Origin of the sequence: Pediococcus sp. EKM201D (genome assembly GCF_011800215.1) — a bacterium.
In the GTDB taxonomy this organism is placed as follows: domain Bacteria; phylum Bacillota; class Bacilli; order Lactobacillales; family Lactobacillaceae; genus Pediococcus; species Pediococcus pentosaceus.
In genome coordinates this window covers 173,015-230,685 of record NZ_JAALFK010000002.1, presented here as the reverse complement: position 1 = coordinate 230,685, position 57,671 = coordinate 173,015, and the positions used below count along the sequence as shown (strand labels likewise).

At 37.4% G+C, this 57,671-nt stretch carries 61 protein-coding genes (2 of these 61 running past the window's edge); 47 read left to right on the top strand and 14 right to left on the bottom strand.

The features are described 5' to 3' along the window. From HFC68_RS03985 to nagA, 10 genes are all read left to right on the top strand, one after another. Window positions 1-153 carry the final stretch of an aldose 1-epimerase family protein gene (locus HFC68_RS03985; protein ID WP_011673861.1) on the top strand. The gene continues 726 nt to the left of window position 1, outside the view, so only the last 153 of its 879 coding nucleotides appear in the window; its start codon lies beyond the left edge, outside the window; it ends in the stop codon at window positions 151-153. A gap of 83 nt (window positions 154-236) precedes the next feature. Continuing rightward, window positions 237-1,745, top strand: a complete 1,509-nt coding sequence (locus HFC68_RS03980; RefSeq protein WP_011673860.1) for a sialate O-acetylesterase — start codon at window positions 237-239, stop codon at window positions 1,743-1,745. 330 nt (window positions 1,746-2,075) lie between these two features. After that, a complete protein-coding gene (locus tag HFC68_RS03975) occupies window positions 2,076-2,471 on the top strand; it encodes a PTS sugar transporter subunit IIA (RefSeq protein WP_011673859.1) in 396 nt (131 codons plus the stop codon). 5 nt (window positions 2,472-2,476) lie between these two features. Continuing rightward, entirely contained in the window at window positions 2,477-4,501 is a 2,025-nt protein-coding gene (locus tag HFC68_RS03970) for a hypothetical protein (protein WP_011673858.1), read from the top strand. 27 nt (window positions 4,502-4,528) lie between these two features. Further along, on the top strand, window positions 4,529-5,023 hold the full coding sequence (locus HFC68_RS03965) for a PTS sugar transporter subunit IIB (RefSeq protein WP_002834170.1): 495 nt from the start codon (window positions 4,529-4,531) through the stop codon (window positions 5,021-5,023). 15 nt (window positions 5,024-5,038) lie between these two features. Beyond that, window positions 5,039-5,956 (top strand): PTS sugar transporter subunit IIC, encoded by a 918-nt coding sequence (locus HFC68_RS03960; protein ID WP_002834169.1) that lies wholly within the window; start codon window positions 5,039-5,041, stop codon window positions 5,954-5,956. After that, window positions 5,940-6,764 (top strand): PTS system mannose/fructose/sorbose family transporter subunit IID, encoded by an 825-nt coding sequence (locus HFC68_RS03955; protein WP_167399691.1) that lies wholly within the window; start codon window positions 5,940-5,942, stop codon window positions 6,762-6,764. Before HFC68_RS03960 ends, HFC68_RS03955 begins: the two co-directional genes overlap by 17 nt. 79 nt (window positions 6,765-6,843) lie before the next feature. Continuing rightward, window positions 6,844-7,578 carry a GntR family transcriptional regulator gene (locus HFC68_RS03950; RefSeq protein ID WP_011673856.1) on the top strand — a complete coding sequence of 245 codons (735 nt, stop codon included), beginning with the start codon at window positions 6,844-6,846 and terminating at the stop codon, window positions 7,576-7,578. Between the two features lie 23 nt (window positions 7,579-7,601). Continuing rightward, window positions 7,602-8,777: an SIS domain-containing protein gene (locus HFC68_RS03945; RefSeq protein WP_011673855.1), complete on the top strand. Its 1,176-nt coding sequence runs from the start codon at window positions 7,602-7,604 to the stop codon at window positions 8,775-8,777. Window positions 8,778-8,788: 11 nt separating this feature from the next. Next, on the top strand, window positions 8,789-9,934 hold the full coding sequence (gene nagA / locus HFC68_RS03940) for an N-acetylglucosamine-6-phosphate deacetylase (protein ID WP_011673854.1): 1,146 nt from the start codon (window positions 8,789-8,791) through the stop codon (window positions 9,932-9,934). Window positions 9,935-10,685: 751 nt separating this feature from the next. Here the strand turns inward: nagA and HFC68_RS03935 are convergent. Together HFC68_RS03935 and HFC68_RS03930 are read right to left on the bottom strand one after the other, a co-directional pair. Further along, window positions 10,686-11,138 (bottom strand): MarR family winged helix-turn-helix transcriptional regulator, encoded by a 453-nt coding sequence (locus HFC68_RS03935; RefSeq protein ID WP_002834159.1) that lies wholly within the window; start codon window positions 11,136-11,138, stop codon window positions 10,686-10,688. Between the two features lie 224 nt (window positions 11,139-11,362). Next, entirely contained in the window at window positions 11,363-11,632 is a 270-nt protein-coding gene (locus HFC68_RS03930; RefSeq protein ID WP_011673853.1) for a hypothetical protein, read from the bottom strand. A 248-nt stretch (window positions 11,633-11,880) separates the two neighbouring features. Here HFC68_RS03930 and HFC68_RS03925 point away from each other — a divergent pair, with 248 nt between their 5' ends. The 4 genes from HFC68_RS03925 (at window position 11,881) to HFC68_RS03910 (ending at window position 13,881) form a co-directional block, all read left to right on the top strand. Further along, window positions 11,881-12,090, top strand: coding sequence for a hypothetical protein (locus tag HFC68_RS03925; protein WP_002834156.1), 210 nt, complete (start codon window positions 11,881-11,883; stop codon window positions 12,088-12,090). Window positions 12,091-12,152: 62 nt separating this feature from the next. Next, window positions 12,153-12,377: a DUF2922 domain-containing protein gene (locus HFC68_RS03920; protein WP_002834155.1), complete on the top strand. Its 225-nt coding sequence runs from the start codon at window positions 12,153-12,155 to the stop codon at window positions 12,375-12,377. Window positions 12,378-12,567: 190 nt separating this feature from the next. Continuing rightward, window positions 12,568-12,780 (top strand): hypothetical protein, encoded by a 213-nt coding sequence (locus HFC68_RS03915; protein ID WP_002834154.1) that lies wholly within the window; start codon window positions 12,568-12,570, stop codon window positions 12,778-12,780. A 210-nt stretch (window positions 12,781-12,990) separates the two neighbouring features. Then, on the top strand, window positions 12,991-13,881 hold the full coding sequence (locus HFC68_RS03910) for a serine hydrolase (protein ID WP_160211261.1): 891 nt from the start codon (window positions 12,991-12,993) through the stop codon (window positions 13,879-13,881). 54 nt (window positions 13,882-13,935) lie between these two features. Here the strand turns inward: HFC68_RS03910 and HFC68_RS03905 are convergent, their stop codons facing one another. After that, window positions 13,936-15,354 carry a C69 family dipeptidase gene (locus HFC68_RS03905; protein WP_011673851.1) on the bottom strand — a complete coding sequence of 473 codons (1,419 nt, stop codon included), beginning with the start codon at window positions 15,352-15,354 and terminating at the stop codon, window positions 13,936-13,938. Window positions 15,355-15,470: 116 nt separating this feature from the next. On the opposite strand from HFC68_RS03905, the gene HFC68_RS03900 reads away from it, so the two are divergent. Beyond that, window positions 15,471-16,094, top strand: coding sequence for an endonuclease III domain-containing protein (locus HFC68_RS03900; RefSeq protein ID WP_002834150.1), 624 nt, complete (start codon window positions 15,471-15,473; stop codon window positions 16,092-16,094). A 71-nt stretch (window positions 16,095-16,165) separates the two neighbouring features. Next, window positions 16,166-17,464 (top strand): D-serine ammonia-lyase, encoded by a 1,299-nt coding sequence (locus HFC68_RS03895; RefSeq protein WP_011673850.1) that lies wholly within the window; start codon window positions 16,166-16,168, stop codon window positions 17,462-17,464. 52 nt (window positions 17,465-17,516) lie between these two features. Here HFC68_RS03895 and HFC68_RS03890 read toward each other — a convergent pair whose 3' ends face one another. Both HFC68_RS03890 and HFC68_RS03885 read right to left on the bottom strand, forming a co-directional pair. Continuing rightward, entirely contained in the window at window positions 17,517-19,328 is a 1,812-nt protein-coding gene (locus HFC68_RS03890) for an FtsX-like permease family protein (RefSeq protein ID WP_069825528.1), read from the bottom strand. Window positions 19,329-19,339: 11 nt separating this feature from the next. Next, complete coding sequence (locus tag HFC68_RS03885) at window positions 19,340-20,098, bottom strand: ABC transporter ATP-binding protein (RefSeq protein WP_002834147.1); 759 nt, start codon at window positions 20,096-20,098, stop codon at window positions 19,340-19,342. Between the two features lie 159 nt (window positions 20,099-20,257). Here HFC68_RS03885 and HFC68_RS03880 point away from each other — a divergent pair, with 159 nt between their 5' ends. Next, the gene (locus HFC68_RS03880; RefSeq protein ID WP_011673848.1) at window positions 20,258-20,548 is read left to right on the top strand and encodes a hypothetical protein; all 291 of its coding nucleotides are present in this window, start codon (window positions 20,258-20,260) and stop codon (window positions 20,546-20,548) included. Between the two features lie 41 nt (window positions 20,549-20,589). On the opposite strand, the gene HFC68_RS03875 is transcribed toward HFC68_RS03880, so the two are convergent. Next, window positions 20,590-21,153: a TIGR00730 family Rossman fold protein gene (locus tag HFC68_RS03875; RefSeq protein ID WP_011673847.1), complete on the bottom strand. Its 564-nt coding sequence runs from the start codon at window positions 21,151-21,153 to the stop codon at window positions 20,590-20,592. Between the two features lie 318 nt (window positions 21,154-21,471). Here HFC68_RS03875 and HFC68_RS03870 point away from each other — a divergent pair, with 318 nt between their 5' ends. Beyond that, entirely contained in the window at window positions 21,472-23,406 is a 1,935-nt protein-coding gene (locus tag HFC68_RS03870; protein WP_011673846.1) for an acyltransferase family protein, read from the top strand. 51 nt (window positions 23,407-23,457) lie between these two features. On the opposite strand, the gene HFC68_RS03865 is transcribed toward HFC68_RS03870, so the two are convergent. From HFC68_RS03865 to HFC68_RS03855, 3 genes are read right to left on the bottom strand one after another with little or no spacing between them, the layout of a single operon-like run. Further along, complete coding sequence (locus HFC68_RS03865; protein ID WP_011673845.1) at window positions 23,458-24,186, bottom strand: hypothetical protein; 729 nt, start codon at window positions 24,184-24,186, stop codon at window positions 23,458-23,460. A 27-nt stretch (window positions 24,187-24,213) separates the two neighbouring features. Further along, on the bottom strand, window positions 24,214-24,423 hold the full coding sequence (locus HFC68_RS03860; RefSeq protein WP_002834141.1) for a hypothetical protein: 210 nt from the start codon (window positions 24,421-24,423) through the stop codon (window positions 24,214-24,216). A 58-nt stretch (window positions 24,424-24,481) separates the two neighbouring features. Then, window positions 24,482-25,099, bottom strand: a complete 618-nt coding sequence (locus HFC68_RS03855; RefSeq protein ID WP_011673844.1) for a DedA family protein — start codon at window positions 25,097-25,099, stop codon at window positions 24,482-24,484. Between the two features lie 200 nt (window positions 25,100-25,299). Here HFC68_RS03855 and HFC68_RS03850 point away from each other — a divergent pair, with 200 nt between their 5' ends. From HFC68_RS03850 to HFC68_RS03835, 4 genes are read left to right on the top strand one after another with little or no spacing between them, the layout of a single operon-like run. Further along, window positions 25,300-26,190 (top strand): ABC transporter ATP-binding protein, encoded by an 891-nt coding sequence (locus tag HFC68_RS03850; RefSeq protein ID WP_011673843.1) that lies wholly within the window; start codon window positions 25,300-25,302, stop codon window positions 26,188-26,190. Further along, window positions 26,174-26,923, top strand: a complete 750-nt coding sequence (locus HFC68_RS03845) for an ABC transporter permease (protein ID WP_011673842.1) — start codon at window positions 26,174-26,176, stop codon at window positions 26,921-26,923. Before HFC68_RS03850 ends, HFC68_RS03845 begins: the two co-directional genes overlap by 17 nt. A gap of 55 nt (window positions 26,924-26,978) precedes the next feature. Further along, on the top strand, window positions 26,979-28,031 hold the full coding sequence (locus tag HFC68_RS03840; RefSeq protein ID WP_148194168.1) for a sensor histidine kinase: 1,053 nt from the start codon (window positions 26,979-26,981) through the stop codon (window positions 28,029-28,031). Window positions 28,032-28,033: 2 nt separating this feature from the next. After that, window positions 28,034-28,642: a DNA-binding response regulator gene (locus tag HFC68_RS03835; RefSeq protein WP_041526976.1), complete on the top strand. Its 609-nt coding sequence runs from the start codon at window positions 28,034-28,036 to the stop codon at window positions 28,640-28,642. Window positions 28,643-28,713: 71 nt separating this feature from the next. Here HFC68_RS03835 and rlmD read toward each other — a convergent pair whose 3' ends face one another. After that, on the bottom strand, window positions 28,714-30,189 hold the full coding sequence (gene rlmD / locus HFC68_RS03830; protein ID WP_011673839.1) for a 23S rRNA (uracil(1939)-C(5))-methyltransferase RlmD: 1,476 nt from the start codon (window positions 30,187-30,189) through the stop codon (window positions 28,714-28,716). Window positions 30,190-30,316: 127 nt separating this feature from the next. Here rlmD and HFC68_RS03825 point away from each other — a divergent pair, with 127 nt between their 5' ends. Together HFC68_RS03825 and HFC68_RS03820 are read left to right on the top strand one after the other, a co-directional pair. Continuing rightward, on the top strand, window positions 30,317-31,534 hold the full coding sequence (locus HFC68_RS03825; protein WP_011673838.1) for a multidrug effflux MFS transporter: 1,218 nt from the start codon (window positions 30,317-30,319) through the stop codon (window positions 31,532-31,534). A gap of 75 nt (window positions 31,535-31,609) precedes the next feature. Next, window positions 31,610-32,137 carry a MerR family transcriptional regulator gene (locus tag HFC68_RS03820; protein ID WP_002834130.1) on the top strand — a complete coding sequence of 176 codons (528 nt, stop codon included), beginning with the start codon at window positions 31,610-31,612 and terminating at the stop codon, window positions 32,135-32,137. 43 nt (window positions 32,138-32,180) lie between these two features. On the opposite strand, the gene HFC68_RS03815 is transcribed toward HFC68_RS03820, so the two are convergent. Beyond that, window positions 32,181-32,690: a C40 family peptidase gene (locus HFC68_RS03815; RefSeq protein ID WP_011673837.1), complete on the bottom strand. Its 510-nt coding sequence runs from the start codon at window positions 32,688-32,690 to the stop codon at window positions 32,181-32,183. Between the two features lie 109 nt (window positions 32,691-32,799). Between HFC68_RS03815 and HFC68_RS03810 the strand changes: the two genes are divergently transcribed. From HFC68_RS03810 to rihC, 3 genes are all read left to right on the top strand, one after another. Further along, a complete protein-coding gene (locus tag HFC68_RS03810) occupies window positions 32,800-35,151 on the top strand; it encodes an ATP-dependent DNA helicase (RefSeq protein ID WP_011673836.1) in 2,352 nt (783 codons plus the stop codon). 163 nt (window positions 35,152-35,314) lie between these two features. Further along, window positions 35,315-36,583 (top strand): NupC/NupG family nucleoside CNT transporter, encoded by a 1,269-nt coding sequence (locus HFC68_RS03805; RefSeq protein WP_167399690.1) that lies wholly within the window; start codon window positions 35,315-35,317, stop codon window positions 36,581-36,583. Between the two features lie 118 nt (window positions 36,584-36,701). Beyond that, a complete protein-coding gene (gene rihC / locus HFC68_RS03800) occupies window positions 36,702-37,616 on the top strand; it encodes a ribonucleoside hydrolase RihC (protein WP_002834126.1) in 915 nt (304 codons plus the stop codon). Window positions 37,617-37,685: 69 nt separating this feature from the next. On the opposite strand, the gene HFC68_RS03795 is transcribed toward rihC, so the two are convergent. Beyond that, window positions 37,686-38,159 carry an N-acetyltransferase gene (locus HFC68_RS03795; protein ID WP_011673835.1) on the bottom strand — a complete coding sequence of 158 codons (474 nt, stop codon included), beginning with the start codon at window positions 38,157-38,159 and terminating at the stop codon, window positions 37,686-37,688. Window positions 38,160-38,292: 133 nt separating this feature from the next. Here HFC68_RS03795 and rsmG point away from each other — a divergent pair, with 133 nt between their 5' ends. From rsmG to HFC68_RS03735, 12 genes are all read left to right on the top strand, one after another. Continuing rightward, window positions 38,293-39,024 carry a 16S rRNA (guanine(527)-N(7))-methyltransferase RsmG gene (rsmG, locus tag HFC68_RS03790; protein ID WP_011673834.1) on the top strand — a complete coding sequence of 244 codons (732 nt, stop codon included), beginning with the start codon at window positions 38,293-38,295 and terminating at the stop codon, window positions 39,022-39,024. Window positions 39,025-39,036: 12 nt separating this feature from the next. Then, on the top strand, window positions 39,037-39,888 hold the full coding sequence (locus tag HFC68_RS03785) for a ParB/RepB/Spo0J family partition protein (RefSeq protein WP_011673833.1): 852 nt from the start codon (window positions 39,037-39,039) through the stop codon (window positions 39,886-39,888). A 13-nt stretch (window positions 39,889-39,901) separates the two neighbouring features. Beyond that, window positions 39,902-40,087: a DUF951 domain-containing protein gene (locus HFC68_RS03780; RefSeq protein ID WP_002834122.1), complete on the top strand. Its 186-nt coding sequence runs from the start codon at window positions 39,902-39,904 to the stop codon at window positions 40,085-40,087. 216 nt (window positions 40,088-40,303) lie between these two features. Further along, window positions 40,304-41,410, top strand: coding sequence for a redox-regulated ATPase YchF (gene ychF / locus HFC68_RS03775; RefSeq protein ID WP_002834120.1), 1,107 nt, complete (start codon window positions 40,304-40,306; stop codon window positions 41,408-41,410). A gap of 28 nt (window positions 41,411-41,438) precedes the next feature. Further along, entirely contained in the window at window positions 41,439-42,143 is a 705-nt protein-coding gene (locus HFC68_RS03770; protein WP_011673832.1) for a DUF1129 domain-containing protein, read from the top strand. A 21-nt stretch (window positions 42,144-42,164) separates the two neighbouring features. Then, entirely contained in the window at window positions 42,165-43,307 is a 1,143-nt protein-coding gene (locus tag HFC68_RS03765) for an IMP dehydrogenase (protein ID WP_011673831.1), read from the top strand. A 130-nt stretch (window positions 43,308-43,437) separates the two neighbouring features. Beyond that, window positions 43,438-43,935, top strand: a complete 498-nt coding sequence (locus tag HFC68_RS03760; RefSeq protein ID WP_160211262.1) for a methylated-DNA--[protein]-cysteine S-methyltransferase — start codon at window positions 43,438-43,440, stop codon at window positions 43,933-43,935. A gap of 82 nt (window positions 43,936-44,017) precedes the next feature. Next, on the top strand, window positions 44,018-44,707 hold the full coding sequence (locus HFC68_RS03755; RefSeq protein WP_002834114.1) for a response regulator transcription factor: 690 nt from the start codon (window positions 44,018-44,020) through the stop codon (window positions 44,705-44,707). Between the two features lie 11 nt (window positions 44,708-44,718). Continuing rightward, on the top strand, window positions 44,719-45,855 hold the full coding sequence (locus HFC68_RS03750) for a cell wall metabolism sensor histidine kinase WalK (protein WP_011673829.1): 1,137 nt from the start codon (window positions 44,719-44,721) through the stop codon (window positions 45,853-45,855). Between the two features lie 180 nt (window positions 45,856-46,035). Further along, a complete protein-coding gene (locus HFC68_RS03745) occupies window positions 46,036-47,292 on the top strand; it encodes a serine hydrolase (RefSeq protein WP_011673828.1) in 1,257 nt (418 codons plus the stop codon). Window positions 47,293-47,423: 131 nt separating this feature from the next. Next, window positions 47,424-48,212: an AzlC family ABC transporter permease gene (locus HFC68_RS03740; RefSeq protein WP_002834111.1), complete on the top strand. Its 789-nt coding sequence runs from the start codon at window positions 47,424-47,426 to the stop codon at window positions 48,210-48,212. A 20-nt stretch (window positions 48,213-48,232) separates the two neighbouring features. After that, window positions 48,233-48,565 carry an AzlD domain-containing protein gene (locus HFC68_RS03735; protein ID WP_002834110.1) on the top strand — a complete coding sequence of 111 codons (333 nt, stop codon included), beginning with the start codon at window positions 48,233-48,235 and terminating at the stop codon, window positions 48,563-48,565. A 141-nt stretch (window positions 48,566-48,706) separates the two neighbouring features. Here the strand turns inward: HFC68_RS03735 and HFC68_RS03730 are convergent, their stop codons facing one another. After that, on the bottom strand, window positions 48,707-49,882 hold the full coding sequence (locus HFC68_RS03730; protein ID WP_011673827.1) for a cyclopropane-fatty-acyl-phospholipid synthase family protein: 1,176 nt from the start codon (window positions 49,880-49,882) through the stop codon (window positions 48,707-48,709). A gap of 155 nt (window positions 49,883-50,037) precedes the next feature. Between HFC68_RS03730 and HFC68_RS03725 the strand changes: the two genes are divergently transcribed. From HFC68_RS03725 to HFC68_RS03700, 6 genes are all read left to right on the top strand, one after another. Then, window positions 50,038-50,943, top strand: coding sequence for a hypothetical protein (locus tag HFC68_RS03725; RefSeq protein ID WP_011673826.1), 906 nt, complete (start codon window positions 50,038-50,040; stop codon window positions 50,941-50,943). Window positions 50,944-51,064: 121 nt separating this feature from the next. Then, complete coding sequence (locus tag HFC68_RS03720) at window positions 51,065-51,754, top strand: 2,3-diphosphoglycerate-dependent phosphoglycerate mutase (protein ID WP_002834107.1); 690 nt, start codon at window positions 51,065-51,067, stop codon at window positions 51,752-51,754. 129 nt (window positions 51,755-51,883) lie between these two features. Then, window positions 51,884-52,570, top strand: a complete 687-nt coding sequence (locus HFC68_RS03715; RefSeq protein ID WP_011673825.1) for a B3/4 domain-containing protein — start codon at window positions 51,884-51,886, stop codon at window positions 52,568-52,570. A 127-nt stretch (window positions 52,571-52,697) separates the two neighbouring features. Next, window positions 52,698-53,330 carry an SDR family oxidoreductase gene (locus HFC68_RS03710; protein WP_011673824.1) on the top strand — a complete coding sequence of 211 codons (633 nt, stop codon included), beginning with the start codon at window positions 52,698-52,700 and terminating at the stop codon, window positions 53,328-53,330. A gap of 271 nt (window positions 53,331-53,601) precedes the next feature. Then, window positions 53,602-54,162, top strand: coding sequence for a recombinase family protein (locus HFC68_RS03705; protein ID WP_011673823.1), 561 nt, complete (start codon window positions 53,602-53,604; stop codon window positions 54,160-54,162). Window positions 54,163-54,297: 135 nt separating this feature from the next. After that, window positions 54,298-54,951, top strand: a complete 654-nt coding sequence (locus tag HFC68_RS03700; protein WP_002832862.1) for an AP2 domain-containing protein — start codon at window positions 54,298-54,300, stop codon at window positions 54,949-54,951. A gap of 50 nt (window positions 54,952-55,001) precedes the next feature. Here HFC68_RS03700 and HFC68_RS03695 read toward each other — a convergent pair whose 3' ends face one another. Continuing rightward, on the bottom strand, window positions 55,002-55,610 hold the full coding sequence (locus HFC68_RS03695; protein ID WP_002832863.1) for a histidine phosphatase family protein: 609 nt from the start codon (window positions 55,608-55,610) through the stop codon (window positions 55,002-55,004). A 377-nt stretch (window positions 55,611-55,987) separates the two neighbouring features. On the opposite strand from HFC68_RS03695, the gene HFC68_RS03690 reads away from it, so the two are divergent. Continuing rightward, a complete protein-coding gene (locus tag HFC68_RS03690) occupies window positions 55,988-56,974 on the top strand; it encodes a bifunctional glycosyltransferase family 2/GtrA family protein (protein ID WP_167399689.1) in 987 nt (328 codons plus the stop codon). A 3-nt stretch (window positions 56,975-56,977) separates the two neighbouring features. Continuing rightward, window positions 56,978-57,671: the 5' portion of a glycosyltransferase family 2 protein gene (locus HFC68_RS03685; RefSeq protein ID WP_160211263.1), read on the top strand. It continues 1,268 nt past the right edge of the window; 694 of the gene's 1,962 nt are visible here — the first part of the coding sequence; its start codon is at window positions 56,978-56,980; its stop codon lies off the right edge, out of view.

Below are 57,671 nucleotides of genomic sequence, written 5' to 3'. Positions count from 1 at the left end.
CATGAAACTCAACCGTTCATTTGCATTGAACCATTTGCAGGGCTTCCAGATCAAGCTAGCGACCAGCCAACGGACTGGAATAATAAGAAAGGCAATAACCTTCTTGAGGCTGGTGAAAGTCATACGTTTGAATACGGGATTGAATTTAAGTAAGACTAAAAAGATAGGTAATATAAAATGTCAGATCCAATCTGTTAGTTAGGAGGGTCTGGCCTTTTTATTCAGAGAGGTTAAGCATGGAAAGTTTCGAATTACATGTTGATCAAATTTTTTCGGATAATATGGTTTTGCCGGCGGGAAAATCATTTCAGATTAGCGGTGCGGGAAGAGCGGGTTCAACCGTAAAAGTAAAAATTGCTTCAGATATAAAGCGTGCAATTGTAAAACGCGATGGTCGGTGGACATGTCGCTTTGATCCAGTGATTGATACTAGAAGTTCATTTGAAGTTCAAATTGCAGATGATCGGGAACAAATCTTACTAAAAAAGGTGCGTTTTGGTCGAGTGATTTTAATGGCTGGACAATCCAATGTAGGCTTTCGGATGGTACAAGACCAGGATTTTGAGACTGAGGTAAATCATTTCACATTGAACAATATCGCCTATTATAACGTTCCGCAGCCTGCATTTTATTTCCAAAATGGACAAGTGGAAGTCTATCAATCAAAAACTACCCACTGGCATCAGTTAAAGACTACTAATCTCGGACACATTTCGGCAATGGCTTTTTACGCAGTTAAGCGGATGACCGAAGAAGATCCTCAGCTACCGATCGGGGTTGTTTGTTGTACTAGGGACGGGGCATTAGCTGCAACTTGGTTGTCGAAATTGACGCTTACTAGCCAACCACAGTTGATGGATGAAATCGTTCGTCCATTTGAGAAACAACTGCAAAATAAGCCCAACCGAGAGTTTGAAGAAGAGGTAAAATTATATCGTCAAAAAGTTCAGCGTCATAATCGACGAATGTATAAATTTATGAAAGATAATCCTAGTGTCCCATTGGGAATGGCTCTTAATATTGTTGGACAAACGCCTTGGCCACCACCGGTAACGCCAGATAGTTATTTAAAACCAGGTACCTTATTTAAAGCAATGGTATTAAAGATTAAAAATTATTCATTCGATCAAGTGGTTTGGTATCAAGGTGAGACAGATATTGAAACGCGTCATTTGTATGATGTGTTATTGAGGGAGATTATCAATGATTGGCGCAGAGTTTTCCAAGACTATTCGTTGCCATTCTATATTATTCAGTTACCAAAGTATGCTAACGTACTTCGGAATGCTTGGGCAGAAATTAGGCAACAAATGCTGAAAGTGAGTCAAACTTTAGCGGCAGTTCACCTAGTTTCTATAACGGATACAGGGGAATTATATAATCCTCATCCGGTTACGAAAAGAATTGCTGGCACACGGCTAGGGAAAATTCTGGCAGGGACAACGTATTCAAGTACGCCGGTTTTTAATCGAATTATTAAAGATAAGAATCAAGTCCACCTTAAATTTAAAGGCGTCCAACACATACATGCTACCCAAAATTGCCATATTGAAGGATTAGTTAATGGTGTTTGGCAATCGATTCCAGCAAAGATTAAGGATGATCAAGTCGTTGTTGAGTTTCCTAACGGGACTACGCAAGCTCGATATGGATATAGTAATGCGCCAATCTTAACGTTATACAACGAACAAAATGATCCGATTGCTCCTTTTTTAATTAATTTAGATGAAGATAATTTAATATAATCGAAACTTTGGTTTGTAAAAAATCAAAGTTTTTTTATTACTAATTTATTGAACAAACCGATTTGAAAATGTCTATGAAGAATTTTTAATAAATAGTGATGATACTGGTGAAAATTGTAAATTTATACCATCTATACCAAAATATAAACGCGAAAAATTTAGTATAAAAATCCCATGAAAAAGGCATTTTTAGCGCCTATAACTTGGTTGACAAACTGGTACCAACCAGTTATGATATGAATTGAGCTGGTAGTAATATCAGCTGTTTATTTACAGGTGTTTGTAAGCGTATACAACATAATTACAAACCCTGGGATGGAGGAATGTTACATGAGATTATTGTTAATGAGTCACGGAAATATGGCGGTTGAAACTTTAGCTAGTGCGGAAATGATTCTTGGGCATATTGATAACATGAAGGCTATTGGGCTTCAACCTAATCAAGGTCCAGAAGATTTACAGGCCGAAGCAGAGCAGTTTATCAATGACAACCCCAATAACGAAAAGACAATGGTGGCGGTTGATTTACTAGGTGGAACCCCCTCCAATGTTGTGGTTCGTTTGATGGCTGAACATCCAGAACTTGAAGTAGTTAGTGGTTTGAATCTTCCCATGGTGATTGGTTTTGCCAATCAAGTAATGATGGGAATGGAAGTAAGTAAACAATCTGTAATTGATGAAGCACAAAATGGAATTATTGACGTAAATGCAAAACTAAACGGGTAAAAAATATGGCAGAAACCTATCAATATTCATTAAGATTCGCAATTGATCCTTTTAACTGGAATGAAGAACGAGCGAAGAAGTTAATTAAATTTTGTCAGGAAGCTCGAATTGACAATGTAGTCTTTTTTATTAACCCAGAAGAGTTAAACCAAGGGCATCTTACCATCGATCAAGTTAGAACGCATTGGTTGCCTACGGTAGCAAAGGTTTCTAAACAGCTAGCAGAGATGGACATAACAACAAGTTTAAATCCATGGACAACGCTGATGCATAGCGATCGTGGACAAAAAGTTAGTCCAGAACTGGGTTTTGGAACGATGGTTGATTATCGAGGTCAACACGCTGAATCCATTGCTTGTCCTGCAGATCCTAGGTGGGTTGAATATATTGCTGATATCTACGGTGAATATGCCAAACTCCAACCTAAGGAATTATGGCTGGAAGATGATTTTAGACATTACAATCACACACCAATCAAACTTGCATGTTTTTGTGAGCGGCATATGAAGATTTATTCGGAAAAATTAGGACGTAAGGTAACCCGTACTGAATTTGTCAAAAAGCTCTTACAACCAGGGAAACCCACGCTTGAACGCAAAATATATCTCAGTGTTGCGCGAGTAGAAATGAAAAAAGTTGCCCGTTTAATCCAAAAGACGGTCGCTAGAATTTCTCCCACCACAAGGTTGGGTTTGATGAGTTCTTTTCCCGAATGGCATGCAGTTGAAGGACGCGATTGGGACGGTCTATTTGATAGTTTATCTGGTACGCATTTACGAGTTAGTCGACCACATTTACCAGCATATAACGAAGTTTCTCCTTTACAGTATTCACGAGATTTTGAACGTTACTCCAGAGTGACTACGGAATTAGTTGGCAAAAATTCAGACGTATATCCTGAGCTGGAAAGTTATATGTATTCGCCATTTGTTAAATCAAGAATGTTTACTAAATTACAATTGGAAAGTACACAAATGCTGGGCGCTACGGGAATTTTGCTGAATTTATTCGATATGATGGGGAATGGAATCGATGAAACGTATGACTATGCTGAATTATTGGCAGAATCCAAAGACTTAATGAATTTGGGAACTCAACATCGATTGAATGTGGAACAACTCGATGGAGTAAAAGTTTTAGTATCTCAGGATGCCTCGTTTAACCTCCAGACTACTAGAGGCGAAAACCCAGAGGAACTCTTACCTAAAGAGTACAGTTGGTTATCACTTTTGGGTAGTTTAGGAGTGGCATGTAAACCGGAAAAATGGACGGATACAAGCAATTTTGAAAACGAAGTGTTAGCGGTTAGTGGTCAATTTTTTAACAATCTAAATGATGAACAAATCACAGCATTGCTTAAAAAGAATGTCATGTTTTTAGATGGTGAAAGTGTTCAAATTCTGTTTGAAAGACCAATGTTGAGAACATTAATTGACGCAGAAAAATTGGAAATTAAGCGGGCTCGAACCAATTATCAATCTTACGAACAAATTGATGGAATGGTCATTGATCAAATTGAGAATCCGCGGGTCACCATGCTTCAACATACGGGGGATTATTACAAAATCGCTTATGAGAATGCAAATAAAGTTGAAATTTTATCAAGTGCATATAGTGCGAAGGCTGAAAAATTAGGACCAGTGATGACCATTATCAATGGGCGGACGGTAATTTTACCAATGAATACCGACCCTAAATATGGTTGGGAATCGCAATATTATTCAATTAAAGCTAAGCTTTTAAAACTTATTTTAAATAAAACTACGGATATAGATTACGTAGTTGATATGGCTGGAACTAAGATTACGGCGTCTTCAAATCAAATTGTACTTTCAAATTTCACGATTGATGATCAAAAACAAATTCAAATTCATTTATCTAAAACTAAGCAACAACAAGATTGGAAACTTTACTTCCATGAAGGAGCAAAACTTCAAGAGTTAGCGGTTAAACCGGAATGGATTGAGCATGATGTATTAACCATCCCATATCAACTAAAAGGCTTAGAAACAGTAATTTTATTAGCATAGTTTTGAGAAAACAAAGGAGTGAGTAGTATGACAATTTCAGCGGTACGAATTGATGGACGGCTAATCCATGGACAAGTAGCCAATTTGTGGACAACGAAGCTCGGTGTAACAAGAATTATGGTGATTGATGACAAAGTGGCTGCAAGCGATATTGAAAAATCGGGTTTGAAATTAGCTCGACCAGCTGGTATTGATTTGAGTGTGCTCTCTGAAAAGGTAGCTGCTGATCATATTAAGCGTGGCGGCTATGATTCGCAAAAAGTATTTATTGTGGTTAAACGACCACAAGTATTATTGGACTTGGTTAACGACGGAGTGAAGTTAGAAACGATTAATGTCGGAAATATGTCACAGACGGATGAGACGACTCAAATCACTAATTCTATTAATGTAGTGCAAGACGATGTAGATGCATTTAAGGCACTACATGAAAAAGGAATTAAAATCACTCAGCAAATGGTTCCTGGTGATCAAGCCAATGACTTTATGGCAATTTTGAAAAAATTTGATACTAAAAAATAAGAAGGAGGCGTTCTTATGGGTTCAGGTATTGCAATATGGCAAGTAATTATTTTAACAATTTATTCAATGTACCAGATTATGGATGAGTTAACGCTCCAAACTAGTTTAAGTCAACCAATCTGGGCCGGGATTATTGCCGGTTTAGTAATGGGTGATCTTAAAACGGGTTTGATCATTGGTGGTAGTTTGCAATTAACCGTGCTTGGGGTAGGAACTTTTGGAGGAGCTTCTAAAATTGATGCAAACTCAGGTACAGTTATGGCTACGGCTTTTGCGATTGGGACAGGTATGAAACCCGAAGTTGCGGTTGCAGCTTTAGGGGTTCCGGTTGCTAGTTTGATGATTCAGACTGATATTGTTGCACGTTTCGCTAATACTTTCTTCCAACACAGAATTGATAAATTAATTGACGAAGAAAATTACAGTGGTATTGAAAGAAATTACCTTTATGGATATCTTCCATGGACATTATCACGTGGTATTCCTGTATTTCTAGCACTTGCGTTTGGTGGTCCATTTGTACGTACAGCCGTAGATTATATGAATACCAACTTAGCTTGGTTGAGTAACGGTCTTGCAACTGCGGGCGCACTTCTTCCTGCCGTTGGTTTTGCTATCTTGCTTCGTTATCTACCAGTTAAAAAGCATTGGCCATACTTAATTTTAGGTTTTGTTATCACAGCAATGCTTTCAACAATTTATGGCAATGTAACCCTACTTGGCACAACTATTGCCGGAATGAATGCAAAGTTCACGACCGTTTTCGCAAACCTTCCAATGTTAGGAATTGCTTTGATTGGTTTTGCGCTAGCTGCAATGCAGTACAATCGTTCCGTTAAAGAAAGCAATTTAGTAGCTGCACAACCTAAACAAAATGCTGGTGCAACAGATTTAGATGAACAGGATGGTGAGATTCATGGCGACGAACTCTAATAAGACTAATTATAAATTAACTGATAAAGACTTTAAGCAAATGAATATCCGTAGCCTCTTATTCAACCAAGTTGGATGGAATTACGAACGTATGCAAGGATCCGGTTATCTTTACTTGATTCTTCCCCAGCTCCGTAAAATGTATGGTGACCATACTCCCGAGCTGAAAAAAATGATGAAAATGCAAAATCAATTCTTTAATACAAGTAACTTCTTTAATACTATTATTTCAGGAATTGATATGGCGATTGAAGAAAAAGAAGGTGTTAATTCACTTGAAACCGTTGCGGGAATTAAGGCAGGTTTAATGGGACCTTTTGCCGCAATTGGTGATTCGATTTTTGCCGCTTTGGTGCCTGCTATTATGGGAGCAGTTGCTGCTAATATGGCGGTTCAAGGTAACGTTGTAGGTGCTATTTTATGGATGTTAGTTAACTTCGTTATTATGTGGTTCCGCTGGATTCAACTGAAATTTGCCTACAAACAAGGGGTAAGTTTAGTTAATGAAATGCAAGGACAGCTAAATGCTTTGACGGATGCAGCAACGTTACTTGGAGTTTATGTCGTAGGTGCTTTAGCAGCTACTATGGTTAATACTCATGTGATTTTCGTAGCACATTTAGGGAAGATGACCGTTAACTTACAAGATAAGATTGATATGATCATGCCAAAATTGGTCCCTGCTTTAATTGTTGGAGCAATCTATTGGATGCTTGGTCGAAAGAGAATGACTTCAACAAAAGCTATCTTTATCGTGATTATCGTGGCAGTTGTGCTATCAGCACTTGGCATAATCGGTAAAGCTTAACATTAATTGCCACTCAAAACCTAAATTTGGTATATCATATAAATTATGAATCAGATTTAGAAAGTGTGGTAATCAAACCATGGGATTTAACTATAATGAAAAGCAACCTGTATATGGACAGCTTGTTGATGAATTAAGAAAACAAATTAAAAATAACTATAAACCAAATGACAAATTATTATCCGAACGTGAAATTATGAGAAAGTATGAAGTGAGCCGTAATACGGTTCGCGAAGCCTTAAGTGAACTAGAAAACATTGGGTATATTTACCGCCAGCATGGTAAGGGGACTTTTGTAGCAAGTTGGATGGATGATACGACTAAAATTGGTGATGAATATAGTTTTACGGAACAAATGAAATCGCTTGGTCGCAAACCGGAAACAAAGATCATAGAAATGTCAGAGCGTAAAGCCGATGAATATTTTAGTGGCAAGCTAAGAATTAATGTTGGAGATCCCATTGTTAAACTCAAACGGCTCCGTTTGGCGGATGGAATGCCAATGATGATTGATCGAACTTACCTTCCTGCTGAAAAATTTGAAAATCTGTCAATTTATGAGTTAGAAACGAAACAACGTTCGCTCTATAATGTTTTTCTAGAAGACTATGGTGAAAAAGTTCGTCTAGCAGATGAGATGCTTTCAGTAGGGATTATTAGTGATAAAGATGCCGATTTATTAAAGATTGCACCTAATTCACCAGGATTCATGCTCCGTCGAACAACATACAATCATAAAAATGAAATCATTGAATATACCATTAGTAGCGCTCGTGGTGACCAATTTGTTTATAACATTAAGTATAAGCATTGATGGATGAGAGGAGAATTCCCACTATGTACAAAATGACTGATAATGAATTAACCCAAATGGGTGCTGTTATAACAACTCGTGAAATACAACAAGAACCAGAACTATGGTTAGAAACTTTTAAAATCTACCAAGAAAAGAAGCAAGCAATTGATGCTTTCTTAGGGAAGATTGAAAGCGAATTCAATGAACCGGTACGAGTTGTTTTTACCGGTGCTGGTTCTTCAGCTTATGTTGGAGATACAGCGATGCCATACTTAACTGAAAATGGTGATCGAAACCATTTCCGTTTTGAAGCAATCGATACAACTAAAATTGTTTCTACCCCTAAACAATATCTTGAAAAAGATACACCAACGATTTTAGTTTCGTTTGCAAGAAGTGGTAACAGCCCCGAAAGTGTAGCAACGGTAGATATAGCTGAAAAGTACGTTAAACATCTATATCAAATAACCATTACATGTGCTCCAGAAGGTAAACTTGCGCTCCATGCCCAAGAAGATGATAAAAACTTAGTTCTAATGCAACCAGCACGTTCCAATGATAAAGGTTTTGCAATGACTGGTAGTTTTAGCTGCATGTTACTTACAACGTTATTAGTTTTCGATGCTCAACATTCTGATGAACAGAAAGAAACTTATGTTAACGCCATCAGTAAAATGGGTCATGAAGTGATTGACCGGGTTGATGATATTCAGAAATTGGTTGATACCGATTTTGAACGGATCGTTTATCTGGGATCTGGTGCATTGGGTGGACTAACTCGTGAAGCACAATTGAAGGTTTTGGAACTAACAGCTGGACAAAAAGTGACCGTTTTTGATACTTCGATGGGCTTCCGACACGGTCCTAAGTCATTTGTTAATAGTAAGACACTCCTTTTTGATTTCGTTAGCAACAATGCTTACACTCGTCAGTATGATGTGGATATTCTCGAAGAAGTGGCAGGAGACGAGATTGCACCAGTCGTTATGGGCATCGGTGTTCAATCAGCCCACAACTTTACAGGTAGCAACTTTAATTTTGCTAATGGAGATGATTCTATCCCAGATGGTTATATGGCCTTCCCTGATGTAATGTTTGCTCAAACGATCTCCTTACTATCATCAATCAAGGTTAAGAATACACCGGACACTCCTTCAGCAACGGGGACAGTTAACCGAGTAGTAAAAGGTGTAACAATTCACGATTTTGAAGGATAGGAGCGAGAAGTTTGGAATATTATATTCATGCAGAAAAATTCTTTTTAGGTAGTAATGTAGAAATGGGAGGTTATCTCCAAGTTGTTGATGGTAAATTTGGTAGATATCAAAAAAATCAACCAGATGGAGATATCGTAGAATATAGTGATAAATGGATAGCTCCTGGGCTAGTGGATACCCATATTCATGGCTTGTTGAATCACGATGTGATGGATGCAAGTGCTGAAGGAATTGAGGCCATGGCTAATGGGCTACTAAAATGTGGGGTAACTTCGTGGCTGCCAACGACTTTAACGGCTAGTTCAGAACAGTTGAAAGAAGTGGTTCAAGTAATTAGCAAGAACCTTGATCACTTTGAAGGGGCTAAAGTTCAAGGTATTCACTTTGAAGGACCATATTATACTGAAAAACATAAAGGGGCTCAAAATCCGAAATACTTCGAAAACCCTAGTATTGAAGAATTTCACGAATGGCAAGCAGCAGCTAATGGCATGATTCGTAAAATTTCGATTGCACCAGAGCGTGATGGTGCAGTAGAATTTACGGCTCAAATTAGCTCTGAAGGGGTTACGGTAGCTTTAGGACACAGTGATGCAACCTTTGAACAGGCCAAGGCTTGTGTTGAGGCTGGGGCAACCATGTTCACTCACACATTTAATGGGATGAGTGGATTAGATCATCGCGAACCTGGTATGGCAGGTGCAGCTCTAAGCTTACAAGGTGTAACAGATGAATTAATTTGTGATGGGCACCATGTGAATCCATATGTAGTCAAGATTCTACTGGATGCCAAAACTCCTAGTAAGGTAGCTTTAGTTACGGACTGTATGAAAGCTGGTTTAATGCCAGATGGCGACTATATTTTAGGAGAATTTCCAGTTATTGTGCAAAACGGTACGGCTCGTTTGAAAGATAGCAGTCATAGTTTAGCAGGCAGTATCTTACTATTAAAAGACGCCATAAAGAACGTGGTTGATTGGAATGTAGTTACTCCTGAACAAGCTATACAGATGGCCACCGCAAATGCGGCCGATAGCGCAGGAATTGGGAGCAAATGTGGACACATTTTACCAGGCCGCGATGCTGATTTTATTGTGTTAGACCGAGAAATGAAGCTAGATAAGACATACCTAAATGGCGAAAAAGTGGTTGGATAATAATTATTACAAAGACGTAGTAGAGGATAACCCAAACCTCTTCTACGTCTTTTTGATTGTTTAGGGGTGTAGGAAGTTTTTTAATAAATGAAGTAATAACCTTAAACGTCCTAGATTAAGGTTAGGAACTCGGAAAGAAGTGAGGAATAAAGCAGTAGAGACAGTGAAACACCCCTCTAGGGAAGTAGATGGGTGTTTCTTTGGGTAAGAATATTACGTCACGTAGTTTGGGAAAGCTGTGCTTCGGGAAGTACTACGCAACTAGGGTAAGAATATCTAATGGATGATAATCGGCTTAGGGAGTTACCTACATCCATTAGATTATCTATAATATACTTCAAGTTGGAAACGCTGTCAATGGTTAATAGGGTATAATGATGATTTTTTTAAATAATTCAGTTTGATTAAATTACGCACAAATATAAATTCTAAAGCAACAAAAAAAGTAGATCTGGGGAAGCAGATCCACTCTTTGGGTAAGAAGGGTATATGAGCACTAATAGGGTACTTGAAAGGCTCATTCAATACCCATACTAGAGCAATTATGGGCTGGGAAACCTATGTTCTAGTACACCTACAATATACCTCTAACTGAAAACGCTGTCAACCAAATGATCCCCCATATGTGAGAAATTAGATAGGTTTCACGTGAAATCATATCGTTTCCAACATTTTAAAAATGCGGAGGTAATGATTGCTTTTATTTTTAAGATGAACTCTGGGTATCAGCTAGAAAGAGATGCAATTAAAATTATCTATCATTTAGTTCTAAACTTCTATCCGTAAAATTTTTTGCTATATGTTGTGAATATTGCATAAACTCTTTAATATCTGCTGGCGAAAAATCTTTAAAAGCGGTTTTTTCCACATCGTTCCATACCTTAGCGGCCTGAATAGCTAACGCCTTACCTTTAACGGTCAAACTAATTATGGTTACCCGCTTATCTTCAGTAGATTTATGAGCATTAATTATTTCAGCTTTTAGTAATCTTTTTACAGATTTAGCAATCGTTGAATGATCCACACAGAGCGCTTTAACCAGCTCATTTTGTGAGCGGTTATCTTTGCGCAATAGCTCTACCAGGATTAAATCTTGCCCCGGATAAAGTCCAAGTTTGCGTATTTCTTTGGTGGCGAGGTTTCGATGACTCAATACCAAATTTATAATTGATGATCCTAACGGAAAATCAAGATTAATGTCCATTATTTTCCTCCATAACCAGCGCCGTGTTTAAACAAACATGGTGATGTTGTTAAATTTCTTTCTATATTATCAACCAAATTAAGTTAAGTTTCAATAAAAAGGTTGCCAACCACTTAAACTCAAATTTAAGCACGTTTTCCTACAATAAATGTTGTTTTATATGCAAGATGATCCAGGAAGTTAGAGACATAAAGTAAGAACTATAGGTGTGATACAGAGGAGGGCTATTTTTTACGAAGGTGGGTCTGTTCGGTCTTTTGTTCATTTTTTTGATATTGATTGTCCCAAATGCTGAGGAGGAGAATTTCTCCCACAACGAGAATAATTAAAAAGGCCCAGAAACTAGCTTTTTGAGCAATTAAATAATAGTACAGCATACTGCCCGCAAATAAAATTGGAATTACTGCACCTGAATATTTATATTTAATACGACTGCAGAGGTACTGTAGCCCTGCAATAGCGATAATAAGTAAAGTTCCAATTACGCTACTCATAATAAATATTTTCTCCTTTGATTTGGTAGACATTGATACTTATTGTTCTAATAAACTAATTATAAAAGGAGATTAACTTAAAATCTATGTTAGCTATTAAAAGTCATCAAAGCTTAACATAGTAGTCTATCCAAATAAGATATAAAAAATTTAATAGATTTAGTTTACATTTTTAATTTTGATTCGTTATTAGTAAGTGTAAGTCGTCGCGACACTTATATTAAATGATAAGAAATGAGGATGAAAACATGGTTAAAACTTGGTTGAAAACAGGAATCAGTATCACAATGGAAGGCCCAGATCATGAAAAAGGGGTTCGAAGAGCTTTTTCAAACGTGGCGCAAACAGTCACTGCCGAACAAGTAACGGAACTAGCTAAAACACTTGAAATGGTGTCTACTGATAATGTAACTGATGCTCAAATTACAACAACTGAAAAAGTTATCCTAGAAAAGTAATCAAAACTAAATAAACCAATTGGCATTCATATATCAAGCTTAAAAATTTTGGAGGAGTAACTATGAAACTATTAGACTTAGAATTTACTAATGCAGCTGGGAAAGCCCAACATCTAAAAATTAATTACGTAAAACAAGGTTTGGATGAAGCAACTGTTCGACAAGCAATGGACAAATTAAGTGCGGCTAAGCTATTTCAAAAAGATGGTGAAGACATGTATGTAACACCAAAAGCAGCGCAATACGTAGAAACAATTCACGAACCTATCTTTACAGAAAATAACTAAAATTTAAAAGTCACGGCAGAAATATAGTGTCCTTAAAAGATAGAATTTGGGGACAACTATAAAAAAGCTGTGGCTTTTTATTTAACAAAATTTAAAACTGGTGTTATAACATAGTCGTGGGGTGCAACAAAAATGAACGACATCATTATTATCAGATGATGTTCACCCACGCATTTTGGAGGCTTTTAATATGGCAACAACATTAAAAACAGAACTTCTTGATCAAAAGATGACAGAGGTATTTGACTGGAGTAACGATCAAACGCCATTAAGAGACGCAATGTGGAATCATGTAATGGATGACAATGGTCATGATACGATGAAGACCATTGCGGAGGCCAAAAAGTGGGAAAATATGAACGATGCAGAGCTCAAGAAAACTGCAGAACAAATGTTAAAGTAAAATCCTAAGGCCTATAAATTCACCTTTAAAAAACTGGAGTAAGCGTATTAATTATGCTTATTCCAGTTTTTTTGTTTTTTCAAGTAAATTTAAGACCAGTAATTAAATTATTTAAATTTGGGAAAATGTTACAAAAAATAAACATTGTATAGACGTCAATTGCTGGTTATAATCGAACTGGCATATATAATTTTAAAGGGGTATAGATGAGTGACATTTCACGGTAGGCGATTAAATCGCAAAGGAAAAATCTGGTTGACGGGATTTTTGCTAATTGTATTTTCGATCACATTATTGATTGTAGAAGTGCACCATCTTTTACACTCGCGCTCTGAGACTACAACGCACATTACAACCAAACAAGCACCAAATTCAGGATTTAGTAAATATATGGATAAAAAAGTTGGCAAGTTAAGCCAAACGAATACTGATTTAAAAAATGAAAATTTTGATTTTACCATTTATGATGTCGCCAAGCAAAAAACGTATCGTTGGAGTCAAGGCAAGATTAGCCAAATGTATACAGCAAGTACCGTTAAAGTTCCAATTTTAATTGGATTACTCCATCAAGATGCTAAATTAACAGCTAGTGATAAAAAATTAGTTGCGGGAATGATTCGTCAGAGTAGTAATGCTGATGCTACGGCTATATTTAAAAAAATGGGTGGAGTTAGCGGATTAAATGCTACTTTTGCTAGACTGGGGATGGATCATAGTCAAGCTAGTAGTAAGTGGTGGCTTTCAACAGTTAGTTCCGAAGATTACATTAAATTATTGAAACATCTTTTTGTAAAGTCGAGCAAAATTAGTCGTACAGGTCGCAATTATATTATTTCAGAGATGTTTCAAGTTAATTCAAAACAACAGTGGGGAATCAAGGGCTTTAGCGATACACCTAATTTCTTAGCCAATAAAAACGGCTGGACCTTATCTGGAAGTTGGATTATGAATTCGATTGGGGCTGTCGAAGTTAATGGACATCTCTATTTGATATCCATTCTGAGTGATAATCATCCAGATGGTCAGGGGAATGTGGGGCTCAAAACAGCTAAAAAAGAAATGACGTCGCTGGTGCGCATGGCTGGTGAATACATCTTATAAAACAAAAAATGATGAACGCTAAACTTTAAGGTTTAGCGTTCATCATTTTTAATATTAGAGATTTTTGTCCATGTTAAAGGTTAGTTTTGATAATAACAAACCAGAAGCTAACAAATCGTTGAAATGGTTCATCGTACGTTCTTTCATTGCTTTAACAGTAGCATGGTTGGCTTCTGTTAAGAATTGAGTTAGCGCATCGCCTTGTAGGTTAGCAGCTTGAGCATCAATTTTAGCAACGCGTCCACGAAGGAACTCTTTTGAGGCGGTGACGTAATCAACGTTGGTTTGGATGAAGTTACTGTAGTGTCCTTCAACTACTGAGCCAACGGCACGATACATCCAGTAAGCGTCATCAAGGTTCATAGTAGCTTTAGTAGCACGATAGCTAGGATCTGTATCGGTCGCATTATTGAAGAAAGGTACGTAAGGGCTGAATGCTGGAACCCCGAAGTTTAGCCAGAAGATAGCTGAACGATCTTCGGGGACATCATTACGAATTTGAAGTACGTGAGAATTTTGAGTACGGTTCATTGAAATTGGACGGAACTTCAATCGATCAGCGTCAGCACCATGACCAAATGGATCGTACTTAGTTTCGTTATAGTGTGAACTTAAAATGGCACCGACATCTTCCACGGTGATTTTACGGCTAGCTTGACGAATAAATGGTAAGTCTGAAGATTGTGGGTCTTGTTCAATCTCTGGATTCAAATAACGTTGGCCATACCAAACACGAGGAGTGTTGTAATGACGGTCTTTTTCTGTATCTGTACCGAAAATACGACGGAAATTCCAGCCTTCGTGATCAAGGTTTAAATGATGTTCTTCAACAAATTCTTGTATGCCATCTGACCACATGAAATTATCAGGATCATCGAAATCGACTTGTTGAATGGCAACTTGGTTGGCAGCTACCGCATAAGAATCATCAGGAATTCGTTGAGCTACCCAATGATGACCAGTAACAATTTCCATGTACCAAACATCATTTTTGTCACTAAAAATCACACCGTTACCTTCAGGCGAACCATATTTAGCGATTAATTTTCCTAAATATTCAACGCCTTCTCGAGCAGAATCGATGTATGGTAGGACCATCGTAGGCATTGTATCTTCAGCTAAACCATTAGGAACCAAAGGATCGTAAGCCAAAGTATTTGGGTTACCGTAAACACTTTCCGTAGCACTCATGGCTACGTTTTTTTCGTTAAAACCACTTTCGTCGTAAATACCATCTTTATCGGGATCAATATTAGGAACGGCACTATGGCGATATCCGTTAGCTGGTAATTTGGCTGTGAAACCATTTTGAGATGAAACGATGGTTTCGTCTACACCTGTTTCAGCGGGATGCATATAAAAACGATGTGGAGCTAGTGGTAAAAATGTATCGTCATTGCGGGCAACCATAGTTGAGCCGTCAATTGAAGCATTTTTTCCGACTAGAACAGTTGTACAAGCTTTTTCAATCATATATTTAAATTCTCCTTAAAAACTTATAGTTGTTTCCAAGTATATTCTAACGCTAATTTTAGATTTATAGTGTTTTTTTGGAAAAGAATTATAATACATAGAGGGAGGAGACTGACATGGAAATTCCAACGATTTACAAGATGATGTATCAGAAAATGGGTAAACAGCCGTGGTTGGAAGAGTGGCAAGAATCGCCATGGGAAGTAGTCTATGGTGGCATCCTAGTCCAAAATACAAGTTGGGTCAATGTCGCACCAAGTTTAATGAATTTAAAGAACAACTTTAATTTTGATCCACATCGGATTTTGCGGCTTAGTAATGAAGCGTTACAAATTCAAATCCGTCCCAGCGGTTTTTATACGCGAAAATCGCAAACCATCCAAAATGTCCTAACTTGGGCACAAAAATATCAGTTTTCAATCGAAAAAATTGGAGCATTGCCAACGTTGCGCCTACGTAAAGAATTATTGGCTTTGGTGGGGATTGGTCCAGAAACGGCGGACTATTTGATGATGTACGCATTTGACCATGCAGGTTTTATAGCTGATAAATATAGCCAACGAATTTTTGAGTGGATGGGGCATCCATTACCATCTAAGTATGAACAGGCCAAAAAAGAAGTTGAAGCAGCAATTAATTTAACCGATGAAGAATGGAAAAATTTTCACGCGATGATTGTTAATTCTGGTAAAGAAATTAAAACTAAAGAAGAATTTGTGAATGAATACATTAATTCTTGAAATAGGGGTTAGCAAAGCATTCTAGGCGTTGTATACTAAATGTGAATACAATAACGAGGAGATAAAAAATTATGATTGATGTTGATGCTCTAAGCAAAAAATATCCAGCGATTAAGCAGATGCAAGCTTACGAACCAATTTTTTGGAAGAACCTGAATTATAAAAAGGAAGCTGAATTACCGGTTGGAGTTGAACATATCTTCGATGCTGAAGCTCGTTTTCAACGGTTTGCACCTTATTTTGAGGTAGCATTCCCAGAAACTTTACCAACACATGGAATTTTAGAATCCCCTTTGCTCAAAATGGATAAGATGAAGGCTGTTTTAAATGCCGAAGCTCAAAACCAAGTTAAGGGTGATTTGTATCTTAAGGCTGATAATTATCTACCAATTTCGGGCTCAATTAAGTCACGTGGTGGAATCTACGAAGTGTTGAAATTTGCCGAAAAAGTAGCAATGAAACACGGTGAAATTGTATATGGTGATAATTATGCTAAATTAAATGAACCACGCTTCAAGGATTTATTTGGACAATATGGAATTGTCGTGGGCTCAACGGGAAATCTTGGACTATCGATTGGTATTGTAGCTTGTAAACTAGGTTTTAGAACTAGCGTACATATGTCGAGCGATGCCGCTCAATGGAAGAAGGATATGTTACGTGAAAAGGGCGTTAATGTTGTTGAATATAACGACAATTTCACTCATGCTATTACAGAAGCACGTAAATCTGCTGAAGCAGATCCTATGGCTTACTTCATCGATGATGAAGGGTCGTACGATTTATTCTTGGGATATTCGGTTGCTGCAGTTCGTCTTCAAGCTCAATTGAAGGCTCAAAATATCAAAGTTGATGCAGAACATCCATTATTTGTATATCTACCTGCTGGAGTAGGTGGCAGTCCCAGTGGTGTAGCCTTTGGTCTAAAGAAGATTATTGGCGAAAACGTTCATCCAATTTTTGCGGAACCAACTCATATTCCATCTGTTTCACTAGGAATGATGACCGGCTTAAATGATCAAATTTCAGTTTATGATGCTGGAATTGATGGAGTAACTAAGGCTGACGGTCTTGCTGTTGGGCGTCCATCTAGAATTGCTGGTAAGATGATGGATACATTATTATATGGAATTCAAACTTTTGATGATCAAAAGATGATGAAGAATGTTGCAGAATTGCATGACTCAGAAAATGTGGATGTTGAACCATCAGCTGCTTCTGGTTTTACGATTTTAGATGACGTTCAAGCTCAATTGGAACAGGATTATCCAATGGAAAATGCTAGCCATATTGTTTGGGCGACGGGTGGTAGCATGGTGCCTAAGAATGATATGGACCAGTATGTGGCTGAAGGACATCAAGTTAAATAATTGAATACTAGGATATAAAAAAAGGTGAACCTCTATGGGTTCACCTTTTTATTTATTTCTTTTTAGGCAATACGATTAATTTATATAACCAAGTTGTTAGGAAGTAATACAACAGATATAGTACAACAAAAATTATGATTGGATATTGGATGTTTTGATAAGGATTATTATTGAAGAAGCTCTTAAACATTTGGAGTCCAAAGAGTACATCAATAATTCCTAGGATACCTGGAAGTGCAAATAGCACAAAGATTTCACGATTGATACTTTGGTTTAGTAGAGAGCGACGAGTACCAACCTTAGTTAGCAAGTTATAACGAATCCGGTCTTGTTGAGTTCCAGAAAGAATCTTGAACATCAAGCAACTTGCTAGCATTGCTAGGAATGCAATTCCTAAGAAGTAGCCGATAAATTCTAGTCCACCATAGATCCCACTAATCATTAAGAAGGCAGGGAAGGTACCAGCACCAATGCCAGTTTCATCCATTGTTGGATAAGCTTTAAGTTGGAGATGGTTTAACTTCTCTAAAACAGTACGGTTCTCAGCAATACTTTTAACCGTAATTAAACTAACAGAACCTTTTTTGGCGTTAATTTTATTAAAATCGTTTGTGGCATAGAATTTAGGAGCCGTGTCTAAAACAGAACCACCTAAACTTACAAAATCAAATTGGCTGCTAACTTCTTTTTTAAGCTTGCTGACAGAAACTGGAACGTTTTTATACGTATTCATAGTACCAGACTTACTTTGAGTTGTTTCAACAATCTTATATGGATGTTGAGCAAATTGATCTTCATTATAAATAACGTGGTTACCACTAAACTTTTGGTCATATTTAACGACTGTACGATCAGATAATTGTTCGATCAAACCTTGCTCTTTAGCTGTTGGATTGTTAATAGCAATAGTATAGGAACTATTACTTTTAGCCATTGAATCGATTTGACGGTTGAACGCAGAGCCCACGGTAATGGCCCCTAATGCTAAGGCGAACAAGAGGGACGTAATTGTTAAAATCTTAGTGTAATCCTGAACGCGGAACATAATTTGAGATAAAGTAAAATTGTTTAATTTACGACGTGCCCAATTAGATTTCTTAAGACGTTCAATAATAAGAATCATGCTTGAGTGGAAAATTAAATAACTCCCTAGCACGATAGTAACTAGGGCAATTGGAATAGAAGTTAATTTGAAGGTAGCAATTTGAGCTAGAGCATAGTAACCAATTCCAATTAAAATTACTCCAAATATTCCCGCAAAGTAAAGCCCAATTCCATGAGCCTTAATTTTGTTAACTGTATCATTTTGTTTAAGCAATTTGAGTACCGGAGTACGAATTAATGATTGAAGATTAAAAATTGCGGCAATGATAAAAAGTACTAAGTATAAAACAATGGTTGTCAGTACTGCTTTAAAATAGAATGGGTTAAAATGATGAAGCGCAATTCCAAGGTGTGAGAATAGTAACTTAGAAAGTCCCCCTGTTAAACCAATTCCCAGCAGTAAACCGATTGCGGTAGCAATGGCACCAACGACTAAAGTTTCGAAAACCATCAATGTTCCTACACGACGTTTTTTGGCTCCTAACATCATAAATAAACCATAATCGTGAAGTCTCATGTTTAATAAGAATGAATTAGCGTACATGACGTAAACTAAAGTGATAATTACGAGTAGTACCTCACCAAAATAAAAAACAGGAACAGCGAATCTAAAAGTAGTATTACTTTTAATAAAGCTTTCGTTGGTTGCCAAGTTGGCAAACATATAAAAGATAGCGGAAGACATTACAAGGCCGGTCAAGAGGACGATGTAGTCTCGTAATCGATTTTTGATATTTGAGAGTGCGAGTCTAGATAACATTTGTTTGCCTCCTATTGTTCAAAAGTTCCGAGTTTTTCAAGAATATCTTGGTAAAACTCAGTCCGTGAAACTCCGTTACGACGTATTTCTTGACCAATAACGCCATCTTTAATGAACAAAATCCGATTACAGAAACTAGCTGAAAAGGGATCATGAGTAACGAGTAAAACAGAAACGTTTTGTTTTTGATTAATGTCAGTTAGAAGTTCAAGCAACTCACGAGCACTATTAGAATCAAGTGCTCCAGTTGGTTCATCTCCTAATAACAGTGCTGGTTTGTGGACAATTCCACGGGCAGCTGCCACTCGTTGCTTTTGTCCACCAGAAAGTTCTGTAGGATACTTCTTTAAAAGGTCTTGAATGGATAGTGTTTCAGCCACAGCAGTAACCGCTTGGTTAATGGCACTTTTTTTAACCCCTTGAAGTGATAGAGGAAGCGCAATATTTTCTTCAGCTGTTAGTGTTTCTAGCAAATTAAAATCTTGGAAAATAAATCCAATTTCATTTGCCCGGAAATCCGCAATTTTGTCGCCTTTAAGGGTAGTAACATCTTGACTATTAATCATGACCTTACCACTAGTAGGTTGGTCTAAGGTAGCAAGCATATTGAGCAAAGTTGTTTTACCAGAGCCGGAAGCCCCCATGATTCCGACAAATTCGCCTTGTTCAACATTAAAATCAATTCCTTTTAATGCCTCGTATTGTTTTTCGTTTTTCCCCCCGTAAGTTTTACGTAAACCCGAAACGCTAACGATTGGTTGATTAATCATAAAAATCCTCCTCCTGAATCACTTAATTACTTGTGTAACTAACTATATAGATAAGGGAGTAGAATGTCAACTACAAAGTTTTTCGCCAATATGCTAGATAAATTGTTACAATAGTTTCAGAAAGCGTTTTCTATTAGAAATAATAAGGAGTGGACCCCTATGCTACATATGATTGGAATTATATTAACGATGTTATACGGCGGTTTTTTGATTTTTAGTGCCTACAGGATTGGGGTACAAGTTGAAACATGGATTACAGCCTTAAATGTTATTGTAGGTGCCTTGATGATTTTGACGTTGGTTCAACCGTGGCTGGGAATTATCGGATTGATATTGGCGTTACCAGTGGCATTAATTAATGGACAACTAATTTTTTTCAATATCAATTGGAATCATTTTATAATTCGAATAATTATTACCATTGGTTTAATTGTAATGATGCTGAAATAGGAATTTTGTACAAAAAAATGCGCTAGATGCGCATCATCGGGTTAATATTCACGAATTTTTGGTGGAACATAGGTGTCCATAAATTCTGCAATTTGTTCAACGGAATCACTGAAAAGGAGCTTTTGCCGAGCTTGACTGGTAAGAAAACCTTCGACCACCATATGATCATACATGTTTTGAAGATTATCATAGTAGTGATTAGTATTGAAAAGGACACATGGCTTATTATTGTCACCAATTAAAGACCAAGAAAATACTTCAGAAATTTCCTCCAACGTGCCGGGACCTCCAGGTAAGGCAATGAAACCATCTGCCATATCCATCATTAATTGCTTACGAATTGACATATCTTTGACTACTTGGAGATTTGAGATAGCTTGATAGCTTGCGCCCCGTGCTGCTAAATTTTCAGGAATAATACCATCGACATGACCACCATTTTCAATGACAGTTTTGGCGATGATTCCCATCAAACCAAATTGCCCACCTCCGTAAACTAAGCCAATATTATTACTAGCCATCCATTTACCTAACTTACGGGCGCTGTTAGCGTAGGTTGGATTGTTGCCGGCGGCTGCCCCACAATATACTGCAATTTTTCTCAAAATAATCACTCCTTAAGACAAAGTTAAATTAATCTTATCATCAAAATTTAAGCGCGAAAAGTGAATTAGGTAATCGTTAATTTAAATTCATTTAGTAACTTCGTTATTTATAACAGCAATAATGTTAAAGTTGTGTCATAATAATTAAGTGCTTTTTGAACTTTTAATAAAAAAAGTGAGAACATTATAAATAACGCATAGGTAAGGGTCTAAAGCCGGTACTTTAACAAGTTTAAGAATACGCAGCATTTGGGTATTCCGAGGAATAGATTGTGGGGAATAAAATTTGGTTTATTTAAATGTTAGAGGTGCGAAAAGATGAGAAGATCTGACTTACATGGGACTTCTATTGAGATTGAGCGAAAGAATGTAGGAGAACGACGCTATATCACAGGCTTCGATGGACTACGAGTGATGGCATTGCTAGGAGTTATTTTTTACCATCTGATGCCTTTTACCGTTCCTGGAGGATATTTGGGGGTTCCCATCTTTTTTGCCGTTTCGGGTTATCTGATTACAGATATTTTTATACAAGAATGGGATCGAACCGGAAAAATAAAATTGGGTTCTTTTTACATACGGCGATTACGTCGACTATATCCGACCCTAGTTATGGTTTTGGTAACAAGTACAGCCTATATGACACTTTTTGCGCAAAACCTACTATCCCATATTAGAAATATTATTTGGACTAATTTAGTATTTGTGTATAACTGGTGGCTTGTAAATAATGGGCAGTCCTATTTTGATCGCTACAATGGAGAATCACCATTCACGCATTTATGGTATTTATCGGTGTTGGCCCAGTACTACTTTATTTGGCCATTGATACTGATAGTATTATTGAAAATTTTTGGAGAACGTCGTGTTCAAGCGAGTGGAATTCTATTTTCTCTTAGTATCATTTCATCGATGCTGATGACCATTCTCTATCATCCAGATACAGTTAATCGAGTTTATTATGGTTCAGACACACGAGTTGCACCATTTTTGATTGGAGCAGCGTTAGCTTTTATTTGGCCGTCGACTCGCTTGAAAAAAGCGTTAAATGCGAGAACTAATTTAATTGCTAATATACTGGGTGGTATATTAATCCTAGTCATGGGAATTACATTCTTTACTATGCCGGGAACCACCGCAACGCCGTATTATGGTGGAATTTTCATATTCTCTATTCTGGCCGTTTTAATGATTGCAATCATCGCTCATCCGTCGTTTATGTGGAATCGCCTGTTGACTAATCCTGTATTCAAATGGTTGGGAAGTCGGTCTTATGGGATTTATATGTATCAACTACCAGTAATGATTTTTTACGAACAAAAAGTTACTAATATTGCGGCTCATCCAGTTTTAAACACTTTAGCACCACTAGTAATCATCTTAGTAATTAGTGAACTTTCTTATCGTTATATTGAAATTCCACTAGCTAAATTTGACTATCGGCAAACTTTTGCACTATTGAAAAAGATTTTTGATTTGAAATCTAACTTACAATGGCGTCGATACTTGGCAATTCCAGCTGTTTTAGTAGTTTTAATTGCTCTATTTGGTGCAGTTACTTCACCAGAAAAAGTGGTTCAAAAAACAGATGGATTACAAACTAAATTAGCTAAAAATAGTAAAGAGGCCGACAAGAAAAACAAAGAAGCTTTGGAAAAACAAAAGGAAACTAGTGCAGCCAAAACGAAGCAAAAAAAGGCTAAACTAACGAAACAAGAAAAAGAAATCGCTAAAAAGTATCAGTTGACTGATCAAGAAATGAAATTTGCTGCCGTAACTCCATTAACCGGAGTGGGGGATTCCGTTCTCGAAGATACGGGAGCAGACTTGCAGGAAATTTTTCCAACAGCTTATATGTCATCAAAAGTTGGACGGCAGGTTGATGAAGCGCCTGGTATTATTGCCGAATTAAAACGTCAAAAAACTTTAAGTGATAATGTCCTAATTAATTTAGGGGCCAATGGTCCGATTTCTGATAAGGACGTTAAAGCAGTCGAAGATGCGGTAGGTTCTAAACGTCATATTTTCTGGGTTAATGTCCATGTTCCAACGAAGACATGGGAAGGATCGGTAAATAAGACGTTAGATAAAGCGACTAAGCAATACAAGAATTTGACAGTAATTGACTGGTTTACACCTTCTAAAAATCAACCTGGTTGGTTCTATGGAGATTATGTCCATCCTAATCCTGATGGTTCCAAGCAATATGCAACAATTGTTGCTAAAAAAATCATTAAAACATTGAATAAATAAAAAAGCTTTGGTAAAAGGTTGTTAGCATTCACGATGGAATGCGCCCTTTTATCAAAGCTTTTTTGGACTTTGAAATGAAAAATGATGTCTAAAGGTTGGAACTACGTGTTGATCGGACCAACCTTGAACGTAACCTTGGGTAATAAAGGCCCAAACAGTTCCGAAACCAAATGACCATAATCGGCCGCCGTTAGCAAAGCAGCTAAGAGCGGTGATGATAAGTGGTGGGACATAACTAGCCCATTGTGAAACTGAGGCTAAACCGTGAAGATATCTAAAACGTAGAATGTAGGAAAGATCATCGTTGGGATGCATAATCAAATTCGCCCGTTGATAGAGTGAAACAGCTACAGCCACGCCCAATAAACCAATAATATCCAGAATAACAGAAGTTAAAAGCTGCCAAGGATGTTGAAAATTAGCTTGCAACTGGCTGATTTTTAAAGTATCACTCCAAAAAGGGGTGAACCATTGGACGAGATAACTAAACGGTACAACAAATAAAATGTTGCGGGCAAAACGAGCCCAATCCAAATGGCGCGATAAAAGCATGGTCAAAAAAGCTACTGAAACTCCGTATAAAACTAAAACCGTTCCCATCACGTGATTAGCAATTGCAGGGCTGGTGGTATGAGCTACCCAATGTGAGAGATTCACTGCAGAACCCGTCCAGACGGCGCTACCTAAACCCGTAGCAATGGATAAAGCGTTGGCCGCCGAATTTAAAATAATAGATATGACAAGCCAAAAGAAACGTCTTTTGACGTCAGCAGTTTTCAAAAAAATTCATCTTCTTCCTAGGACCGATTAATCCGTTTTAGCTTGTCCTAACCAGAAGTAAAGCCAAGGTCCGATAGGTTGAATAAATACTAAAGCTAACCACAGACCACGCGACCCATGACGGAATTTTTTGGCAGTAATAATATCTTTTAAAGCAATAAAAAGACCGGTAATTTCGAAAGCCACCACTGGAGCAAGACGTTGTTTTTGACGCTTAGTAGGTAGATGCTTGTGCATAATGATTCCTCCTAGCTGAATAAGTTAGGTTAATTCTAACATGAAAGCGATTACTAGGTTAGGATTTTACTCGAATTCGTTTGAAATAGTAGACGATAGCTGATCCAGCAAACAGCACGATCAGAACGATTAAAACTAAGCTTGAGTAGGAGTCGATTGTAGCTGATACTTCGGACCAAGCCTCACCTGCCAGTCGACCAAGCAGAATGAGTACAACATTCCAAATCAACGTTCCCAGTGTAGTTAATAAAACAAAGATTTTCCAAGGCATTCTAGTCATACCCGCTGGTAAAGAAATTAGGCTCCGAACGACGGGAACAAAACGGCCAAAGAAAATCGTTTTGGAACCATGTTTGACAAAGAAATTATGAGTTTTGGTAACGTCGCTATGTTTTAAACGTAGGATTTTACCAAGGCGGCTACTGATTAGACGTCCTAAGCGTTCGACGGTTAGATAACTTCCAATAATATATAGAATCACTGCCCCAATCACCGCTCCAATTGTTGCTGCAAGGACACTACCCCAGACGGTAAGTTTGGAAGAAAGGGTAATGAAGCCGGCAAAAGTCAAAATCACTTCTGAAGGGATGGGGGGAAAGACGTTCTCCAGTGTAATTAGCAAAATAATTCCTAAATAACCAAAGTCGTTTACGAAATTAATAATGTATTGTTCCATTGGGGTCCTCCAAAGAATATTTTGTCACTATTTTCCTATTATTATTCAGATGTTGGAGCTTAAAGTCTATGAAAATCCATTGGAGTTAAGTGAACTTAAGAAGTTCTTAGAAAGTATGACATTTGTCATATTTTTTGGTGACAAGCAGTACTAGGGAAACGAAGAGGTATTTTCTATGATATAAGCATGGGGGAATAATTATGACAAATGCAATCATCGTAAATAACTTAAAATTCAACTACGGCAATCAACAAGTTTTACAAGACGTTAGCTTTGAAGTCCAGCCGGGGAAAGTTGTTGGTTTAATTGGTGAAAATGGAGCCGGAAAAACCACGCTTTTAAGAATCTTATTAGGCTTATTAAAAACAAATATGAAAGTATCAATTTTAGGACATCGTCCAGGGATGAGTCAATCAGTCGCATCAATGTTTCAAGGTGACTTAAAGTTACCTGGCGTGAAAGTTGGGGAAATTTTGGCGGAGGTAGCAGCTCAATATCCTAATCCTAAAGCTCCCCAAACGGTATTAAAAGAATTAAATTTAAGTGATTTAGCGCATCATTATTTGAACGATTTATCGGGCGGACAGTTGCGACGAGTTACCTTTGCAATGACTTTAGTTAGTAATGCAAGTTTGATTTTTCTCGACGAACCTACCGTAGGAATGGATGTTAACGCTCGCCAAGATTTTTGGATTAACGTTGATCGAATGAAAAATGAAGGAAAAACGATATTAATTACGAGTCATTATTTAGAAGAAATCCAACAGACGGCTGATCAGATTTTAATCTTAAAAGATGGAAAAATTGAGTTTGATGGTACTTTGAATGAACTTCAGAAACAATATTTAACCACCCAGATTAGTTTTGAAACTAAACGTGAAGGATCTATTTTTAGAAAACTAACTCAAGTTCAAGCGATTAAGCAAACTGGAAATAAAATAAAAATTAGTAGCACTAATGGAGATGCAACGTTAAGAGACTTAGTACCATATTTAGAGGAAATTCAACATTTGAACATCATCGATGCTTCACTAGAAAATATTTTTCAAACTATTACTCGAGGAGAAAAAAACAATGCAGAAGATGATTGAACAACTGAAATTTGATGGAAAAAGATTAATTTTTCGAAATTATGGCTTCGTGTTCTTTTCATTGCTGATGCCCACGGCCTTTTACATCCTATTTACGCAAATTAATAGAGTCCAAATTAAAACGTTTAGTGCAGAATATATGGGGAGCATGATGGTTTACAGTATTTTAATTACTGCCATTATGGGCGTTGGCAATTTTATGGAGCGAGACCGTAACCAAGGATTAATTACGCTTTTAAAGATTACTAATCGTAATTTAAATCATTATTATATTTCGATTTGTTTTTGGAGTTTGATGATGAACATCTTTACGATTGTTATTTTAGGAACGACGGCGATTCTGATCAATCATGTTGATTTAAGTACTATGCAATGGATAACTATATTAGGACTAGTTTGGTTAGGTCAAATACCTCTGTTACTACTTGGAATTGCCATATCACATGTTAAACGACAAGAAACTCTAACAATTTTAGGAAACTTAATTACATTTCCAGTGGCTATTTTAAGCGGGCTTTGGTGGCCAATTCAAATTTTACCGCAGTGGGTTCAAAATATTGGTAATAAATTACCAACCTATTTTTTGAACGATATGATTAGTAGCACAGTGAATAATGCTAAAATTAACTGGAATGACGTTCAGGGTCTAGGAGTTTGGATAGTTGGATTGGTCGCCGCAATGACAGTAGGAACAATTATCACACGACGAAAGGGTAGATTGGCTCGTGGTTAAAAATAAATGGAATTTTAGAAATGTGAAATGGGAATATTATATCTGGTTATTATATATGCCATATAATATTTCGTTTTATTTACCAATTAAATCGGCAACGGATGCTTTTTGGATAGTTATGTGTCTAGGGTTTTTAGCAGATTATATTTGGGCAGCCGAAAAACCAGAATGGCAAAAAGTTTCCATTCCATTAGAAATCTTAATCACGGGAATTTTTACCATTTTTAATTTTAATTTCTATATGATGGTTTTTACAGCTTGGCAAGTAGCATTTTTGATTGTGGGGAGACCTAAAAAATATGTTATGGCTTTTTTGGGGGCGTATTACACTATTTTAATTATCGGGCTAGTAGAAGTTATCGAATTATTTCCTACGCAAATTACTACTAATACTAGTGGGGGAATATTTGGAAATATTATGGGTCTGGCGTTTCCAATTATTTCACCAATCATGTCATATGCTTTTGCAGTTTCGATTCGCTACCGTCGAAAAATGCGTCAAGATAACCGACGCTTAGAAACCATTGTTCGTCGGGGTGAACGGGAACGAATTGCTCGGGACTTACATGATACTTTAGGACAAAGCTTTTCGATGATTACGGTTAAAACAGAATTAGCTAAGAAATTGTTAGAAAAAGGTTCGGATCAAGTGGGACGTGAACTAGAAGATATTGCGACTACAAGTCGAGCAAATTTGCAGCTTGTCCGTCAAATCGTTAACGATTTACATCAACAATCATTAAGTGAAGCTTTATTTATCCAGAGTAAGAATCTGACGGATGCTAATATTTTTATGATGACTGAAGGTGAAAACGAAGCTATAAATTGGCCAACTGAAGTTCAAAATGAATTTGCAGCTGTAATTATTGAAGCAATCACAAACATTATTCGTCATGCCCAAGCCCGTACAGTTCAGATCCGATTTATGCATGCTGAGGGTCGCTATCGAATTGAAGTGCAAGATGATGGACATGCGCAAACTTTTATTCGACAGGGTTCTAATGGGATTTCCGGTATGCAAGCAAGGATGCGCGCTAAACATGGTGAATTTGATATTCAACAAAATAAAATAGGAACGCAAGTTTCCTTTAACTTACCAGAGGAGTAACGATGATAACTTTATATCTCGCAGAAGACCAAAGCATGTTAAATACTGCATTAAGTCAGCTATTAAATTTAGAAGATAATTTAGAAGTTTTAGGATCGGCAACCAATGGAAAACACGCATTAGCAGAAATCCAACGACTCCAACCAAATGTGGCAATTTTAGATATTGAAATGCCCATGATGTCGGGACTAGAAGTTGCAGAAGTTTTACATGACAAGCAACTTGCTACTAAAGTAATTATTTTAACTACATTTGCTCAAAAGACTTATTTTGAAAAAGCAGTTGAAGTAGAAGTAGCTGGATATTTATTAAAAGATAGTCCAAGTGATGATTTGATTGAAACTATCAATAAAGTGATGATGGGACGCACAGTGTATGACCCAGAATTAGTAGTCACAGCCTTATCATCAAATAAAAATCCTTTATCCGAGCGTGAAATGTCAGTTTTAAAGGCTGCAGTTAGTGGGGATGCAACTAAAGTAATGGCTCAAAAACTGTTTTTATCTGAGGGAACGGTCCGTAATTATTTATCAGCAATTTTTAGTAAGTTAGGGGTTCATAACCGACTTGAAGCCATTGAAGTTGCTAAGAAAAATAAATGGATAAATTAAAAAAGTTGCGACAAAAGGTAGTTTGAGTTCTCATAGCTATACGCTTAAACTCAGCCTTTTGTCACAACTTTTTATTTACGTTTTAACTTAACTACTGCTTCCACACGAGCTGTTTGAGGGAACATATCGATAGATTGAATGTATTCGACATCGTATTTTTCAACGATACGAACTAAATCACGAGCTAAAGTGGAGGGATTACATGAAACATATGTGAAATGTTCAGGTGCAGATTCCAAAATTGCGGTGATTAATTTATTATCTAAACCAACGCGAGGTGGATCGACCACAATTGAGTTCGGTTTAAAACCGGCATGTAGCCATTTTGGAAGAACTTTCTCAGCTGTACCAAATTCATAGTGAGCGTTTTCGATGCCATTAATTTTTGCATTTTCATTAGCATCTTCAATCGCTGATTCAATGTTATCCATTCCACGGACTTCCTTAGCTTGAGCAGCAAGTGAAAGTCCAATGGTTCCAACTCCAGAGTAAGCATCAACAAGATTGTCATCAGGAGACAACTCGAGGGCTTTACGAGTTTCAGCATAAAGTACAGAAGTTTGCTTAGGATTAAGTTGGAAGAAGGCGCGTGCGGATAGGTTGAATGATAGACCATCCAATTCTTCTCGAATGGTATCCTTACCACGCAGGTTTAAAGTCTTATCACCCCAGATTAATGATTCGCGACTAGGGTTAAGATTTTGCATGAAGGAAACAATTTCAGGGAATTGAGCTGCTAATTCATCAATAATTTCGTCTACATGTTCTAATTCTGGCGTATTAGTAATAAAGACTACTTGCGTTTCTTTAGTTGCGTCAGCAACACGTACTACGATCGTTTTTAGGCTTCCCGTATGAGTTTGTTCATCATAGATGCTTACGTTGTATTTTTCGAATAATTCAACCGCAATTCGAATGATTTCCATCGTTAAAGGGTGTTGAACGCTACAAGTTGGTAAATCTACTAGATCATGAGTACCTTCCTTATAGAGTCCAGCCGCTACCTTACCATCTAAACGACGGACTTGGAATTGAGCCTTATTACGATATTCAAGGGGTTTTTCCATTCCGATGGTTGGTAGAAGTTCGAAACGTTTGTAGCCTTCGGGTCTGAATTTAGTTAGTGATTGTCGAATAACATCACGCTTAAATTCAAGTTGAGCAGGATAGGCTAAATGTTCAAGTTCGAATCCACCGACTTCTCCAGCATATGCGTCAATGGGTTTTACCCGATCGGGACTGATTTTTTTGATTTTACTTACTTCACCATTGATAAAACGGGGATGAACATCGGTAATGGATGCTACGACCTTTTCACCAGGAAGCGCACCTTTGATGAAACAGATAGTACGCTGGTAGTAACCAATTCCTTCACCGTTTATACCCAAACGTTTAATTTTAAGTGGAATTTCGTCACCAATCTTGATGTCAGAAGATTTACGGGGATTATTGTAAAAATTCTTCCGACGGTCTTGTTTTTGACGGTCACTAGGTTTTTTACCGAATTTTTTTTTGCCTTGATAGTTTGTTTTTTCTTTGTTATTCATGATTACCTCGATTTTATGTGTCAACTAACAATTCTAACATATTAAGGATACCAAAATTTGATGTGTGATTTTGAACTAATTTTCGTTACACTTGAATTTGAAGTTTTAAAAAAGGAGATCTGAGGTTATGAATGAAAAGATATCAACTGTAAGAAAATGGTGGCTTGTATTTTTTATGGGAGTTGTTAGTGCGACAGGTCCTTTATCAATGGATATGTATTTGCCGGGTCTACCTGAAATGCAACGAGCTTTTCACTCATCAGCTTCTACCTTACAATTGAGCATCACATTTTGTTTGATCGGGTTAGCGGTTGGACAGTTAATTGTAGGCCCTATTAGTGATCGGATTGGACGACGAGTTCCATTAGTAGTCGGATTTGGATTATATGCGGTGACCTCATTGATGCTAATTTTTACTACCAATATCTATCTGTTTATTGGAATTCGCTTAATTCAAGGGCTAGCGGGCTCAACCGGGCAAGTGCTCTCAAGAGCGGTGGCACGTGATTTGTTTAATGGACATGAATTAACTAAATTTTATGCAATGTTAATGGCGGTAAATGGTGCTTTTCCAATTATTGCGCCAATTATTGGAGGAGCATTACTTTCTATTGTCCAATGGCAAGGGATTTTTGTACTATTATTTGTGATCGGAATTTTAGTGATGGTGGGGGTATTATGTACCTTACCCGAAACGTTGAAGGTAACCAACAATGAAGTCTTGACGCTTGGTCAAACTTTCAAAGGGTTGGGAGCAATGTTTGGTAAACGACAATTTATTTTAATCGCTTTAACGCAAGGGCTGATTTTTGGTGCATTATTTAGCTATATTTCTGCTTCTTCATTTGTATTTCAAACTTATTTCCACATGACAGTAGGGCAATTTAGTCTATTATATGCAATTAACGGACTGGGAATTATTCTTGGTAACAATCTTCCAGGCTACCTACCAGAGCAAATCAAGGATAGCGATATCTTAAATGGCGGGTTAATTGGTGGCATGTTTGCGGGAGTATTATTAGTTGGGAGCTTACTATTACGTCCAATGGCGATCTTAGTAATTATTCCCCTGTTTATTGTGGTCTTTTGCGTGGGAGTTGTTAATACGGTGGCAACATCCATGGCTATGAGTCTAGGTGGAAGAACAAATGCTGGAGCGGCTTCAGCCGTCTTAGGTTTATTAATGAATATTATTGGCGCTTTAGCTTCTCCATTAGCCGGAATAATGGGAACCCAGAGTTACGCTCCTTTAGCTTGGTTAATCTTTGGTTTTGAATTTTTAGGATTGATTTTATTTCAATTGACCCGTTTTGAGGCGAAAAGTAGCAATTATGTTGATAGGTAGGTTTCTATTTAACTGAAATCGTACTTCAATTGTTACAAATTATGTAGTAAAATTAAGTTCAAAGTGGGTGAAAAAATGGCAAAAGATATTATAGCAGATGAATATGTTACAGGTTCAGATGTTGTTGAAAAAATAGAACGAATTGGTAGTCTTGCCACCTTAGGTAATTGGGCTAAGGAAATGGAACGTAGCGGACATAAGTTTCAACATGATGGCCGTGGACGTCGTATTTATTCTGAAGAGGATATGGAAATTCTTGCTAAGATGAACGAACTACTTGGTGATCGTCATACGCTAAAGCAAGCTGTACAGGCAACGCTAGGGATGAATGACAACAGTAGTAAAGATGGCGAAGATACCGATGAAGTTACAGGATCAGAAAACACACCAGCTGTTATCGATGAATCCATGAAACGCTTTATTGCTTCGCAAAGCAAGGATATGGCTGATCTTAAGGAACTTTTGACGAAAGTCTTAGAACAGAATCAAAGTTACCATGAAGAAAACGTCAAATTGGAACAAAAAATTGACGAATTAGCCGAAAAGAACCAAAAAATTCTTGATCAACCTAAACAAGGTTGGTGGAAGCGTCATTTTGGTTAATAAAAAAGAATTCCAGCTGGAATTCTTTTTTTTATTTATTCAATTACCCTCGCCACCAAGGAACTAGATAACATTCACGAATAACGCCCCGATTTTGAGCATCTACCATCATGTTTTGACCTTCAACAATGATGCCAACGTGATCAATGGATTGCCCATGATTATAAGAAAAGAAAATTAAATCTCCAGGACGGACTTGATCATGGCTAACATGGCGAAATTGGTTAAATTGTTGTTCGGCGGTACGATTTAAATTAAGATTTAGAGCTTTTTTAAAGGTGTATTGAGTTAAGCCCGAACAATCGAAGGCTGTGGGTCCAGTAGCTCCCCAAAGGTAAGGCTGACCCATATGTTGTGATAATACCGTCTGAATTGCAGTAAAAGAATTAGATGAAGCAGAAGAGGGCTGGGACGATGGGTGGTGAACTTCAGCTGAAGGTGAATCTGAAAGTGGAGCTACTTGTGGTGAAAAACCATGGGCTGAAACACTATGAATGCTGAAAGTTAATCCCATTAAAACGGTCATACTGGATAGAAGTAATTTGGTATGCATAAAAATCCTCCTAGATTTTGATTACATACCATAAATACGTTTTTAAAATAGAAATTCTAGAAAAGGTTTTATGGGATAATGAAAAAGTTAAGAAATAGAGGTGAGTTGAATGAGCGTAACTAAGATAGGAATTCGACAACTAGTTGAATTTATTTTGCGTACGGGTGACTTGAACGCGACGATGAATAGTCAAAATACTGCATTAGAGGGTGCCCGCATCCATCGTAAATTGCAAAAGCAACGTGATGAAAATTACGAAAAAGAATACTACGTTAAACGAGCCGTTGAAATGGATGGGGAAACTTTTACAATTGAAGGTCGTGCGGATGGAGTAGTTATTGACGATGACTTGTTTATCGAAGAGATTAAAACTTCGGATCCTACTTTTGAAGAGTTAAGTGAGAACACTAAGACATTGTATTGGAGCCAAGCAAAAGTTTACGGAGCGATTTTGACGCAAGACCTAGACTTCGAAAAAGTGACCATTCAACTGACTTATTATCAACGTCCAACCGACGAAGTGATTGAAAAAAGACAAACATTTACCCGAACAGAACTGACCGAATTTTTTGATGATTTGGTTAGACAATACGAAAAGTGGATTAAGCTACGCAATGATTGGCGTACTGAACGTAACCAAGCAGCGCGCAAATTAGAATTTCCATTTCCAGAGTATCGAAATGGACAACGAGACCTAGCAGTTGCAGTTTACAAAACTATTTTAACTAAACAACGCCTCTTCGTAGAAGCTCCGACCGGAACGGGAAAAACAGTTTCAACGATGTTTCCGACCATTAAAGCCCTGGGTGAGGAAGTTATTGAACGGATTTTCTATTTGACGGCTAAGCAAAGTACTCAGCACGTCGCCGAAGAAGCTATCGAATTGATGGCTAATCAAGGATTGAGAATTAAATCCATTACAATTACAGCTAAAGATCGAATTATATTTCCTGAAGAAGTGGATATGAAACCAGAAGAAAATCCATACATGATTGGGTATTATGATCGAGTAAAGGATGGGATAGAGGACGCCTTAGAAAATGAAGACAAGTTCGACAAAGCTGTTATTCAAACGTATGCGAAGAAGTATATGTTAGATCCTTTCGAATTTTCATTAGATTTATCTTTATTTTGTGACTTAATTATTGGAGATTACAACTATTTGTTTGATCCCATGGTGTATCTCCAGCGCTTTTTTACAATCGAAGACCAAAGTAATTTCTTTTTAATTGATGAGGCTCATAATTTGGTGTCGCGTTCTAGAGCAATGTATTCAGCGGTGGTAGAGCAGGCTTTGGTAATTCAAGCACAAGAACTTTTTGAAGCCTCAACTACGGATGTGGACTCAAAACAAGTTAAACGTAGATTGACCCAATTAGATAATGAATTTGAATTGATTCATCAAGCATTTAAAAATCAAACAAAAGATTACATGGTGGAATATAATCCACTAGACGGGCTGGAAAAAGCCATGTTGAACTTCAATGAAGTAGTCCGAGAATGGCTGCCTAAACAGCCTGATAACGATTTAACCAGTACCATTTTGGATTTGTTTTTTGCCAACAATAAATACATTAAGATCAGTGAATATTTTGATGAAAGTTATCGGATTTTAATTCAAAATCCCGAAGATAATATAAAAATCGAAGAACAGATTCTAGATCCCAGTCCCTATTTAGATGCTTCATTAAAAAAGGGACGCGGGGCGATTTTCTTTTCTGCTACGTTATCGCCCGTTGAATACTATCAAGAAACTTTGGGAAGTACGGAAGGCTTGATCTTACAGATGGCTTCACCATTCGAAGAAAAACAGCAAAATCTTTTAATTACTAGTTATATTGATACTAGATATGCGGCGCGCCAAAGAAATTTACCTAACATCATCGCTTCAATCGCAACTCTGGTGGAAGCCAAGACGGGGAACTACTTAATTTTTGGACCATCCTATGCCTATTTAAATCAAATTGCGGATGCATTTCAGGAAATGCATCCTGAAATTGAAGTTCAACTGCAAACTAGCCAGATGAGTATGGAAGAGCGGACAGCATTTTTAGATGCTTTTCGGACCGAAAAATCGGGAACATTAGTTGGTTTTGCGGTGTTAGGCGGACTCTTTTCAGAAGGAATTGATTTAATTAACGAGCAACTAATTGGTGTAGGGATTGTAAGTGTAGGATTACCGGGCTTGAGTACAGAAAGAAATTTGCTGAAAGAATATTTTGACGAAAAAAATGGCCATGGATTTGAGTACGCATATCAATTACCTGGAATGAACCACGTTCTTCAATCAGCGGGGAGATTAATTCGAACTCGACGAGATCGAGGTAATATTTTGTTAATGGATCAAAGATTTGTCACATCTCGCTATTTAAATTTATTTCCCGGACATTGGAAAAACTACCAAAAAGTAACTTCTGTAAGCGATTTACAAAAAGCAGTCAAAGCGTTCTGGAAACTGTAGGTAAATCGTTTTAACATATTTTGGACCGCACCACAAGATGTAGTGGATGATTTACGAAAACCTTTTAAAAATCTTTATATTTTGTATTTACAGACTAATATTTAGTAGTTATTATTATTACAACGTCTGTTACATAATTTGGATCATAGAGGGAGATTTCGGCATGTTTTTAGCAATAAATATTATTGGTATTATTGTATTTCTAGGCGTCGCTGTTCTATTTTCAAAAGACCGTAAACATATCAACTGGGCGTCGGTTGGTATTATGGTAGTGATCAACATTCTGTTAGCTTGGTTCTTAGTTAACTCGTCTGTTGGTATTAACGGGGTTAAAGCCGCTGCTGATGGCTTTAAAGCTTTGGTTGATGTTTCTTATAAAGGTATTGAATTTGCGTTGCCTGATTGGGTACACGTTAAATCAATGAACTTTGTTACAAGTGCATTGCTCCCAATTTTGATGATTGTTCCATTGTTTGATATTTTAACTTACATTGGTATCCTTCCATGGATTATCAAGTGGGTTGGTAAGGGTCTATCATTCATTACCCGTCAACCTAAGTTTGAATCATTCTTCGCTGTAGAAATGATGTTTTTAGGTAACACTGAAGCTCTTGCTGTTTCAGGTTTACAACTTCGTAACATGAAGCCACAACGTTTGGTTACAATTGCCATGATGTCAATGAGTTGTGTTACTGCATCAATTTTAGGTTCATACTTACTTATGATGCCGGGTCAATATATCATCGCTGCTGTTCCAATTAACATTGTTAATTCAATTATTGTTACAACAGTTTTGAATCCAGTTACTGTAACACCAGAAGAAGATACAATTGCTAAGATTGGCGGAAGTGCCTCTGGCGAAAGTACAGATACCATCGAATCTGGTTCTGAAGGGGTTGCTGAAGAAACAGTTAGCAAGAAGCCTGAACGCGAACCATTTTTCTCATTCTTGGGCGACTCAATTTTGGGCGCTGGTCGTTTGATCTTAATTATCACAGCTAACGTAATTGCCTTTGTTGCTTTGGCTGCTTTGATTGATGCTTTACTAGGTAAGATTAACCCAGTTCTTTCTCTAGAAAACATTCTTGGTTGTGTAATGTTCCCATTTGCATGGTTATTAGGTTTCGACCCTAGTCATGCTTTCCAAATGGCTCAATATATGGGTACCAAGTTAGTTACCAATGAATTTGTAGTTATGGGTGATGTAACTGGTAAGATGAAAGATTTCGCACCTCATTTTGCTGCAACATTGACCGTCTTCTTAACTTCATTTGCTAACTTCTCAACCACAGGGATGATCATCGGTGCTTTCAAGGGTCTTGTCGATCGTGAAAGAAATGATGCAATTTCTAAGAATGTTGGTTACATGCTTCTTTCCGGTATTTTAGTTTCATTACTATCAGCTGGATTTGTAGGCGTGTTCGTCTGGTAACTTTTTTAACAGTTAATTATTAATTAATTTAAATAGATAGTGAAAAAGAATGGACGTAACGTGCATTCTTTTTTAGAATGGTAATGAGGACGCTTTCATAAAAGCTGGAGGTAAGAAAATGACAACAAAAATTATTATGGATACAGATCCAGGAATTGATGATGCAGCTGCGATTTCCGTGGCCATCAATAATCCTGAAATCGAATTAGAATTAATTACGACGGTGGCTGGGAATGTTACGGTTGATAAAACTACTAAGAACGCGATGAAGTTAGTAAAATTCTTCAACGCTGATATTCCGGTTGCTGGTGGGGCAGAACAACCTTTGATTAAACCATTTGAAGATGCTGCTCGAGTTCACGGCGAATCCGGGATGCCTGGTTACGATTTTGGTGCAGAACCCACTAACATTCCAGTTAACAATGCAGTGGATGTTTTATATCACACTATTATGGCTAACGATGAACCGATCGTTTTGGTACCCACGGGATCGTATACTAACATTGCAGTACTACTTACTGAACATCCCGATGTAAAAACCAAGATCGAAAAAATTGTGGCCATGGGTGGCGCAATTGGCATGGGAAATATGACAAGCGCTGCAGAATTCAACGTCTTTACTGATCCCCACGCTGCTGAAATTTTATATAAGAGTGGCATTCCAGTAGTAATGGTTGGCCTAGATGTAACGATGAAAGCTCTTCTAACACAATCTACGTTAGACACAGTAAAATCCTTAGGTAAAGCTGGAGAAATGCTGGGAGCCATTTTTAACCACTATTACGAGGGAAATGAAGGTGGTATCCCAATGCATGATGTTAATACGTTGGCATACTTACTAAAACCCGAAATGTATAAGACCATCCCATATTGGATTGACGTAGTTACTGAAGGACCGGCGAATGGTGAAACCGTTGCAGATATCCGAGGTGCTTATCACGATGGAAAGACCAACGCTGAAGTGTGTGTTGATATTGATGCCGACGCCTTCAATGCCTGGTTTATTGAAGAAGTTAAAAAGATGAATGCTTAATTTAAATGAATAAAAGTCCCATGATGATTAAAGCTTAGTTTTTCCTAAGCCAATCATCATGGGATTTTTTTAAACCTTTAAGGCTCGTTTTAACAAGATTGCGTCGCGTAATAGCATTTTATTTTCGTAAATATCATTTGGATAAATTTCTGGATTTTTAAAATAATCGGTTAAAATTTCAGAACAGCGGAAGCCTAATTTTTGGTATAGATAAAGTTGCTTAAAACTAGTTGTTCCAGTTTTAATCGTTAAAGCTGTAAAATCAGGGTCTTCGTTAAAATAATCTACCACAAATTGAATTAAGCGACTCCCAAGGTATTGGTCTTGGAATTCAGGTTTGACGGCCACGTTCATAATTTCAGCGGTTAGCGGTTCGGTAGGCATGACAACAATTATTCCCACGGGCTGGTGCTGGTCGGTCAATTCGAACGCGGTACTTCGAGATAAATAGGTGGCAATGCTTCTAAGGGAGGGGTCGGCATCTAATAGTAATTTGTAGTGTTCGGGTCTATAAGCATTGATTTTTTGGATAACTAAAGTCAAAACTAAATCCTCCTGCTAGTTAATACGACCAACTTTAGACTACAAATGTGTTCACAATATTGCTAAATCTTTACTAATTAGTTAAAGTGGAAATAAGATATGAAACAATTAATGTTTCACAAGGAGAACAGACATGACCCCAGAAGAATTTAAAAAGGCTTTAGAAGATAAGGGATATCAAATTAGTGACCATCAAATGGCCCAGTTTGCTACCTACTACAAAATGTTAGTTGAAACCAATGAACATGTTAATTTAACGGCAATTACTGAAGAAAATGAAGTGTACCTCAAGCATTTTTATGATTCAGTCACCCCCCTATTAGAGGCGCCTGAATATTTTAAATCAGGAGCTGAACTATGTGATGTAGGAGCAGGGGCGGGATTTCCTTCTTTACCGATGAAGATTCTTTTCCCATCACTAAAAGTCACGATTGTTGATTCATTGAATAAACGAATCACTTTTTTGAAAACGTTGGTGGACCAATTAGAATTAACCGATGTGACTTTGGTACATGACCGAGCAGAAACTTTTGGTGCTAAAAAGTCCGTTTATCGTGAAAAATTTGAAATTGTAACGGCTCGGGCCGTAGCACGTTTGAGTGTCTTGAGTGAGTTGTGTATCCCGTTGGTTAAACAAAACGGATTTTTTATTGCCTTAAAAGCGGCCAATACTGAACAAGAACTTTCAGATGGGAAAATGGCCATTGCCATTTTAGGCGGTAAGCTAATCGTGGACAAGGATTTTGCGCTACCTGCGACTGGTGACGAACGCCATTTAGTAGTGGTAGAAAAGAAAAAGCAAACACCAAATAAGTATCCACGTAAACCTGGAACACCAGGTAAAGATCCAATTGGCAAGAAATAGAAGGTTATCATGATGGGTAAGAAAGTATTAAATGAACAATTGAACACACAAAATGACGCAACATATCAGATGATCGATATTACTAAGATTTATCCTAATCCATTTCAACCGCGGCATATCTTTGATAAAGATCGACTTGAAGAATTGGCTAAATCGATAAAAAAATCTGGTATCTATCAACCTTTGATTCTACGTCAACCAATTGCTGCATTAGAACGTTATGAAATTATTGCTGGCGAGCGACGCTACCGGGCGAGTATGTTAGCCGGTTTAGAACAGATTCCAGCAATTATTCGGAACTTTTCTGATGAAGCCACTATGGAAGCAGCAATTATTGAAAATTTACAACGGGAGGATCTTAGTCCGCTAGAAGAAGCAGAAGCTTACCAAGCAATGATTAAAGAGTTAAATTTAACTCAAGCGCAGGTTTCGGAACGATTAGGTAAGAGTCGGCCTTATATTGCTAATTATTTACGTTTATTAGGACTGCCAACGGGCGTTAAATTGATGCTCCAAGAAGGACGAATTTCAATGGGACAAGCACGAACGTTGTTGGCGATTAAGCAACCTCAGGCTTTGGAGAAACTTGCCCAACGGACGGTTGAAGAGGGATTAACGGTTCGTCAATTAGAAGAAATCGTAACTAAATTTAATTTAGATAAAGATCGAGAAGCAGCTCAAAAACAAAAACGAAAGAACAAATCACCTTTTATCCGAGAACTTGAAAATCAATTGGGAGAACGCTTTGGGACGCGCGCACTGGTTGTAGCAAAATCAAAACAAAAAGGTAAAATTGAAATCAATTATGATTCAATTCAAGAACTTGATCGGATTTTGGATGTCTTGAATATTTCTTTAGACTAAGGAGGATTTAGTAATGGAATATGAATTACATGATATTGTTCAGATGAAGAAAAGTCATCCGTGTGGCTCTAATACTTGGGAAATCATCCGGGTAGGGATGGACATTAAGATTAAATGCGAGGGATGTGGCCACATCGTGATGTTGCCTCGTCGTGAATTTGAACGAAAATTGAAGAAGGTCGTTGAACACGCTGAATAAGTTGTAAGAGGGATTATGATAAGCCAATTTTAAGTTGCAAATCGTAGTGCCTCTTTTTTACTAACTAAAATCAAAAAATAGAACTGTAATATACGAGATTTCTTTATTGATGGTGATGAAAGCGCAACTTTGGCTCTGAACGGTCTGTTAACGACCCCTAATTTTTGATAATATATAGAGAAGAACACGCAGTTTTGAAAGGAAAGTGGAATTAAAATGGCATTAACAGCTGGTATTGTTGGACTTCCGAACGTCGGTAAGTCAACGTTATTTAACGCAATTACAAAGGCGGGAGCCGAAATGGCTAACTATCCGTTTGCTACAATCGATCCAAACGTCGGGATGGTAGAAGTACCAGATCAACGTTTAGATCGGATTCAAGAAATTATCCCTGCTAAAAAGATTGTGCACACAACCTTTGAATTTACCGATATTGCAGGGATTGTTAAGGGTGCAAGTAAGGGTGAAGGACTTGGAAATAAATTTCTTGAAAATATTCGCCAAGTGGATGCAATTGTTCACGTTGTTCGAGCCTTTGACGACGACAATATCACAACTGTTTCAGGTAAAGTTGACCCCATCGAAGATATCGAAACCATCAACTTGGAATTGAGTCTAGCTGACTTGGAAAGTGTCGAAAAACGTTTGACTAAGGTACAGCGTGCGGCTAAGGGACGCGATAAAGATGCAGTAGCAGAATTAGCGGTACTGGAAAAATTACATCCAGTTTTGGAAGCTGGTAAAGCAGCCCGTACAATCGATTTTGATGAATCAGAAATGCCTATTGTTAAAGGACTTTTCTTGCTAACTACTAAGCCCGTACTTTATGTGGCTAATATTGCAGAGGACGATATGGCCGATCCTGAAGCTTCCAAGTACTTCAAAGAAATTAAAGATTATGTTGCTCAAGAAGACCCTGATGCGCAAGTTTTGGGTATTTCAGCTGAAACTGAACAAGAAATCGCTGAATTAGAAGATGACGAAAAAGCGGAATTTCTTGAAGCAGAAGGAATTACTGAACCAGGCTTAAACCGTCTAATTCAAGCCTCATACAACCTTTTAGGTCTTCAAACCTTCTTCACGGCGGGTGGAAAAGAAACACGGGCATGGACGTTTAAGAAGGGAATGACGGCTCCTCAAACAGCTGGTGTAATTCATTCTGATTTTGAACGTGGATTTATTCGTGCTGAAACAGTTTCATTTGATGATTTAGACAAGTATGGCAGTATGCAAGGTGTTCGTGAAGCGGGACGTTTACGTCTTGAAGGTAAGGAATACCTTGTGCAAGATGGCGATATTATCGAATTCCGCTTTAATGTCTAATATAAATCAAACGAGGAGTAAATAGATTATGACTGAAGAACCACGTAATGAGGGCAAGCAAAGTAGTTCAGTTGCCCACCATGAAAATGAACCTAAAAAACAAGAATTAACTAAACGTAATGCAGATTTTATGTATCGTTTACGAAAAGAGCTTAAAGAAAGCAAGCTTAACGATGAACAACGTAGCGAAGCTTTGATTGATACTGAAACTCGGTTATTAGAAGCCCAAAAAACTGGTAAAACAGCTAAACAATTATTTGGTACCCCAACCCAACGATTAAATGAAATTGTAGAAGGGCCTAAGAAAGTTAAAATTGAAGCCCAAAATAACAATATGTGGATTAGAGCTTTAGATAATGGTTTAATTTTTGCCGCTCTGTTTGCTGCAATGTACGCAATCATGATGTTAATTGAACCCAAGACGATTACTAGCACACCAGGTCCTTCAGGATTGCTAGCAATTATTTTAACGTCAGCAGTCGGTGGGATTGGTATGGGTTATATCTACAAAGTCTTAGGATCTAGTAAAAAGCGCCCTTCCGTATGGAAACAAGCGGGAATCGTCGTAATTGCCGTAGTCCTTTGGATTATCTTCTATACTAGCTTTGGAATGCTACCACCTGTTATCAATCCGACCCTTCCATTCTACGGATATGCAATATTAGCGGTTGCAGCATTCGGCGGACGGTGGTATCTTAGACGAAAGTTTCATATCGTTGGTGGCATATTTTAGTTAAAGAAAAGGGAGAGAATGATGAGCAATTGGGATAACAAGTTTACAAAACAAGGTTTAACTTTTGATGATGTTTTATTAATTCCAGGCGAAAGCCATGTATTACCGAATGAGGCTGATGTTTCAACTCAATTAGCTGATAACATTAAGCTTAATATTCCGATTATTAGTGCAGGAATGGATACAGTTACTGAATCTGCAATGGGTATCTCAATGGCTCGTCAAGGTGGCTTGGGTGTCATTCATAAAAATATGAGTGCTGAACAACAAGCTTCCGAAGTTTCAATCGTAAAAAATGCGGATGTAAATCTGGAAGACAATCCGCATGCAGCTGTAGATGACCAAGGTCGTCTATTAGTAGCGGCTGCCGTAGGTGTAACTAGTGATACTTTTGAACGTGCTCAAGGTTTAATCGATGCTGGTGCTGACGCTATCGTAATTGATACAGCTCACGGACACTCAGCAGGAGTACTTCGTAAGGTAGCAGAAATTCGCGAACATTTTCCAAAGCAAACGTTGATTGCTGGAAACGTCGCAACTGCGGATGGAACAAGAGCATTGTTTGACGCTGGTGTTGATGTTGTGAAAGTTGGGATTGGACCTGGTTCAATTTGTACAACTCGGGTAGTTGCCGGAGTTGGGGTACCACAAATTACCGCTATCTATGATGCAGCTAATGTAGCTCGTGAATATGGCAAGAAGATTATTGCTGATGGGGGAATTAAGTTCTCTGGTGATATCGTTAAAGCCCTAGTTGCGGGTGGAGATGCAGTAATGCTTGGTAGCATGCTTTCTGGTACAGACGAAACTCCTGGTTCAATCATTGAAGATAATGGTAAGAAATACAAAGCCTATCGAGGAATGGGTTCGGTTGGGGCCATGGAAAAAGGTTCAGCTGATCGTTACTTCCAAGGTGGCGTAAATGAAGCCAATAAGCTGGTTCCAGAAGGAATTGAAGCGCGGGTACAATATAAGGGTTCAGTTGCCACAATCATCTTCCAAATGCTTGGTGGACTCCGTTCTGGAATGGGTTACGTGGGCGCAGCTACCATTGCTGAATTGGCTGAAAAAGCACAGTTCGTGCAAATTACGAACGCTGGTTTAGTGGAATCCCATCCACATGATGTTCAAATGACTAAAATTGCTCCTAACTACCATAAATAGTAAATAAATATTCAATTTGGTATTGAATAATTAAAAACTTTAAGAGTTAATGGTCAAGGATTCGTCCTTGGCTATTAACTTTTTTTATTTTACGATGATTACAGGTTAAAATCAGAAGGAGGGTGATGCTATGAAACTATATTATTCTAAATTTCAAGTGAAAGATGCAACGTACTATGTGGCATCGACTAAAAAGGGCTTAGGTTTTGTCGGCTCACCGAACCAAACGTTAAATGAAGTAAATCAGTTTTATCAAGCAATTGAATTAATTGGAGATGAAAAATCAAATATCGAAGCTGTACGTCAAATCAAAGAATATCTTGAAAACCGTCGCCAAGAATTTAATTTAGCAATTGATCTAAGTAATGGAACCCAGTTTCAACAAAAGATATGGAAAACATTAACGAAAATTACGTACGGTCGAGGGGTTAATTATACGGAACTAGCAGAACTAGCAGAAACACCTAAAGCCATTCGAGCCGTTGCTAGTGCAGTGGCGCGTAATCCGATTTTGCTAGTCATTCCTTGTCACCGCGTGATTCGTAAAGATGGGAAAATTGGAAATTATCGTGCAGGGGTAGAATTAAAAGAAAAACTGCTGAAAATGGAAGGTTTTCTTAAAGATTAATAAAATCCAGCCCTAGTAACGGGTGTTTTGAACGAAATTTGCTAGACTGGTAAAAAAGACAGTAAAAAGGGGAGATTCACCAATGAAAATTTTAGTTGTTGACGATGATAAAGAAATTGTTGAATTATTAGACATTTATATTAAAAATGAAGGTTACGAACCAGTATCTGCTTACAATGGAAAAGAAGCTTTGTCTAAATTACGTACCGATCCGGATATTAGCTTAATGATTTTAGACATTATGATGCCGGAAATGGACGGGATGCAAGTGGTTCGGGAAGTGCGTAAGGATTCATCCTTACCAATCTTAATGTTGTCTGCTAAAACAGATGATATGGACAAGATTAAGGGGCTCTTGACTGGAGCGGATGATTACGTAGCTAAACCTTTCAATCCACTAGAAGTCATGGCTCGTGTAAAATCACTTCTACGTCGTAGTGAAAAAGATATGACAGCTGATGAACCAGAAATTTTGGACATTGGTTCATTAATCATCAACAGTGATTCACATGAAGTTCGGACTTTAGCTGGAAAAGATGTGCAATTAACAGCACTTGAATTCGGTATTTTATATCTTTTAGCTAGCCATCCTAACCGAGTGTTCTCAGCAGATGAGATTTTTGAACGTGTTTGGCAACAGGAGAGTGTGATTTCAGCTAAAACAGTAATGGTACACGTTAGTCATTTACGCGACAAGATTGAAGAAGCTACGGGTGGTGAAAAGGTTATTGAAACCGTCTGGGGCGTTGGATATAAAGTAGTCGCGCACTAGGAGAGATTCAAATGAAGTTAACGGGGCGTGAAAAATATGAATTGTTTGGTGAAGGAGTTATTACGGTAATTCTCTTACTATTACTCAATTTATCAGTTTTTATCTTAATTGATAGTGCCTTAAAGTCGAATCCAGCTTTGTCAAACGCGGTCTTTATGGTTAAAAATTCAATTACAATTGGCGGCGTACAGATTTGGAGCTACCAAAAGATTTTTATTTTAATCATGTTTTTGGCTGATGCAGGGGTACTTTATTGGCGCTTAGAACGACGTTACAAGCAAATGCAGTTACGTCATATTATTGCCGAATTACATTACATTGCTAATGGTCATTTTGATCATCGTATTCCATTTGAATTAAGTGGAGACCATCAACGAGTGGTGGATAGTGTGAACTCACTAGTTGACAGTGTCATTAGCTCCATGGAAGAAGAGCGAGCGCTTAAGCAATCTAAAGATGATTTAATTACCAATGTATCGCATGATTTACGTACGCCATTAACCTCAATTATTGGTTATCTAAGGTTAATTGAAGATCGTCAATTTAAAAATGAAGATGACATTTTAAAATATACGCATACAGCATATTTAAAATCAATTCAGATGAAATCACTGGTAGAGGACCTTTTTGAATATACCAAGGTTAGTCAATCTAATCCCCATTTGACAATTAATACGATTAATGTGGATTCTATGCTCCAACAGTTAGCAGCTAGTTTTGAACTGGAAGCTAAGCAGAAGCATTTTGTGATTACTTCTCAATGTACGCCGAAAGATTTAGAAATTACCGGGGATGCCGAAAAAATTGGTCGGGTGTTTAACAATTTGATAACCAATGCCTTGAAATATGGTAATGGTGGTAAAAATATTTTTTTGAGTGCCAAACAAATTAATGATACGGTAATTTTTGAAGTTGCTAACGATGGTGAAAAAGTACCTGCTGAGGCCCTTGGCAAGCTTTTTGACCGCTTTTATCGAGTGGAAGGTTCCCGTTCCAAAGCCACTGGAGGAACAGGACTTGGATTAGCTATTGCTCAAAGCATCGTTGAAATGCATAATGGTACTATCGAAGCTCATTCGAACGATAAGCGAACGAGCTTTGTGATTCAGTTGCCATTGCATCAACCGGTAAGTAAGGACTTACCATAGAAAATTTAAAAGATGTAAAGACTGTGATGAAAGATTTGAAGGATGGTTTAGAGCTATTCGTCAAAGAGCTACGCTTCAATTGTGGCGACTAAATTTTAAGAGATTAACTTGTTAGTTACCACATTGAAAAATAGACTTCCTTTTGGAACAGTCTTTTTTATTCGGATCAGGAGTTAGATTATGAAAAAATTATACACGATGCTGATTGCGTTTTTAATGATGATGACGAGTTTTGCGCCAGCGCTAGCTGCTGAAAATAACGAATCAGTTATTGAAGCAACCACTAGTAATATCACTGCTAAATCAGCGATTGCAGTTGATGAAAACACAGGCCAGATTCTATATAGCAAGGATGAAAACACAGTTCGTCCGATTGCCTCAATGTCGAAGATTGTGGCAGCTTACCTCATCATGAAGAGCGTTAAAGAGGGCCAAATGCATTGGAATCAAAAAGTGTCTATCAATAAGAGCTTGGAAGAAGTTAGTAACAACAGTGAATTAACCAACGTTCCGCTTTCTTCTAATCAAACTTATACAGTGCGTAACTTGTTAGATGCATCATTAATTTATTCAGCTAACGCGGCAATTTTATCTTTAGGAAAAGCCCAAGCAGGAACTTCGGAAAAATTTGTCAATGAAATGCGGTCAACTGTGAAAAAATGGGGCATTAAAGATGCAAAATTGTACAACGCAGCGGGCTTATTAGAAAGCCAAGTTGGTAGTGAAAAGTACCCTGGTACATCTGGAAATATAGAAAATGAAATGTCTGCTAAAGATATGGCAATCGTAATTTCCCATGTCTTAAAAGAATTCCCTGAGATTCTAAATATCACTAAAATCCAAAAAACAACTTTTAATACTGGAAAAGAAGAACTTGAAATTACTAATCATAATGAATTACTAAAAGGCGCTGAACAGTATGAAGCAAAATACCAAATTGATGGTCTAAAAACAGGTACATCAGATAAAGCCGGAGAGGATTTTTCTGCCACCGGTAAAATTAAAGGTCACCGAGTAATCAGTGTTGTATTGGGTTCCGGTGAAAATCAACGTTTCACAGATACCAAAACGATTTGGAATGCGTTGATGACTAAGTTGGCCGTTTTAAGTTCCAATTTGAAGAATCAAGCCTCTGTTAAAATTAACTCAGCTAAAGTTGCGGATGTTAAATTAGAACTTACCCAACCGCTAGATTACTGGGTTCCAAAAGGTCAGAGCGAAAAACTGCATGTTAATGCAATTAAATTAAATGATCCAAAACAAAAAGCACCCATTAAACATTCTAAGGTAATTGCGACGGCGAATGTTAAAGGCAATCAGGACCAATTCCTTGAAAATGGTAAGGGTGTACATGTGAAATTGAAACCAACTCAAGACGTGAAAAAAGCTAATATTTTTGTTCGTTTGGGGCGTTCTATAGCTGATTGGTTTAGTTAAAGGACGCGATTAAAGAGGGATATTTAGTGGCTTTACTATTAAAATTTTATTTAGCGTGTTAGAATTAATTCGTATGCTTTGCAAAAAATTAATGTATTCTTTTTATATCTAGTTTTTTTGGAGGACAAACTTTGAAACAAATTAAAACGGAGGCGCGCTGGAAAGAAACATTTAAAGTAGCGTGGCCACTTTGTTTAAGTTACACGCCGATTGGGCTAGCATGTGGAATTCTATTACATGCTGCTGGTTTCAATACGTTACTCACTGGATTAGTTTCCTTAGTTATTTTTTCAGGTGGGGCCCAATTTTTGATTGCGCAAATGTTAACAGTTAACGCTCCTATCCTGACGATTGTTTTGATGCTCTTCTTCCTAGAGTTAAGATACGCATTGCTAGGTTCAAGTTTATCGAAATATCTACAAGGTGAGAGTCGTAGTTCGATTTTTACATTTGCTCTTTCCTTGAATGACGAAAACTACGCTGTAAACTATTTAAAATTTGCAACAGATAAACACTGGACCCCTAATGATGCTCGCCAAGTTGAGCACTGGTCACTCCTTTTTTGGACCGTTTCTAATATTGTGGGTTCATTGATTGGTAGTGTGCTTAGTATTAATCTAACTGTAGTTGATTTTGCTTTGACCGCCTTATTTATCTATATGATTGTGATGCAAATTAAATCTCGACTTTCATTGCTGATTTGTATCTTTTCAGGTGCCCTTGCTGCAGTATGTATGATTATAACTAAGAGTACCTTAGGTCTCGTGGCATCAACTTTGATCGCGTCATTTACTGGATTTTTAATCGAAGAGTTACTAGTAAAAAAACGACCAGCGAGTGCATTATTACAAGATATTGGTTCACGTAAAGGTGGTCCAATCATCGAAGAAATCGAAAAAAAAGAGTCAGATATTCTTTAATTTGGTAGGAGAAATCACGCATGGAGTACAGTTCATTAGATCATCTATTGATTATTATTCTCGGTTTCTTTGTGGCGTTTGCTCCACGTTATTTACCACTACTATTCTTTTCAAAGCGCCAAATCCCAGAGTGGTTTAACGATTGGATGAAGTACGTACCAATTTCGTTATTTACGGCATTGGTTGTCAAAGGAATCTTTATTTCAAGCAAATATACGTTAGTTACTAGTGGAAATCTTGCCTTGATTATTGGTGGGCTAGTTGTTATTCTAATTGCCTATTGGACGCGCTCAATGGCGATGTCAGTTATTGTAGGGCTCGTAACAGTAATGATTTTAACGTTAATAATTTAATAATAAATATTGTAAAATGCAATTTTAAACACGCTCATTCGTTGAAATGAGCGTGTTTTTTATATAGCTTATAGGTTGAACGATTAATACAAAAAAGATTCATACTGAAGGCTAACTATTGTCTTCGGCATGAATCTTTTTTTATTTTTCATACATGTAGTCACGAGTCATTGGGAGAACGCGTCCGCTAGCACCTTTAGTGAGGAGATATTGAATGACATCAATATTACCTGATTCAAATGATGCTGAACATGCTTGGAGATATAAATCCCACATGCGCACAAACCGTTCATCAAACATTTCTTGAACTTCAGCACGATGCTTATTGAAGTTCACGTCCCATATCTCAGTTGTCCGTTGGTAATGACGACGTAGTGGTTCCATATCGTCAATTTGAAGACCACTATTAATGATATGATCGATATTTTCAACTAGTCCGGGGACATATCCACCAGGGAAAATCCATTTGTTTAACCAACCATTGTTGGCGCCCCCTTGTTGACGAGTAATGCCGTGGATTAAAGCTACTCCATCGTTTTTAAGGTATTTTGCTACATTTTCAAAGTAAATTCCGAGATTTTCTTTACCAACATGTTCAAACATACCTACACTAGTGATGTAATCAAATTTAGCATCACCCAGTTCACGATAATCTTGAAGACGAACTTCAGCTACTCCTTCGAGCCCTTCGTCCTTGATACGTTGATTAACTAGATTGTACTGTTCTTTGCTTAATGTTACTCCAACTACCTTAAGATCAAACTCTTTAGCAGCTGTGAGCATTAAAGTTCCCCAGCCACAACCAATATCAAGCAAGGTTTTACCACGTTGGGGATGAAGTTTACGAATAATGTGACGAACCTTGTTCATTTGAGCTTGTTCAAGGGTATCTTGATCACTTTCAAAATAAGCACACGAATAAGTCAGGGTAGGGTCAAGCCAAAGACGGTAGAAGTCGTTACCAATATCATAATGATTTTGGACGTCCTCCATACTTTCTTTTTCATTATGTCCTTGTTTAGGGAGAAAATGAATAAATTTCTTATTATGGAAGAAACTATCGGCATTTTCATATGCCGATGTGATTAGTTGTTGTAAACTACCTTCGACGGTGATGGTACCGTCCATGTAGGCCTCACCTAGTGCAATCGAAGCATTCTTTAGAATAGCTTTAACTGGGATGGCCTTATTAAAGGTTATGGTGACTTGAGGATCCCCCGTTCCATATACTGCAGAACTTCCATCCCAGTAATTGACGCGTACTGGAATGTTAAATGTCCGCTTTAAAAACGATTTGTAAAATTGTTTCTCAAGCATTGTGTCAGATCCTTTCTAAAATAAAAGAGTTATATTACTGTTATAAACTTTGTTGACATTTTTTTCAAATGTGAAGCATTATATTCAAGACTAAGCAGTAAGTTAAATGCTATTTACGTGGTATAATAAATCAGATATGTAAAGGAGGTTAGGCAATGAAAAAATGGATTTGGGCAGTGTTAATTTTTCTGGTCGCCGGTGTTGTTGGCGGATATGCAGTCGCTCATTATCACGAAGAACAAGTACAGTATGAGCGCAATATCACGAATGGAAAAACAGCAATTGATCAGACCAATTACACTGCAGCTAAAAACTATTTTTCACGAGCCATAACCATTAGGAAAGATGACCAACAAGCTGCTAATTTACTGGCACAAACGAAAATGTACATGCGAGCAAGTTCTGAATTTAAGAGTAATGAATTTACTAGTGCGCGTGGGGATTATCAAACTGTGCTCACCTATAAAAAGGCTTCGGCCACTTTAAAGCAGCGGAGCGAAACTAAAGTTAAATTAATTGATAAAATTAAGCAGAATGTTAAAAAATTTAATAAAAAATTAACGGCAGCTAAGCAAAAAAATGAAGCTTGGGATTTTTACGGATCTAATGCAATCATTGATGGGCTCTTAAGCGATAAAGAATTTTCAAAAGAGTATTACAAGACGATTTATGATCAAGCCCTAGTGCTTCAGCGTTTTAATAACGCTGGAATTGTAGCGGATCAAAATTCATTTAATACGGATACGACGCCGGATAATAACGAGAATAGTATGGAATCGGGATCGAGCCAACAGGGTCTACCACGTTATGGCGGGCCAATTCCGTCATCTACAGCTGTGCCAGATAAAACGGTTCCTAGCAAGAATAATAGTAGTAAAAGCGTTACTAAAAAAACAGCTAAGTCTAATGCAAAAGAGTCATCCAGCAGTAGTGCAACGGAGAACAGTTCTACTAAAAAAAATGAACAGACCGGTAGTTCGTCTAAAGCTGAATCCTCTAAGACAAAATCAAGGTCAACCGAAAATGAAGATATTCCTATAAGTGATACCATTGAAGAATAGTTTTTAGCTAGTTAATCGGCTTTTTGTGGAAACTTCTTCATTTTCAGTTTGTACTAATTGCTCAAAAATTGTAAAATTATAATGTTAGAAATTTAATTCAAGAAAGAGGTATTTAAACGATATGGCAAAATTAGTTTTGATCCGTCATGGACAAAGTCAATGGAACTTATCAAACCAATTTACTGGTTGGGTTGATGTAGATCTTAGTGACGAAGGTGTTAAACAAGCACAAAACGCTGGTAAGTTAATCAAGGAAGCTGGTATCGAATTCGATCAAGCTTACACATCAGTATTAACTCGTGCCATCAAGACTTTGCACTATGCTTTGGAAGGTTCAGACCAACTATGGATTCCTGAAACAAAGACATGGCGCTTAAACGAACGTCATTATGGTGCTCTTCAAGGCCAAAACAAGGCTGAAGCAGCTGAAAAATGGGGCGATGACCAAGTTCACACATGGCGTCGTTCATACGACGTTCTCCCTCCACTATTGGATGCAGATGATGAAGGTTCAGCAGCAAACGATCGTCGTTACGCTAACTTAGACCCACGTATCATTCCTGGTGGTGAAAACCTTAAGGTTACTCTTGAACGTGTTATTCCTTTCTGGGAAGACGAAATTGCTCCTAAGTTAATCGATGGCAAGAACGTTATTATTGCTGCACATGGTAACTCACTACGTGCATTGAGCAAGTACATCGAAAATATCTCTGATGAAGATATTATTAATCTTGAAATGGCTACTGGTGAACCAGTTGTCTATGACTTCAACGAAAAGCTTGAAGTACAAAGCAAAACAAAGCTTAACTAATTTTAGTTAAGTTCAAGAAGTCTCAATTCGGTTTGAATTGGGACTTTTTTGTTTGCTAATATTTTTGTTGCATTTGCACCTATTTTAATATATAATAAGCAAGGATAACCCATAAAGGAGGAATTAATGATGCAAGCATTGAAAATCGATGAAGAAATTTGGCAAATGTTTCCAGAGGCGCGTTTTGAAGTTTTGGTGGTTAAAGGGATTAATAACCAATCTAAAGCTGATGAATATTATCAGGAATTATTAGATCGTGCAATAGAAAAATCACAAAAGTATATTGCTAATGATGTTTTTCGAGATAACCCAGTCGTTAGTGAGTGGCGAACTGCTTTTACTAAATTTAAAAAGAAAAAAGGGGCGCGGGCTTCAATTGAAGCCCTTTTGAAACGCGTGTCTCAAGGGAAATCATTAAGTCCGATTAATCCATTGGTAGACATCTATAATAGTATTTCATTGGAATACGGGGTTCCTTGTGGCGGAGAAGACTTACAAAAAATGGATGGAACCATGCATCTAGGAGTGGCAAAGGGAGGAGAAAGTTTTCGTCCTTTAGGCTCAGATGAAGATGAACCAGCTTTACCTGGGGAAGTAATTTATTATGACGCAACTGGTGCGATTTGTCGTTGTTTTAATTGGCGTGAAGCCCAGAGAACGATGTTAACTGAAGATACAACTGATGCTGTCATGGTGATTGAAGCAATTAATGCCGATCAAGCTCAACGTGCGAAATCAGCCATTGAAAAATTAAAAGAACTAGTTGAAAGCAAATTGAATGCGACTGGTGAGCATTTTACGTTGCAAGCTCAATAGAAATTAAATCAAATGATGTTTTGCTCAATCCAGTTGATAAAGCTTGAGAAGATAAGTCGTCTCTCCAACGCATTATTCGTATCTTTTGTATAATGGCAGTAGATTAAGTTAATAATGGAGGCGGAATATGAAAATTTTTGTAGTTGGTTCAACTGGTCGAGTTGCAGAGCATCTAATTAAGGATTTAGTTAGCGATGGTCATGAAGTAGTAGCTGGGGCCAGAAAGATTGAACGGGTAATTGAGTTAGAACATGTTACTCCAGTGCATTTTGATTTACATGATGATGTAGATGAAATGACCCAAAGCATTAAGGATGTGGATGCAGTTTATTTCGTAGCGGGTTCCCGGGGGAAGGATCTTTTGCAGACAGATGCCTTTGGAGCAGTAAAAGTTATGCAAGCTGCAGAAAAAAATGGAATTAAACGATTTATCATGCTCAGCTCAATGTTTTCATTAGAACCCCAGGAATGGCATCGGGAAGGATTAGCAGATTTAACTGATTATAATATCGCTAAATTCTTTGCCGATAATTATTTAATTTCTAATACCAAATTAGATTACACTATCTTACAACCTGCTAGTCTTACCGAAGAAGAAGGTACCGGAAAAGTATCCATCAATGGTAGTGGCAAGCAAAATGCTATTTCAAACGTTGCTCAGGTTTTGGCAGCCTTACTTAAACATGATAATACAATCAAAAAAGTTATCCGGATGAGTGATGGTGACCAAAATATTGACGACGCACTAACGGAACTTTAATTAACAAATTTACAAAATAAATAGGGTTACGACGTATTTAAATATGTCGTAACCCTATTTTTATTGAATCAGGATGTAGATAGTCTAAATCACTTCATTCTGAGAGATTTTTATAATAAAATAAAGGTTTCTTTCATTAATAGAAACAAATAAAACTAATTAACGCTAAAAATTATACCGCTTAGGCAATATCATATATAATGCAATGCTTTTTTAGGGTACACCCTAAAAAACAGACATTTAGATGTCTAAAATCTAGGAGGTTTTATTTATGAAATATGGTTATGCTCGGGTAAGTTCGCAGGACCAAAACTTGGCACGTCAACTACAACGTTTAAAAGAAGTTGGAATGGATCGTATTTACGAGGAAAAAATATCTGGAGCAATCAATGAACGTCCGGAATTGATGAAGGTTTTAAAACGCCTTAAACCGGGCGACGAACTCTACGTTATCGAGATGGAACGTTTAGGAAGAAACAATGAATATCTTACTCACATTTTTATGGAAGTTTATTTAAAGGGGGCCAAATTAGTTATTTTGGATTTGCCCACTTTTGATGATATTGATGATGCAAACATGCGTAATTTCTTGAGAAATATTTTTATCGAGACAAAGAAATTCCAGGCAGAGTCGGAAAGAAAGCGAATTCGGATTCGACAACGTCAGGGAATCGAATTGGCTAAAAAGCGGGGGGTTTATAAAGGACGTCCAATTCTTTTTGGACCAGATGTTAAAAATCAAGCACGCCGAAAAACGTATTTTGAAATCGTCGAAATGTTAAATGCTGGTCAAAAAGTTATTTTAACGATAAGCATTTTGAGCTATACTTAGTTTAGGCGCTGAACTATTCTAGTGATATATTTAAAAATATAAGGTAATTAATTGTTTTTTTAGGGTGTACCTTCAAAATACAACTTCATGTGTATTTTGGCTTAAATAATGCACACCCTGATGAGGAGGTTGGTCATGAAAATTCGGATTGATATAACTAATAAAAGATTTGGTAAGTTAGTTGCCAAGTATCCTTCTGGCAAAGCTAAAAATGGTAATACAATCTGGCATTGCGTATGTGATTGTGGTAATGAAACAGATGTGGAGTTACAGCATTTGAAGGTAGGTAGCACTAAAAGCTGCGGTAGTTGCTCACGGGTTAGATATGATCTAACTGGGCAACAATTTAGTAGATTAAAAGTTTTGCGAGTTGCATCAAAGAAGAGTGCCGCAGGTAACACCTTTTGGGTTTGTGAGTGTACATGTGGAAACATTATTGAAGCGGATGGTTATCGCCTACGTCGTGGTAGCGTACGTAGTTGTGGATGCTTACGAAAAGAAAAAGCAGCCTATCAAATCCGAGCTAATCAAGCGACTTTAGCTAGGATGGGAAATATTGATGCGTTAAAAGATGTTAATGGAAATCCCATTCAGTCCATTAAAATTGGGGCTAGAAATACCAGCGGGGTAATCGGTGTGTCATTCGATAACCACGCTCAAAGATGGTTAGCTAGGATGATGGTTAAGGGTAGTTTAGTTTTAAATTCAAGTTTTGCTGACTTTGAAGACGCTGTTCAGGCCCGAAAGGAAGCAGAAAAGAAATATCTAAATTCGAAAGCTAGTGTGTAAATAAAAAATGGATTGAAACCTTCATGATGTTGGAGGCTTCAATCCGTTTTTTAATTTAATTTTTGATTGTAAAGATCAATGCGGGGTTCAAAATGATTAGTTTCATCTAGATGAATTTGATTTAGAGTAACGTTGCCAATCTTACCAAATTGGGCAGGACTGACGTGGAGTAAGGCAGCAAAGAGGGCTCGCGTAGTCATTCCGTGACAAATGAGTAGGATTGATGCAGTCGGATATTTTTGCTTCAATTCATCTAAAAAGCCTGTTACGCGGTTAACCAGCTCATCGTAACTTTCTGAATTGGGTGCATAATCGGAATACTTCTCATTAAACATTCCCATTTGATTGAAAATTTCAGGATATTGTTCAAAAATTGCGTCTTCGGCAGTTCCATCCCAGTCTCCAAAATTCATTTCAGTTAAACGTTCATCAAAATTAATCGCTGAAGCTTGGTCACCTAAGAGTAATTCGGCCGTTTGTTTAGCCCGACGCATGGGACTAGAGAAAACTTGATCAAATTGATTCCAGTCAAAAGCACGTTGAGCCTCTTGGGCTAACTCGATTCCAGCTTCTGAAAGATCAACATCAGAACCAGCCCCCGAAATTAATCCGCGACCGTTATCGCTACTAATACTATGTCGTACAATTGTTAAATCCACTGTTTAAGTCACCGCCGTTTTTGTTTGTTAATACGCTTACATTTACGATGATACCATAACTTAGACATTGAGAGTATTTTTCTAGTTTAGATATGTTTTGTTTAAAATTAATTTCAATAAAAAACTTTTTTACGTCTCAAAGTTTATTGCATTAGTCAAACAAGTTAAGTATAATGGGTTTTCGCTGGTTATTTACAGCGTGAATTATTACTAGGGTGAAAGATAATGTACAAACGGATTGTGTTTTATACTGGTAAAACGATTTATTTTACACTTTTATTACATTTGAATGTTAATGCACTTCTTTAAGGTGTATAGAGTGTATCATGATATAGGGTGGAAAATTTTTATTTTAAGTTTAAATAATAGGTGAAATTATGAAAAAATATGGAATTTTGATTCCAGCTTTAAATCCGGACCAAAAGTTAATTAAATTGGTCCATGAATTATTAAATAATGTGATTAATTTTGATGCGCTAGTATTGGTTGATGATGGCAGTGCGGTCACGAACCAAGCTGTTTTTAAAGAACTTGAGGAAATTGGAGATCAGCGAATTCATGTTTTACATCATCAACATAATGAAGGAAAAGGCGCGGCGTTGAAAAATGGTTTCCGTTATATCCGCAACTATTTTCCAGAAATCGAAGGGATTGCGACAATGGATTCAGACGGACAACATACCGTGGGAGCTTTAAGCTCATGTATGGAGAAGTTCGAAGAAAATCCCACAGACTTGATTATTGGAGTTCGCAAATTTACTAACGAAATTCCCGCACGAAGTCAATTCGGAAATGTCTTAACAAGTAAATTAGTGAAGTTGTTAACTCACCAGAATATCTCAGATACACAAACAGGTCTAAGAATTATTCCTCACCAATATGTAGATCAGTTAATTGAATTTCCTGGAGACCGTTTTGAGTTCGAATTTGATATGTTGCTTCAGGCGCGTAAATACGATGTAAAAGTGATTGAGCAATCCATTCCAACCATTTATTTGGATGGTAATAAGTCATCTCATTTTCGAGTGGTTCGAGACTCGCTTGCAATCTATGCCCGTTTCTTTAAATTTGCAGGGAGCGGAATTATTTCTTTTATTGTTGATATTGCGCTTTTTGAAGGAATTATCCTACTAATGGGAAACCATGTGTTAGATAGTATTATCCTAGCAACAGTTATTTCTAGAGCACTTTCAGCGGTAGTTAATTATACGCTGAATCATCGCGTTGTTTTTAATGGAGGTGGGCGGCAAACTTTCATTAAATACGGGGCTTTATTTATAGTGCAGATGATTCTTTCAGGTTATCTAACGGACTTAGTTACCAAATTCAAAAAGACTTTATTTTTAAAAAAGATACTGAGGTGAATTATGCCAAAAATCAAGAAAGTTAGTTATATTTTAGCAATTGTTCTATCAGTAATTTACCTGTTTTGGCGTGTGTTTTTTACCATTCCATGGCACGCACACATATTTACTTTGATTTTTGCTTTATTGCTGGTAGGGAGTGAAATCTTCTCTAGTTTTACTGCCTATGTATTGATTATTTTTAGATTAATTCGAGCAGATAAGACCCAAAAACTAGAAATTCCTAAGTTTGATTTGCAACAGCCGATTCCTAAAATTGACGTAATTATTGTTACGCATAACGAAGAAGTTTCGTTGCTAAGAAAAACAGTCAATGCAGCAACTTTTATGGATTATCCTGATAAAAGTAAAGTTAACATCGTAATTGCAGATGACGGAAATCGTCCAGAAGTACGGGAACTAGCTAAAGAATATCAGGTTAACTATGTGACGATGGAAAAAAATAAGCATGCTAAAGCGGGGAATATTAATAATGCGCTGGAACAGTTAGATGCACCTCTATTTGCTATTTTTGATGCAGATATGATGCCTTTTTCTAATTTTTTAACTAGTAGTGTCCCATTTTTCACAGAAAATTTTGCGGAATTGGAAGAGGATCCAGACCATACTAAGCCAATCGGATTTGTTCAGACTCCTCAAAGTTTTTATAATGCGGATATTTTTCAATTTAATCTCTTTTTGCAAGATGCTGTAGTAA

Coding starts and splice junctions, on each gene's coding strand:
- HFC68_RS03715 (WP_011673825.1), top strand. CDS start 51,884: ATGCAAGCATTGAAAATCGATGAAGAAATTTGGCAAATGTTTCCAGAG.
- rlmD (WP_011673839.1), bottom strand. CDS start 30,189: ATGAATAACAAAGAAAAAACAAACTATCAAGGCAAAAAAAAATTCGGT.
- HFC68_RS03895 (WP_011673850.1), top strand. CDS start 16,166: ATGATTGATGTTGATGCTCTAAGCAAAAAATATCCAGCGATTAAGCAG.
- HFC68_RS03805 (WP_167399690.1), top strand. CDS start 35,315: ATGTTTTTAGCAATAAATATTATTGGTATTATTGTATTTCTAGGCGTC.
- HFC68_RS03870 (WP_011673846.1), top strand. CDS start 21,472: ATGAGAAGATCTGACTTACATGGGACTTCTATTGAGATTGAGCGAAAG.
- HFC68_RS03835 (WP_041526976.1), top strand. CDS start 28,034: ATGATAACTTTATATCTCGCAGAAGACCAAAGCATGTTAAATACTGCA.
- HFC68_RS03735 (WP_002834110.1), top strand. CDS start 48,233: ATGGAGTACAGTTCATTAGATCATCTATTGATTATTATTCTCGGTTTC.
- HFC68_RS03745 (WP_011673828.1), top strand. CDS start 46,036: ATGAAAAAATTATACACGATGCTGATTGCGTTTTTAATGATGATGACG.
- HFC68_RS03845 (WP_011673842.1), top strand. CDS start 26,174: ATGCAGAAGATGATTGAACAACTGAAATTTGATGGAAAAAGATTAATT.
- HFC68_RS03710 (WP_011673824.1), top strand. CDS start 52,698: ATGAAAATTTTTGTAGTTGGTTCAACTGGTCGAGTTGCAGAGCATCTA.
- HFC68_RS03720 (WP_002834107.1), top strand. CDS start 51,065: ATGGCAAAATTAGTTTTGATCCGTCATGGACAAAGTCAATGGAACTTA.
- HFC68_RS03980 (WP_011673860.1), top strand. CDS start 237: ATGGAAAGTTTCGAATTACATGTTGATCAAATTTTTTCGGATAATATG.
- HFC68_RS03935 (WP_002834159.1), bottom strand. CDS start 11,138: ATGGACATTAATCTTGATTTTCCGTTAGGATCATCAATTATAAATTTG.
- HFC68_RS03860 (WP_002834141.1), bottom strand. CDS start 24,423: ATGCACAAGCATCTACCTACTAAGCGTCAAAAACAACGTCTTGCTCCA.
- HFC68_RS03955 (WP_167399691.1), top strand. CDS start 5,940: ATGGCGACGAACTCTAATAAGACTAATTATAAATTAACTGATAAAGAC.
- HFC68_RS03785 (WP_011673833.1), top strand. CDS start 39,037: ATGGGTAAGAAAGTATTAAATGAACAATTGAACACACAAAATGACGCA.
- HFC68_RS03825 (WP_011673838.1), top strand. CDS start 30,317: ATGAATGAAAAGATATCAACTGTAAGAAAATGGTGGCTTGTATTTTTT.
- HFC68_RS03890 (WP_069825528.1), bottom strand. CDS start 19,328: ATGTTATCTAGACTCGCACTCTCAAATATCAAAAATCGATTACGAGAC.
- HFC68_RS03760 (WP_160211262.1), top strand. CDS start 43,438: ATGAAACTATATTATTCTAAATTTCAAGTGAAAGATGCAACGTACTAT.
- HFC68_RS03925 (WP_002834156.1), top strand. CDS start 11,881: ATGGTTAAAACTTGGTTGAAAACAGGAATCAGTATCACAATGGAAGGC.
- HFC68_RS03975 (WP_011673859.1), top strand. CDS start 2,076: ATGAGATTATTGTTAATGAGTCACGGAAATATGGCGGTTGAAACTTTA.
- HFC68_RS03920 (WP_002834155.1), top strand. CDS start 12,153: ATGAAACTATTAGACTTAGAATTTACTAATGCAGCTGGGAAAGCCCAA.
- HFC68_RS03855 (WP_011673844.1), bottom strand. CDS start 25,099: ATGGAACAATACATTATTAATTTCGTAAACGACTTTGGTTATTTAGGA.
- HFC68_RS03730 (WP_011673827.1), bottom strand. CDS start 49,882: ATGCTTGAGAAACAATTTTACAAATCGTTTTTAAAGCGGACATTTAAC.
- HFC68_RS03965 (WP_002834170.1), top strand. CDS start 4,529: ATGACAATTTCAGCGGTACGAATTGATGGACGGCTAATCCATGGACAA.
- HFC68_RS03950 (WP_011673856.1), top strand. CDS start 6,844: ATGGGATTTAACTATAATGAAAAGCAACCTGTATATGGACAGCTTGTT.
- HFC68_RS03780 (WP_002834122.1), top strand. CDS start 39,902: ATGGAATATGAATTACATGATATTGTTCAGATGAAGAAAAGTCATCCG.
- HFC68_RS03765 (WP_011673831.1), top strand. CDS start 42,165: ATGAGCAATTGGGATAACAAGTTTACAAAACAAGGTTTAACTTTTGAT.
- HFC68_RS03700 (WP_002832862.1), top strand. CDS start 54,298: ATGAAAATTCGGATTGATATAACTAATAAAAGATTTGGTAAGTTAGTT.
- HFC68_RS03705 (WP_011673823.1), top strand. CDS start 53,602: ATGAAATATGGTTATGCTCGGGTAAGTTCGCAGGACCAAAACTTGGCA.
- rsmG (WP_011673834.1), top strand. CDS start 38,293: ATGACCCCAGAAGAATTTAAAAAGGCTTTAGAAGATAAGGGATATCAA.
- HFC68_RS03915 (WP_002834154.1), top strand. CDS start 12,568: ATGGCAACAACATTAAAAACAGAACTTCTTGATCAAAAGATGACAGAG.
- HFC68_RS03885 (WP_002834147.1), bottom strand. CDS start 20,098: ATGATTAATCAACCAATCGTTAGCGTTTCGGGTTTACGTAAAACTTAC.
- HFC68_RS03690 (WP_167399689.1), top strand. CDS start 55,988: ATGAAAAAATATGGAATTTTGATTCCAGCTTTAAATCCGGACCAAAAG.
- HFC68_RS03945 (WP_011673855.1), top strand. CDS start 7,602: ATGTACAAAATGACTGATAATGAATTAACCCAAATGGGTGCTGTTATA.
- HFC68_RS03840 (WP_148194168.1), top strand. CDS start 26,979: ATGCCATATAATATTTCGTTTTATTTACCAATTAAATCGGCAACGGAT.
- HFC68_RS03970 (WP_011673858.1), top strand. CDS start 2,477: ATGGCAGAAACCTATCAATATTCATTAAGATTCGCAATTGATCCTTTT.
- HFC68_RS03960 (WP_002834169.1), top strand. CDS start 5,039: ATGGGTTCAGGTATTGCAATATGGCAAGTAATTATTTTAACAATTTAT.
- HFC68_RS03810 (WP_011673836.1), top strand. CDS start 32,800: ATGAGCGTAACTAAGATAGGAATTCGACAACTAGTTGAATTTATTTTG.
- HFC68_RS03850 (WP_011673843.1), top strand. CDS start 25,300: ATGACAAATGCAATCATCGTAAATAACTTAAAATTCAACTACGGCAAT.
- rihC (WP_002834126.1), top strand. CDS start 36,702: ATGACAACAAAAATTATTATGGATACAGATCCAGGAATTGATGATGCA.
- HFC68_RS03755 (WP_002834114.1), top strand. CDS start 44,018: ATGAAAATTTTAGTTGTTGACGATGATAAAGAAATTGTTGAATTATTA.
- HFC68_RS03815 (WP_011673837.1), bottom strand. CDS start 32,690: ATGCATACCAAATTACTTCTATCCAGTATGACCGTTTTAATGGGATTA.
- ychF (WP_002834120.1), top strand. CDS start 40,304: ATGGCATTAACAGCTGGTATTGTTGGACTTCCGAACGTCGGTAAGTCA.
- HFC68_RS03905 (WP_011673851.1), bottom strand. CDS start 15,354: ATGATTGAAAAAGCTTGTACAACTGTTCTAGTCGGAAAAAATGCTTCA.
- HFC68_RS03750 (WP_011673829.1), top strand. CDS start 44,719: ATGAAGTTAACGGGGCGTGAAAAATATGAATTGTTTGGTGAAGGAGTT.
- HFC68_RS03770 (WP_011673832.1), top strand. CDS start 41,439: ATGACTGAAGAACCACGTAATGAGGGCAAGCAAAGTAGTTCAGTTGCC.
- HFC68_RS03880 (WP_011673848.1), top strand. CDS start 20,258: ATGCTACATATGATTGGAATTATATTAACGATGTTATACGGCGGTTTT.
- HFC68_RS03725 (WP_011673826.1), top strand. CDS start 50,038: ATGAAAAAATGGATTTGGGCAGTGTTAATTTTTCTGGTCGCCGGTGTT.
- HFC68_RS03820 (WP_002834130.1), top strand. CDS start 31,610: ATGGCAAAAGATATTATAGCAGATGAATATGTTACAGGTTCAGATGTT.
- HFC68_RS03900 (WP_002834150.1), top strand. CDS start 15,471: ATGGAAATTCCAACGATTTACAAGATGATGTATCAGAAAATGGGTAAA.
- HFC68_RS03930 (WP_011673853.1), bottom strand. CDS start 11,632: ATGAGTAGCGTAATTGGAACTTTACTTATTATCGCTATTGCAGGGCTA.